We start from the raw sequence: 53,805 nt of genomic DNA on the forward strand, positions 1-53,805 counted from the left end.
TAACTCGGCATCAGTCGCCGTGTTAATGTTTACCTTTTTTTCACCGGAAACGGATGGAATAACCGAATCATTCACCATACTTGTCCTACTCGTCGTTGCAGCCTTTGAACTGGCAACAGCTGTATCTGGTCTTGAATCAGCAATATCTGACTGCTCTACAGCACTTGAATTTCCCGTCGTAGAGTTTTCACTTCTAGCAGTAGCAGATACACCAGTAGAACGCTGCTTAGTATCGTGCTTCACATTGTCATCAGCTTCGACATTCCCACTGCGCTCAGCTTGGTCAGAAGACTCTTTTACAACATGCCTTCCTTGGACATAATCTTTGCTGTGCTGCGATTCCATTGGCTCCGACTCCATCACCAAAGCCTGTTCCACCTTATGGTTAAGCAAACTCCACTCTTCTTGGGGCTCAGTGCGCTGCCCTCCGGCAAACAAAATAAGTCCACTTCCGATTACAGCAAGCGTTATTGCTGTTCCTGTCCATACGCGTTTCATTTTCCGTATCGTCCCCTACTCCACATGAATTTCGGGAATTTGGGCCGACTGAAAACACCGTCCCAATCAAACAGAGCAAATCTGTTCATTTCCCACCAACCGGAGGTTGCAAGCACCTCCATACGGTCTCGCTGTGAATATTTATACAAAGAGCGGTACGACCCCGGGCACGGTCTAACATGCTCAGACATAAAATGGGTCATGTCGGCCAAGACCAAGTGCATACACTAAGAAGAATGACAGCACAGCGTCTGTACCGCAAAGTATGAAAGGAGGACGTTGAACAATGAAAGTAGGATTCATCGGGACTGGCAGCATGGGAAGTCTGCTCATTGAATCTTTTATTCATTCGAATGCACTCAAACCACAGCAAATATTAGCAAGCAACCGAACGTATTCCAAGGTAGCCGAGCTAGCCCTTCGTTATCCAGGTTTGCATGCAGCTCAAAGCAACCGTGAGACGGCAGCGGAAAGCGATATCCTGTTTATCTGCGTGAAGCCGCTGGAATCAAAAACCGTAACGGATGAAATACGCAACGTCATTACAGAAGAGCACATTGTCGTGTCTATCACAAGTCCGGTGCAGATCCGTATTTTGGAGCATGCCTTGAAAGCCAAAGTGTCCAAAATTATTCCGAGTATCACTCACCAGGTCGGAAGCGGAGCCTCACTATGCATCCATGGAAGCCGGATTACAGAGAAGGATCGCTCCCTTCTGGAAGATCTTATGTCCCACATCAGCAGGCCGATTCAGGTTAAAGAGTCTCATACACGGATTACATCGGATTTTTCGAGCTGCGGTCCTGCTTTCTTGGCCTTTTTTATGGACCAGTGGATTCAAGCCGCAGTTCAAGCTACGGGTATAGACCGTACAGAACTATGTGCTTTGGCCGGTGAAATGATCATCGGTACTGGAAAGCTGCTCACTGAAGGCGGGATGACACCAGCCGAGTTACAAGCAAGAGTAGCGGTTCCCGGAGGTATAACCGCCGAAGCTCTCGCATTGTTGGATATCAGCCTGCATAGTGTCTTCCCTGAGCTAATACGAGCCACGCACAACAAGTATGAAGAGGACATGCAAAAGATAGATGTCTCTTTCGGCTTAAAACCAATTAACCGGCAACAATATTAACCAGCTTACCCGGTACAGCAATTACCTTGCGAACTGTTTTACCAGCCAGCGCCTCCTGAATGCTGTCCAGCGACAATGCAAATGCTTCCATCGCTTTGGCATCAAGATCTTTAGCAATCGTTGCACGCTGTACAATTTTACCATTCATCTGAATGACAATTTCCACTTCAGCGTCCACCGTCCATGCTTCATCATAAGCAGGCCAAGCCGCGTAGGTAATGCTTTCGTTGTGTCCCAGCAGCTGCCACAGTTCCTCGGCTAGATGCGGTGCAAGCGGCGACAGCATTTGCACGAAGTTTTCCATCGCTGCACGCGGCAGAAGGTCTGCTTTGTATGCGTCATTGGTAAAGATCATCAGTTGGCTGATCGCTGTATTGAAACGCAATGCATCCAGGTCTTCGGTTACCTTTTTCAGCGTTTTATGCCAAGTCCGTTTGAACTCGTCACTACCGCTGTCATTTTTAATTTTTTCGTTCAGGCTGCCATCCTCGGAAACAAACAGGCGCCATACGCGGGACAGGAAACGATGCGCTCCCTCAACCCCATTCTCATTCCATGGCTTGGTCGCTTCCAGCGGTCCCATAAACATTTCATAAATACGCAGCGTATCGGCGCCAAACGTATTTACAATATCGTCAGGATTGATGACATTACCACGTGATTTACTCATTTTTTCATTGTTGTTGCCCAAAATCATGCCCTGGTTGACTAGCTTATAAAAAGGCTCTTTCGTTTCTACTACGCCGATATCATACAGCACCTTGTGCCAGAAACGGGCATACAGCAAGTGAAGAACCGCATGTTCTGCTCCGCCAATATACAAATCAACAGGCATCCATTCGCGCTGTTTCTCTTTGGATACAAGCTCTTTATCATTTTTCGGATCAATAAAGCGCAGGTAATACCAGCAGCTTCCTGCCCATTGCGGCATCGTATTTGTCTCGCGACGTGCTTTCATACCTGTCTCAGGATCAACGGTTTCTACCCAATCTGTCGCATTCGCCAGCGGGGATTCACCCGTACCAGAAGGCTTGATATTCTCCATCTCTGGCAGTACAAGCGGCAGTTGATCCTCAGGAACTGTTTTGATCGTTCCATCTTCCAGATGAATTACTGGAATCGGCTCGCCCCAATAGCGTTGGCGGCTGAACAGCCAGTCACGCAGACGGTAGGTTACTTTTCCTTGTCCCTTACCCTCAGCTTCGAGCCATTCGATCATTTTCGGAATAGCTTCCTCATTGGTAAGCCCATTCAGCAGGCCTGAATTGACATGCGGGCCATCCTCAGTGTATGGCTCTTTGTCCACATCTCCACCTTGAACGACCTCAGTGATTTTCAATCCGAACTTTTTGGCAAATTCCCAGTCACGTGTATCATGCCCCGGTACAGCCATGATTGCACCTGTTCCGTAGCCTGCCAGTACATAGTCTGCGATCCAGATTGGCAGCTTTTCGCCATTCACCGGATTCACGGCGTAAGCTCCTGTAAATACGCCTGTTTTATCTTTGGCCAGATCCGTACGCTCCAGATCGCTTTTACGAGCAGCTTGTTCACGATACTGTTGCACAGCGTCCTTTTGCTCAGGTGTAGTAATCATATCGACCAATTCCTGCTCTGGAGCCAGCACACAGTAGCTTGCGCCGAACAATGTATCTGGACGAGTTGTAAATACAGTGAGTTGCTCGTCATAGCCTTCAATTGGGAAATGAACCTCTGCCCCGGTAGACTTACCAATCCAGTTCCGCTGCATATCTTTAATACTCTCGGACCAGTCCAGTTCCTCCAGATCGTCAAGCAGACGATCCGCGTATTCCGTAATTTTCAGCATCCATTGACGCATTGGTTTGCGGATAACCGGATGACCGCCACGCTCACTCTTACCGTCAATTACTTCTTCATTCGCCAGTACTGTTCCCAGTGCTGGACACCAGTTTACAGGCACTTCAGCTACATAAGCGAGACCGCGCTTGTACAGCTGGATGAAAATCCACTGTGTCCACTTGTAATAATCAGGATCTGTGGTGCTAATTTCACGGTCCCAGTCATATGAAAAGCCAAGTGATTTGATTTGACGGCGGAAGTTGTTTACGTTCTTCACCGTAATTTCGCGCGGGTGCTCACCTGTATCCAGCGCATGCTGCTCAGCAGGCAGACCGAAGGCGTCCCAACCCATCGGATGCAGCACGTTGTAGCCGCGCATTCTTTTATAACGTGAAACAATATCTGTAGCTGTGTATCCCTCCGGGTGGCCTACATGCAGACCAGCTCCAGATGGGTACGGAAACATATCCAAAGCATAAAACTTCGGTTTGCCCGGCTCTTCCCCAGTGCGGAACGTCTTGTTCTCATCCCAATATTTCTGCCATTTTGGTTCAATACTTTGCGGTTGATAGCCGTGCTTCGGCTGTGTGTCTGTCATTGTCTTTTTCCTCCTCAAACGGTATGCAACAAAAAAACCTCTGCATCCCGTAGCGTGTCAGCGCTAGGGACGAGAGGTTATATTCCCGTGGTACCACCCTAGTTAGCAGAAAGCGTTCTTCGCGTTCTACTCCCTTTGCACCTGATAACGGAGGTGATCCGATGCGTGTTAATAACAGAAAGCCAACACTTATATAGTGCTTACCTGCGTTGGGCGCATATCTCCGAGGCGAGTTCGCTTTGCACTGTCAACCGGCTTGCACCACCCGCCGGCTCTCTACATGTCCAGACAAAACTACTATTCCTCATCAGCGATTGTTTAACCGTTAATAATGGCACTATTATATTGAAAACCACGAAAAAAGTCAAATAAGGCACTGTAAAGTGAATATATGAATGCAAAAAGACGCCCTTCATGTCTTCATGAAAAGCGTCTTTCTTTTTATGTTAGCCAAATGAATACTAGCTATTTTACAGCGACATAAAACAGTCTCGCCGCGTCATCTTCTGCTTCTACCCATTCAAAATCCGCATATACCTTTACATCGCGAAAACCCGCTTTGGACAATTCTGCCTTCATCCAGTCTGGATCGTAAGCCCGCTGTACATGAATTTCCTCAAAACGCTGGTACAGATCACGACCTTCTTGTTCTGCTTTCGCAAAAATACTGAGATGATGTTCAATTTCGCAACGGGGAGTGTCCAACGCACATGTCCAAATATATGAGATGGAGCGTTCATCCAATACGAATGGTTGTTCTTCGTCATAACGCAAAAATGTCTGGGGATGATGCACATCAAATAGAAAGGTTCCACCAGGCTTCAGACCAGCATACGTTCTACGAAAAGTAGAAATGATATCTTCTTCCTCAAGTAAATAATTCAGGCAATCGCAAAAAGAAATGACAGAATCCACAGGCTCCGGTAAAATCCACTCCCGCATATCCTGTTGTATCCAGCGAACGCTTCCCTCACGAAACAATCGCTGTCCCTGAGGAGAGTTTTCCATTTTGCGACGGGCTACTGCCAGCATGTCTGAGGATAAATCGATGCCAGCTACCTCAAAACCCGAGTTAACCAGTGGAATCGTAATTGAGCCCGTACCGCAGCCCAGTTCGGCCACTGTATGTGGCATACCGTATTGGTCCCAAGCCTGCCGTGCAAAGCGCAACCAGTCAGGATACGGCATGTCCTGCATAAGCTCATCGTACACATAAGCAAACTTACGGTAAGACGCCATCTTTTATTCCCCATTCCCGTCCTTCGGTTTAGGCATTTTCTCCACGAGGTAAGTCCAGTTTTCCTTCTGTGTAACCAGTCCATCCTTCATCAACTTGCCCATCGCACGCTTGAAGGCGGATTTACTGATACCAAACCGTTGCTTGATAATATCCGGCGGCGTCGCGTCAGAATATGGCATGCCCCCACCCGGTCGTTCCTTCAAAAAGGCAATCAACCGATCCGCATCCTCATTACGGCCTACTTCCTTGCGTGGCGCCATTGCCAGATTGACCCGGCCGTCCTCGCGAACAAGCGTGACCCGTACCTTAACCTCCTCGCCCAAGCGAAGCATACGGTTACGTTCCGAGGAATGAATCATTCCTATTGCACCAAAACCAAGCACACCACCGTCCACCAGGACGAATGTGCCCATCTGAAGCGGCTTGTATACCGTCGCCTGCACCCACGTATTGAGCCATGAACTAGGAGCATGAAAGCACAATGGAGCCAGTTCCTGCTCCCCTGCCAGCTTGGCTCGCAGTCTGCCTTGTTTGTCATGCTCCATAATGGCATACACATAGTCACCCACACGAGGATGCAGATCCCGATTTTCAGGCAACTCACGAATCGGCAGCAAAAGTTGACGCCCCAATCCCATCTCCAGGAAACAGCCCAAACGCGGATGCACGTCAGCCACCTCAAGCTTGGCCATTTCACCCAGAGACAAGAACGGCTTTTTCATAGTTGCAGCCAAACGGTCCTCTGTATCGTGGAAAATAAATACCTCTAACCGTTCGCCCACCTCGATTTCACGAGTCAGCTCCGTATAGTGCAACAGCACATCCTGCGCACCGACGGTAAGAAAGTAGCCGAAAGGAGATACCTCACGATCCACCATAATGGTGACATAAGTACCAGCGATCAAACTCATACTTTCTCCACAACCTTAGCATCCGACCAGAGTCGTTCAATGTTATAATATTCGCGTTCGTCACGATGGAAGACATGCACTACGACGTCCCCCAGATCCATTAGAACCCAGCGAGCGGAATCCATCCCTTCGATTCCTTTGATGGTTACACCTTCGTCATGAGCGCGTTTGCGAATTTCAGTTACAATGGCCTGTACTTGTGTGTCCGAATTACCGTGGCAAATTACAAAATAATCCGCTACCAGCGATACTCCGCGCAAATCCAGTGCGACAACATTCATTGCCTTTTTATCATTAGCGGCCTCAACCGCCGTTTGCATTAATTTCTCATTCGTTAGGGTCATTCATGAACCTCCATTTTTTTCTGTTTTAGCTGTTGAATCAAGTCATTGCGTGACAAGACCGTCAGCGGGAAAATAACCTTTTGCTTCTCCAGCAACAATGAAATGGTAGAATCAAATCCAGCGATAAGGCCCTGCTCTAAGCTTTTCTTTGCCTGCTTACGGATGTGTTCAACCCCAGGAAAATCCCGCCCCGGTTCGATGTAATCAGCTAGACACACGACTTTGTCCAGCAGGCTCATCCCAACGCGTCCTGACGTATGCCAGCGGATCGCATTCCTTATTTCAGGATCATCTACTCCGTAATCTTTTGCTGCAACGCAGTATCCCACCTCTGAATGCCAGAGCTGCTTGTCATGCTTCAATAGCTCCTGATCACATTCAGGATGGCTTCGAATGACTTCTTCCATCTGTTGAACAGGCCAATATTTCGCTACATCATGCAAAATAGCCGCCAGTTCCGCCTTATCCGGATCTGCCCCATAGCGCTTCGCAAGCTCCACAGAGGTATGCATCACACCCAGTGTATGTTTCCAGCGTTTTTCAGGCATCTGGCCAGATACGGCTTCCATTAGCTGCTCACGGCTGTACTTCATACAAACCGCCCCTTGTAATATAGTCATGTACACGATCAGGCACAAGATAACGAATAGTGCGCCCTTCTGCAGCACGCTCCCGAATATCCGTCGAAGAAATGTCCACCACTGGCATATCCGCCAGCAGCACCTTGTCCTGCAAATAATGTGGCAACTCATTCAGTGCAAGCTGGAACCCCGGTCGCCGAACCCCAATAAAACGAATCCGCTGCGCCAATTCCTCAATTCCCTGCCAATGAGGCAAGTAGTTCACCATATCCGCACCAATGATAAAATAAAAATCTACAGCAGGATGCAGCTCCTGGAGCTTCTTGATCGTGTCAATAGTATAGGATACCCCTCCGCGAAGCACCTCAATATCCAGCACTTCAAAAGCAGGATGATCCGCTACCGCTTCACTCGTCATCTCCAAACGCTCTTTGCCGCTTGCCCCCGCTTGATGCTTGTGCGGAGGAATATGAGAAGGCATAAACCATACTTGATCCAGCCCATAGGCATCTCTTGCCGCTTCCCCAGCCAGCAGATGTCCGATATGAATCGGATCAAATGTACCACCCATAATACCGATTTTCATAATTTTCTCCCCGCGTATTATCCTCTAGGCAATTCGATTTGCTTATGATCACGAGATTCCTTGTACAAAATAATGGTGCTTCCAATCAGCTGCACAAGCTCTGAACCCGTTTCTGCTGCCAGTTCTTCCGCAATTTCATGCTTGTCGTCCAAACAGTTGTTCAAAATTTGCACTTTCATCAGCTCACGCTTTTCAATCGCATCGTTGATGTGACGCATAAGGTGCTCATTGGTACCATTTTTACCTACTTGAAAAACCGGGTCCAAATGATGCGCCATCGAGCGCAGATATCTTTTTTGTTTACCTGTTAACATGTATATTTAACCCCTTCGTCGCCACATATACAATGCGGCATTTCCATAATTTTAAAGTATAATCCACTTACGACAGGCTGCTCAGCACCGCCGCTCTCATTGGGTCTACTGCAGGAGCTACGCCCGTAAAATACTCAAAAGCCACTGCCCCCTGATACACAAACATGCCCAAGCCTCCATGTACAGTGCAGCCGCGCTGTTCACGGCTTTCTCGTAAAAGTCTCGTTTCCAGCGGGTTGTAGATTAAATCACTCACAATAATCCCCTTTGGAATCAGACCCGTTTCCACTGGAAGCTCATCCGATAAAGGAGACATTCCGACCGAGGTTGTATTAATCAACACATCTACTGCAGTGAGCACACTCTTGGCATCCTCGTTGGAATAGCCCGTGACTGGAATTGCCTCTGTCGTCCACTCCAGTGCCAGCTGTTCAGCTTTGTCACGTGTTCGGTTCAGAATGATAACCGATTCAGGCTGTTCCTCCAATAGGGCATGAATTACGCCACGGGCAGCCCCACCGGCTCCGAGAACGGCAATTTTTGCGCCTTTTAACTCGACAGAAGTCTCTTCCTTGAGGGAACGCACGTAGCCAATTCCGTCCGTGTTATAGCCCTTGAGTCGTCCATTGTCATTCACTATCGTATTAACAGCGCCGATGAGCCGAGCCCCTTCATCAATCTCATCCAGATATTTCATAATCTCGACTTTATGGGGAATCGTTACATTGACTCCACGGAAACGCAAGGCACGAATCCCCTTCACGGCATCTTCCAGTTGGTCCGGCGTGACATGAAGAGGTACAAAATCCCCTTCAATCCCCGCTGCCTGTAAGGCTACTTTATGCATAAGAGGCGATTTGGAGTGCTTGATCGGATCACCCAATACGCCCAATAGTACAAGACCTCGTTCGGTTGCTCCAGACTCCCCGCTGTTCATCGTTGCTCTCCCCCATATTGCAAAATATTAGGCCGCTCAAATACATGAATGGCGGCAGGAACCAATATGTGTTCCTTGCCGCCCTATAACTTGGTTACCGCATTGTTAAATCAACGCAGGCCGCAAAAGCACACGGACTCCCCGAGGAGCATGAACCGCTACCAGAGCTCCGTTCTCGCTATTCACTCTAATCCATCCCAAACCGGATATATAGATGTCCGATGGAGACTTGCGTGGAACACGGAACTCATGTCTTGTCCACTCTGGCATCTCTGCCAATTGATCGCGTGTTGGCGGAGACAATAACTCCCCAGCATGATCAGCGAACAGCTGATCAGCCCGTTCCAGCTTGGTGCGATGTATTTTAAGACCACTGTTAATGTAGCAGGTAAAAGATTGATGCTGACCATCTACAAAATCGAATCGGGCCATTCCTCCGAAAAACAGTGTTTGCCCGGAATCCAACTGATATGCTGCAGGCTTCAAGGGTTTGTCAGGCATAATGGAGCTCAAATCCTGACGGGAGACAATTTCACTAAATCGCCAAGGGTATACAATACCCGGAGTATCAATAATGTGCTTGCCGTCGTCAAGCGGGATATTCACCATATCGAGTGTAGTCCCAGGGTAACGGGACGTGGTGAGTTCCTGCTCCATATCACTGTAATCGCGAATCAGGCGGTTAATCAGCGTGGATTTGCCTACATTTGTGGCACCAACCACATATACATCGCGGTTACCACGCAGTTCGGATACCACATCCAGCAGACGGTCAAAGCCCTGATTTTTTTTAGCTGAGCACAATACGATTTCTTCCGTGCGTAGCCCTTGCTCCTTCGCCTGCTTTTGTACCCAGTTACGTACCTTGTTCCAATTTGTCACCTTGGGCAACAAATCGGTCTTATTGACTGCCAGTACAACCGGATTGGAACCTACAAAACGCTGTAAGCCGGAAATCAAGCTGCCTTCAAAGTCAAAAATATCTACAATGTGGATAACAAGCGCATCCTTGTCCCCAATCTGACTAAGCAGCTTCAAGAATTCATCCTGATCTACCGTCACCGAAGAGGTTTCATTATAGTTTTTGATCCGGAAGCAGCGCTGGCAAATAACCGGTTCGCGAGTTAATAATTTCTCAGGAATATATCCCGGAAGGTCCGGACTAGTGGTCTGCATGGTGATACCGCAGCCACTACATTTGACGGCAGTTCCGCCGTCAGGTCTTTCAGTCATTCTTCTTTTCCTCCTCAAGCCATAAGCCTTTCTTACGCAACCTTGTGAGCGCGATTCGCTCTAACCGTCGATTAAATCGGGTCATGACTCCTTCATCATGAATGGAGATCGGCAGCACCAAAACGGTATGCAAACCCATTCGGTTGCCTCCCAATACGTCCGTCAACATTTGATCCCCGACCATAATAGTCTCTTCCGGAGTAAGTCCCATCATACGTATAGCTCTGCGAAAGGACGAGTTAGATGGTTTCCGGGCGGCATGTATAAATTCAATGTCCAAAGGCGTAGCAAACACGGATACACGGTCCATATTGTTGTTAGACACGATGACAAGCTTAAAACCCGCCTGTTTGACCTTTTCAAACCAGGCCACCAGCTCGGGAGTTGCGTTCGGCGCTTTCGCACCGACCAGCGTGTTATCCAGATCCGTAATAATGCCGCGATATCCTTGAGCATACAAGCCTTCAAGATCAATATCAAAGACGGTATTCACCCGTAATTTGGGCATCAGCATTTCAAACAACGTCGGTCACCTCAGTTTCATACGACAAACTATACCATATTACTATGGCTTAGTAAAAAGCTATCCGCAACAAACGGACAGCTTTTTACTAAACTTATAGATTAAGATGAAAAATTACACTGCTCGAACTTAATAAAAATAAACTAGCCTTCATCCTTCTGATCAGACTTTGCTTTACGTCCAGTCCATCGTTTTATCCATGATTCCTTCTGCAACAGGAAAGCTTGCTGACGAACAGTGCGCCAATCCTCCGCGGTTACCGACGAAGGACTATAACGCGCCTGTTCAAAATATCCGAGCAAATGATGTAAAATCGCAGCGCGTTTCGGTGTTTCTTGTGACCACCTGTCGACTGATTCCCTCAGCGTCTCATGGCTGGCACGGACAAAGCCCTTTTTTCGCATATACCGTAACCAGTGTTCCGTTTCGACGACCACCTTTTCATCGGGGGTCAGCGGCTTACCTGTACGTAAACGCAGTAGATAAAAGTGAATGTCTGCCCGGTTACGCCAGATGATATAAGCAGCCCATAATAGAAGAATGGCAACAGCAGAGCCTATGATTACAGGATGAATCTCAAAGCTTTCCCCTGGGTTCATCTGCGGGGTTTGCTCAGGCTGCTCTGGTTCTGGCTGATCTTTGACCGCTGGGGCTTCTGGAGTCTTTGAATCCTCCTGCTCTGTAAGCAGTGGCATGTCAAAGCCAGGTGTAGCCTCTACAGGAATCCAGCCATATTCGCCTAAATATACCTCTGCCCAGGAATGAGCGTCCGCGTTTGTCACGGAGTAAGAGGACATGTTTTCGTCACCATCGCCCGCAGTTGCATCATCGGAAAACGTCTGCTGGCCAGGAGCATACCCTTTGACCCAACGGGCTGGAACCCCAACGGAGCGAGCCATTACGACTAATGAAGTGGAATAATAATCGCAATAACCCTCCCGAATCTCAAACAGAAAAGCATCCACGAAATCCCTGCTTCTTTTCCGTGAAAGATCCGGATTGTTCGTATATGCATAATTTTGCTGTAGGTACTGCTGTAGCAATCCGACTTTTTCATACGGCGTTTTGGCCGTTGCCGTTACATTGCGAGCCAAATCACGAACCCGCTGCGGCAACTCCTTTGGAATTTGCAAGTAGGCTTCCTGTTTGTTTTTTCCATACAACTCATTAAAACTTTTTCTACGCAGCTCTTTCTCAGGGATCACAGGAACATGCGATACCAAAGTATACGTTTTAGGATAAGCAGTTCTTCGAGAGGATGGATTCCAAAGAAGTTCTGCCTGTTTCGGGTTCCAATGCAACCCGTTGGCCCGTGAATCTCTATCTACCGATTGAACACGATGCACCGAATAGGCGCCAAACAGAACAGGGTAGCTCTGATCATTTTGCATTGTAATGGTCTGTACGACCTGCTCAGTGGAATGCTTCGTTTCTTGTGCGTTTTCAAGCTCTGCGGTCATCGACACCTCATTTGGTGCTGGATCATCGTTGCCCACGTCACTCCAGCCTGTACCGGAGTAGGTTCGTTTCGTTTCTCCTCGCCAATAGCTTCGCTGATTAGTTGTGATGGTCATGACAGGTGAATAATCAAAATTAAAGCCTCCACCCAATCGATTATCCTGGCGACTATAACCCGATGCAGTGTTCATCCGCTGATTCAGTACCCCAGATCCATTGGTGGTTCCTGCGGTGGTTGAGCTAGTGCGCTGGGTCCACGCTGTATAGGGGTCCGTCAAAGCTGGCTGCACCTCGGGCATATTCACACCAGCCATAATAATGAGCGCAAAAATGACAGCAATATTAGCCGCAATTTTATACGGATAACGCCGAATCTGCTTCCATCCTTGAGGATAATGCTGACGAAAATACTGCAAATGCTGTGTCACTAGCCATCCCATACCAGCAAAGACAATCCAGGCAACCTCCTCCCACAACACAGTTGGTGTGAAGGAATCAAGCACTGCCAGAGCTGCAATATTGATGCCCACAAAAACCAGAATCCGCTGCTTCGTGGTAACGATAAGCGGGACCATCTCAATAACTAGCCAAGCAATGAGGGAAAACCAAACATAAGGAGACATGTTAGATATAAATTGGTCTAGACGATTGGCCACCCCACCAAAAGGGATAATAATGGAGTAAGACACCAATGTCCGATACAAAATAAAAAATAGGGTTACAGCCTTAACGACAAATTCTATCCATGGACGGAATGGTAGTAAAATCTTCACCAGCGCCAGCATGGTAATGGTCATCAGTACAAGTGCCCTTGTTTCTTCCAGCCATAATTCGGAAGCAAAAGACACCCATTGCATAGCAATAATAATAATCCATAAGAAAGTAAAGGCGGGGGGCCAGGATCTCTTTAACGATTGTAACCAGCTTTTCATTGTGTCCCTCCCCCCATTACAGCCGGAAGCTCTTCGAGGCTCTGAACATCGTAGCCCTTAATTCCCCTTGCTCGAAGCATACTCATCCATTTTTCAGCTTCTCCCTCGGCAGAGCCTTCCCCAATATAGACGTGGCACGGGGTCATCCCCCGGGTATCGGCCCAGCGAAGAAGTTCCAGCGCCTGCTGATCCTTCAGCGGACTAATCAGTATAAAATAACAACCTTGTGGAAACTGGCGCACACAGCTCTCTACAGCGGTCATCAAGCTGCCTTGCGAAGTGGTGTGAATGTCCACCAAGTGATGCATCATTCGTTGTCGTTCCATCATCTGCTCACTTGGCTGAAAAACGGTCCCCTTCTCTCCAGCTGTACACAGTCCGACCCCCATCCGCTCCCGTCCACCATATTCCAGCAATGAAGCGGTAGAAGATACAGCTAGTTCAAACTGATTGGCGTTTACATAATGCCTTGTTTGTACGTCCAGTACAAGCATTGTTTTGGGAACCGTTTCATGTTCAAATTCCTTGGATTTCCAGCTACCTGTACGAGCTGTCGCATTCCAGTGGATGCGTGAAAAACGATCTCCATATACATAATCCCGCACACCATTGATTTGGGTCGTTTCACGACGTGTTCGAGTTTGAACGGTCTGCGGCCCAGACATCCTTGAGCGGCGATCATTGATCTGCCAATATGGAATGAATACCGTTCGGGGGAGCACCCGAAATTCACCCCGTGCATTCAATTTGCCCTTGTGCTCCAACAGGCCAAAGATGTCCTCACTCACACATTCGGTTTCCTCAAAATAGTAACTTCCTCGTTCTAAAGCAGGGGTTTGAAAAGTAAGCTGGCCGCCCCCTTTCATACTGGGGATGACACTGTCTTCAAACGACCAGGATTCCCCTGTATGTCGCTTAAGCACCTCACGAACAATGACATAGGGTAACGGAAGAAAGCCTGGAATGCTCAAACTGAGCTTTACATGCACCTGATCTCCCGCATGCAGCAGTTCCCCAAACTCCGAGCCTTGCGAAAGCTGCCGGTAGCCCTGGACGCGACGAACTCCACTCAGACCCACCATCCATAAATAAACGATTAACAACGTAACCATAGAAAACAGCATGACCGATGTCTTTCCGCCCTGAAACAACAAATAAAGCAGGCACACCACCCATATAAATAGCATAAGCCAGATACGACTTGATAGCCGGGGAAGCCTGCGCTTCCTTTTGACCATACTCATTCCCTAAGAACGCTCCATTCGTACGGGTACATGAACTTGTCGGAGCACGGACTGCAGCACGGACTGGGCGTTGGAACTATCCAGGCGCGCTTCGGGGCGAAGTAGCAAACGATGCGTCAGCACATAAGGCGCCAGCGCCTTCACATCATCAGGCAGGACATAGTTGCGATTGTCTTGAAAAGCATATGCCTTGGCAGCCATGACAAAAGCAAGTGCAGCCCGTGGACTAGCGCCCAGCAGCACGGATGGGTGTTCTCTTGTTGCTCGTACGATATCGAGTAAATAGGAAGTCACCGCTTCATCCATATAGATATCTCTGATTTCCTGCTGGATGTCAGCAATCTGTTCCATATGCGCTACAGCCTCCAGACGGTCTGCTGGCTGGCCCGCCTGATGATGAAGCAGCATGTTTCGCTCCGTCTCCAAATCAGGATAGCCTAAGCTGATTTTGAGCATAAATCGATCTAATTGCGCTTCCGGCAGCATATAAGTGCCTTCAAAATCAATCGGATTTTGAGTGGCACACAACATAAATGGATGAGGCAACATATGAGTGTCCCCATCCACCGTCACACTTCGTTCCTCCATAACCTCCAGCAAAGCCGACTGGGTTTTCGTCGTGGCGCGGTTAATTTCGTCTGCCAGCAAAATGTTAGTCATCACAGGACCCGGACGGAAATAAAAACGCTCGTCCCGTGGATGAAATATAGATACGCCTGTAATATCGCTCGGTAGAATATCAGGGTTACATTGAACACGGCGATAATCACCACGCATGGATTTAGCGAGAGCCTTGATCATTTGCGTTTTCCCCGTACCCGGAACGTCCTCGATCAGAATGTGTCCACCTGCCAGCATAGCTGTAAGCAGTAATTTTATTTCAAAGGATTTACCTAATATGCATGATTCCAAATTAGAACGGATTGCAGATACAATCTGCACAGATTCTTGACGCACGGGCATAACTCTGTGAACCTCCTAGATAGCAACATGTTTCCTATTATTGTACATGAAGGCGGACACAGAGTACACTTAACTCCCTGCCCATATTATTCAAGCTCCATCTGTTCTCGTACGTACCTGTTTTGGTACAGCCAAAAAAACCCTTCGATTTATAAAATCCGAAGGGTTCACGTATACAAATATATTTTACTTTTGTCATATTCAAAGCATCTGCTTCTATATACTTCCTTTTGGACGAACAAACAAGCATGCCAGAAAAGAGAAAATAATCGCCGAGGAGATCCCTGCACTTGTTACACTAAAGATCCCTGTAATGACACCAAGCCATCCGTCCTTTTCCAATTCAGTTAATGCACCATGTACGAGTGAGTTACCAAAGCTGGTAATTGGAATCGTCGCACCCGCTCCGGCAAATTTGATAAGTGGATCATATATACCGACAGCGTCTGCAATTGCCCCTGCTACAACCAACGTACTCATTGTGTGTGCCGGGGTCATTTTGATTACATCCATCATCAACTGACCAACGACACAAATGGCACCGCCCACTAAAAAAGCCCATAGATATATCATACTTGTCCTCCCGCTTCAAAAGCTACAGCATGTGCAATACAAGGGATGCTTTCACCCTGCTGTGTAGTCAAAGGAGATAATAACGCACCGGTTGCAACGACCAGCACCTTTTGTAATTCTCCCTTTTCGAGCCGCTTTAACAGATGCCCATAAGTTACAACAGCTGAGCATCCACAACCACTTCCCCCTGCAATAACCTTCTTTTGCTTATTGATGTCATAAATCAGTAAACCGCAATCATTAAATTCCGTCTGACTCATATCAAATCCGTCTTTTTTGAGCAGCTCCTTGGCAATCGGCAGCCCTACAGAGGCTAAATCCCCTGTTACAATAAGATCATAATATCCAGGGTCCCTGCCAGTATCCCGAAAATGAGACAAAAGCGTATCCGCTGCTGCTGGAGCCATAGCCCCGCCCATATTAAAAGGGTCTTTAATACCCATATCTATTACACGCCCGATGGTAGCACAATCCACCACCGTTCCTGACTTGGCATGTCCTATAATGGCCGCACCTGAACCAGTAACCGTATACTGAGCCGTCGGGGGCTTTTGTGCTCCATATTCATTAGGATAGCGGAATTGTTTTTCTGCAGTACAGTTATGGCTAGTTGTGCTGGCCATTACGTAGTCGCCTGCCTCTGAATCCACAATAAGTGATGCTAAAGCCAAACTTTCCATCGACGTTGAGCAGGCACCGAATACGCCTAGATAGGGAATAGCAAGCTTGCTAGCCGAAAATGAGCTGCTGATAATCTGATTCATCAGATCACCACTTATAAAAAATTGCACTTCCTCTTTGTTTAAATTAGCATTGATTAACGCAAGCTCTGTAGAATGCTCAATTAATCTTCGTTCCGCTTTTTCCCATGTTTTCTCATTTATTTCGATATTGTCATAAATATAATCGAAATCTGTGGACAACGGTCCCTCCCCTTCATCTGGGCCTACGACAGTTGCACTTCCAATGATGCGCGGTCTCGACTCAAACTTCCAGGTTTGTCCTCCCTGTCTTTTCATAAGTGATTGCCCCCCACACCGAGGATCGCGTAGATCACGCCCACGATAAATGCCGCCACCACACCGAATACGACAACTGAGCCTGCCAGCTTGAACATATTGGCGCCCACTCCGAGTACCAATCCCTCGGAACGATACTCCAATGCAGATGAACACATCGAGTTCGCAAAACCTGTAATAGGTACTGCGGTTCCCGCACCTGCCCATTGTGCAATCTTATCGTAGACCCCGATGCAGGTTAATATAACTGACAACAAGATCATCATGGATGCAGTTGGTGCTGCAGCTTCTTTGGCGGAAATATGCATCCCTGCCATAAAGGCTTCCTGGATTGCCTGCCCAATCACACAGATAACGCCTCCGACCAGAAAGGCACGCACACAATTGGCAAATACGTTTCTGGAAGGTTCATGCTTTTGGGAAACACTCTGATAGTCTTTCTCATTTATGGACAACGGCGACGAATTGGTACGAAAACCGCGCTGTCCCGACTTAGCTGGCATCATTCACCACCCCTTATTCGTAAGTTCCGCGCTTTGGCGGTTCAGATTGCTTGGCTCCTTAACATTATGAGCTTTTTGGGGAAATGTTATGTCAGGAAAATGATATCGTGGACATTCCGTACAAATCCATTCATACTGAATAGATGACAACCACTGGTTAATTAATAAGGAGTGAGGTATACATCATGGAAGCAAAAACATTGGAGTTGTTTAAAACCTTAACCGAGTTCCCTTCCATCTCTGGACATGAGCGTGAGTTGCGGGCATGGGTTAAAGAACGAATATCCGGTTATACGGATGAAATCGTGCAGGACCGTTTGGGCAGTCTTTTTGGCGTGCTGCGCGGGCAAGAAAGTGGCCCCCGTGTAATGGTAGCTGGGCATCTGGATGAAGTTGGTTTTATTGTGAATGGCATTACGGAAAATGGAATGATTCGCTTTCAGCCGGTTGGAGGCTGGTGGAGCCAATCCATCATGTCACAACGTCTTCAAGTATTGACTCCAAATGGTCCAATGATCGGTGTAGTTGGCTCTATCTCACCACACTTGCTTGATGAAGCACAACGCAGTAAGCCGATGGACATTAAGCATATGTACCTGGATATTGGCGTAGACAGCAGACAGGAAGCGCAAGATCTGGGGATCGTACCCGGAACAGCTATCGCCCCGATCTGTGATTTCACTCCACTTGCGAATCCCAAAAAAATCATGGCAAAAGCATGGGACAATCGATATGGTGTAGGCCTGGCCATTGAGCTCCTAGAGGCATTACATAAGGAAAAGGATCAGCTTCCAAATACATTGTATGCAGGAGCTACGGTTCAGGAGGAAGTGGGACTGCGTGGTGCACGCACTGCTGCCAATCTGATCCAGCCGGATATTTTCTTTGCACTGGATTGCAGTGCTGCCAACGATATGGGTGGAGATCCGAATGCATACGGGCAGCTTGGCAAAGGCGCATTGTTGCGGGTATTTGATCCTGGTATGATTACACACCGCGGGATTGTGGAATACGTGCAAGATATGGCGGAAACCCACAAAATCAAGTACCAATATTTTATCTCCACAGGAGGAACGGATGCTGGTCAAGTGCACTTGAGCGGAATTGGTGTGCCATCCACCGTCATCGGCATATGTGGACGATACATCCATACATCCTCTTCCATCATTCACACGGATGATTATGATGCAGCCAAGGAGCTGATCATTAAGCTGGTTCAAAATCTGGATCGCACAACGCTGAATACCATTGTTGAGCGAGCTTAAAAAGTAACAAAGAATAGGAAGCTATAAAAAACAGTCAAGACACATACAACGTGCACTTGACTGTTTTTTTAGATTAATAGAAGCAAAAAATATAGGAACTCAAATTAAATGCTTGTACCGAAGTAGCGCAATCACTACGAGTACAGCTGTTAAGGCGATACATACATTTTCTACCTTTGTTCCCTTCCGGGTTCCGGTGCTCATCAATTTAAATCGAAGCTTCCATTTAAATGGTGGCAAAGGCTTAATTCCGTTATTCGTCAAGGAATCTGCCAATAAATGCAGCAAATATGCCATACCTCCAGCCAGCCATATGCTATCGCCATGCAAACGTGTGGTACCATACAGCAATGCAGTCCATGCTGCTGTCCCATACACCGTATGCGTCAATCCTCGGTGTGGAACAAGCGTACATATGATCAGCAGACACCCGGCGATATAATTCCAGGGCGCATATGATTCTCCATACCACGCTAGGCCGATCCCAATTAGAAAAATAATAACTTTACGCATGGACCGTGAAGGCATAAAAGAAGCGCTGATCATCAGCAAAGCCAAAACAAGATTCCAGGGCGGCGGAGCCAAACGAGTAAAGAACACCCAACCCGCAGCCACGATCATTAGAAGCTGTACGAGTCTAAGCAACTTGTTCGGTAACGCCCGGCTCACAAGCATGGAATTAGGCTCGTCAATATCCGGCAACAATGAACCGACCACAGCAACGGCCACGGCAGCCGGGGTCACTTCGTACCCGCTTAAGGCTAATACTGACAGGGAGACCCCGGTTCCAATAATTAAATGGGCTCTTCCCATCATGATGCATAACATCCTTTCGTTGCAGCATACACAGAGTCGACACTACTCTATTAAAATCAGCATGATTCGATTGTATACGACAATCAAAAGGAGAACAATAGTTCGCTTATTCTATTTAAAAGACTTCATCCAAAAGTCCTAGTTTAGTCCCTATCACTTCATCCTCCCCTTATTCCTTATCTACACAGTCATTTTTTAAAAACACACCATATGTCCTATGAGTAGATCGACAAATACTTCCAACTGTATCTTTTTGCCTCAAAGTCCTATTGTACAATTTGGAATATTAGGTAATATAGTGTTTATATTTGCTATATAAATCTATTACATGAACAAGGAGGAAATCATTTTGCGAGAAAAATCTCTGTTCCGAAAGTTCAAAACAATCGGTCTGACATCGTTGCTAAGTGTCGTATTGTTCGCCCTGCCTGCTTCAGCTGCTTGGAATGATACATACACGGGGTACGCCACATATACAGGATCAGGTTACTCTGGAGGAGCCCTGCTGCTTGACCCTATCCCTTCTGATGCCAAAATCACAGCGCTCAACCCCACACAACTGAATTATAACGGAATTAAAGCTGCATTGGCCGGAGCCTATTTGGAAGTTCAAGGCCCCAAAGGAAAAACAACTGTATATGTAACCGATTTATACCCTGAGGGTTCAAGTGGTGCGCTCGACCTGTCTCCGAATGCCTTCAATCTGATTGGTGATCAGAAGGATGGAAAAATCAATATTTCATGGAAAGTTGTCAAAGCTCCGGTTAGTGGCAATGTCTCCTATCGCATTAAAGAAGGCAGCAGCCAATGGTGGGCAGCTATTCAAGTACGCAATCATAAATATCCGGTCCTTAAAATGGAAGTCCAACAAAACGGGCAATGGCTCAATCTTGAAAAACAGGATTATAACCACTTTTTGGGCACTAACTTAGGAAAACAGCCTCTAAAAATACGGATGACGGACATTCGCGGTGTCGTGCTCAATGATACCATCCCAGCTCTAGCCGAAAATGGCACAGGCCAAGCTTATATCGTTAAAGGTAACGTTCAATTTCCTGATTGATGGAATTACCGCCTCATGTTTGTTTCTTTACATTTGAATATATAAACCCGGCCGGGAACCGACGCAATCTAGTTTGCGTGGCGTGTTCCCGGTCTTTTTACGTAAAAGTCAGTATTTTTCACAAAGGATCGGTTTGTTCACTGTCCTGTTCATAAGATCATACGTATAATGAATACAAAAATAGGGTGTACTTTACAGCTATGTGCACACAGACAGGAGGCCTGTTCATATGAGCAATTTCAAAAAGCATCACAAGCTTCACAGCAAATTGCTGGTCAGCATTACGTTATGTATAACATTAACGTTGCTGGTATCCACTACTGTATATTATTTCTACTACATTCGCGTGGAAAAGGAGCAGGCGTTCGAAGCCAATCACAATAGCTTGGCGTTGAGAAGCAAAGAGGTCATCAACATGACATCTATTGCTCAATCGTTGGCATTCCAAATGTACCGCAGCAGTACCCTATCCAAACTGTTGTATTATCCTAAACCCAATGTATATGATGTAACCGCTGCCATGACCGAATTAAACAATTATCTTAACTCCATGCCGTATATTGAATCCATCTACGTATATAATCCTAAAAGTGACACCTTCTACATTGCGTCCTCACAAGGTCAAAACGGGTTATTCAGCAAGCATGAACTGGCTGATACTGACATCATTCACGTGCTGGATCATTATCAGAACTACAAACCCTTCACGCCTATTCCACGCACGTATCCGTTGCTGCCTGCATCAGACTCCGGTGCTGGCGTAGAGCAAGCAAGCCCAAATATCGCAGCCTATACGTATTTGTGTTATGACGCCATTAACTCGAACGAAACGATAAATTCAGCTGTAATTGTGAATGTGTCAGCAGCCTGGATGAACAAGGAAATGGCGGCGAACCCCATCTCAGGCGGAACCGCTTATATTTTAGATGATCAAGGCAGACTGTTGTCTGGGACAACGTTGACAGACGAAGCTTTGGACGAGAAAGAACAGCTATGGCTGCACACTAGAGTCAAAAAACAGGAAACAGGCTATTTTGTAGAGGACTTTCATGGTAAAAGATCGTTGATTTCCTATACTTCCCCGGATGGACTAGGTTGGCAGTATATAAGTATCACACCATATGAAAGCGTTATCAAAATGGCAAGTGTTATTCGTAATGCAATGCTATTGATCGCAGCCATCATCGGAATGGCAGGATTCGTGGCTTCCTGGTTGCTGTCCAAAATGTTATATACGCCTATTGGCCAAATTGTTATGCAAATGAATACACTGGAATCGGAGAAACGCAACAGTATGTACACGATCCGGCAAAACATTTTACGGAATGTGATTCGCGGAACCCGAAATCTTCCTGCTGGTGAAGAACCGGAACGGCTCCGCGAGCTTGGGATCACATTCCAGTTCGACAAAGACTATCGGCTTGTACTCCTGCGCATAGATGAATATGCGCGGTGGCAAAGCGAGCGTGGACCTGATCTGCTACCCTACAAATTTGCGATCATGAATATCGCATCCGAAATATGCGGGCAGACGTATCGGGTGGAGACCGTTGATATAGATGAGGATAGCGTCCTGTTAATGCTCAACATTTTAGACCCTGCGGAATATACAGACACAGTACTACTGGAGACCCTATTACGCCAAATACGCGAAGCTTGTTTCGAATATTTGAAGCTGAGTGTATCCCTAACCTATAGTGCGATTACGAGCCAACCAGAACAGCTGCATTTGCTGTACCGCCAGGTAGAGAACGCATCTATGCATCGTTTTTTTCAGGGACATGGCTGTATTATTAATGCGCGAAAAGCTACAAATGAAGATGTCCAACATACTTATGTATTTCCATCGGATAAAGAAAAAAAATTGCTGGATACGCTGCTATCGGGTCATACGGAGGATGCACACCGACTGTTTCAAGACTTGTTAATGCATATGGAGCAATATCCGTTTTCCTCTGTTCGGGTGGCAATCTCTCGGCTCATCATGAGCGTGAACAATGCTGTACGGCATATCAGTGAGCTCAATGGATTAGCTATCAAGTCTATACCAGAATTACCGTCTACAGATCGATTAGAGACAGCCGAGGATCTTATCGATCATTACCAATTGGTCTTTGATCAGATTCGCTCCAGTCTAGCGGAAAAACGAAATACGAAACAAGAACGATTGGTACGGCAAATCAACGAACGTATAGAGCAAGCTTATACGGACCCCAATTTCTGTCTCAATCAGATTGCGGAAGAGCTGAATATGTCACCAATCTATGTCAGCAGGCTTTATAAGCAACAAACCATGTCTACCATCGTGGACGTCATCCAGCAGCTCCGTATTCGCAAGGCCTGTGAACTGCTGGAACAGACCGATTGGTCGGTGGCTGAAGTGGCAGAACAAACCGGATTTGCAAGCAGCTCTTATTTCCACCGTATGTTCAAACGCAGCCTCGGCGTGACACCCACAGATTTTCGACGTTCCAAAGCGAATGCGCAATAAGCGACATCAAAAAAGCAAGCCTCCACTTCTGGAGACTTGCTTTTCTGCTTTAGATCACAGCTCTCTACGTTTTATTTGATCCCCTTCTCCTTCACGTAGGCTTCCCATTGTTTTGTATATTCGGTTTGAATTTTCTCTAAGCCAGCTTGGTTCGCTTTTTGCAAAAAGGTCTCAAGGCCTTGATCAACGTTGTAGATTAGTCCAGCTTGGAGTGGATACAGATACTGCTTCTCCACCTGTTCCAATGCCGCTTTTTCTGCTTGGTAGGTCGTATAGTCCTCTGCAAAGCCGGTAAACAGATCAGGCTTCTGGATTTTATCCAGCTCCGCAAATATCTTCTTTACACGGTCAAAACCTGAATCAAACAGCATGTATTCCGGATTACGCCAAGCCCAGCTGTTCATGCCTTCCCGTGAAAATCCATTCGTGCTACCGCTACCTATCATATGATAGTAACCATCTTTGACTTCATAGTTTTTACCTTCGATACCATATTGCGTAAGCAGGTTATAGCGTTTGTCCGTCACCAGCTTTTCATAAAAGGCCAATGCGCGGGCTGGGTTCGGACTGCTTTTTGGAATTGCAAAGCCGTTATGAATCGGATGCACCGGAGTTGCATAGCCCGTTGTCAGCGGGAATGGATAGTACTCAAGCTTCCAGTCCGGGTGAGATGCTTTGAGCTTAATGACCATGTCATTAAAGCGGGTTGGATTGTCGCCGAAAATACTCGCTGCTTTCCCAGAAGTGACTTGATCCTGAAGCGTATCTTTTACGTTTAATACATTTTTAGGAATGAATCCTTTATCAGCCCAGCGTTTATAAGTATTCAGCTCTTCCTTTTGTTCATCTGAGCCCCAATATTTATACACCTCTGTTGGTTTTTCATATTTGATGCCAATGCCATAAGGCAAAGCACCAATACTTTTCGTTACTAATTCGGTATATCGATCATGCAGATTTCCCTTGATATCGCTGTTCAAAGATACGGTTTTCATACCCGGCTCATGCTGGCGTATCCCATCCATATAAGCCTCGTAACTTTGGATATCGGTCGGTTTAGGCAAATTATACTTTTCACGTAAATCTTCACGCCATACAAAACCGTTTGTGACATATTCTTTGTACGTGCCGGGCACGGTATAAATTTTGCCTCCGATTTTAACCCCATCCCACATATCCTGTGGTACAAATTTTTGCAAGGCAGGTGCAGCCTTAGGCAGCAGATCGTCTAGCGGCAGGAATGCGCCCTTCTTGGCATAGGCCTGATACTGCGTCCAATCCGCAGTGAAGATCAGGTCAATAGGCTGACCCGAAGACAATAACAGCTTATATTTTTGATCCCAATCTGTCCACGTCGTATAGTTAAATTTGACGGTGGCATTCAAATCTTTTTCCGCCAACTTATTGATCTCTGCCTCAATGGTAGGCAGGTCCTTAGGCGCATCACCCAGCATATAAAATTGCAGCTGAACTTTCTGGGATTTATCATCCTCTCCATTTGCTTTTTGTGCGCTGTTTCCGCTACCTCCTCCACATCCGGCTAAGAGTGCCATGATAACCATAACTGCAATCAGGATGGACATGCGTTGTTTTCTTTTCTTTGTAAATGTCATGTGAATCCTCCCTTTGAAATGGTAGTCTGTTGCAAATAAAACGCTTACAAAAAGTGCTGCTTGGATGGCACAATGTCAGCACATCATGCCATCTTAGCTCTTTAGTGCTGCTATCCTTTTACCGCACCAATCGTCAGTCCCTTGACAAAGTAACGCTGAATGAACGGATACAGTAGTAAAATGGGACCCGTAACCACGATCGCCATTGCCATTTTAGTCGACTCTGTCGGCATATCGTTGGACAGGGACACGCCGGTGCCTGCACCCATCTGAGCAATAAATTGCATAGAGTTAATTACATTATACAGATAGTATTGCAACTGGTATTTATGCGGGTCATTAATAAAGAGTGAGGATGAGAACCAGTCATTCCAGTAGGCCAAAGCCAGAAACAGTCCGACAGTAGCAATACCCGGGGTAGATAAAGGCAGTACAATTCGATAGTAAATTTTAAAATCACCCGCACCATCAATTTTAGCGGACTCGAACAGCTCCTCCGGCATAGAGGAACGAATGAAGTTTTTCATCAAAATAATCAAAAACGGAGTCATTAATCCCGGAAAAATCAACACCGTATACGTATCTAACAATCCTAAATACTTTGTCAGCATAATGTACCAAGGTACCAAGCCGCCTCCAAATAACGTCGTAAAGTAAATATAAAATGAGAATGCATTGCGGTATTTAAAATCTTTACGCGCCAGCACATATCCGGCCATCGTCATCAGGAACAGGCCCAGCGTCGTCCCTACAACCGTGGTAAAAATCGTCACCCCGTACGCCCTTAACACCTCTTCAGGAAAGGTGAACACCGTCCGGTATCCTTCCAGCGAGAATTGCTGTGGAATAAAATGATAGCCGTCCCTGATAATCGATTCATTACTGGTTAGTGAAGCCGAAATAATAAGTAGGAACGGGAGTAAACAAGCAATGGATGCCACAATGATAATCACATAGGAGATAATTTTAAAAAGTCGAGTGTATACATCCTCTTTGATCGCCATCCGTTGGGTCCTCCTTTCTAGAATAAGGCATATTCGTCGTTCAGCTTGCGAATGATGTAGTTCACGGTCATGATCAGTACAAATCCGAACAAAGATTGATACACACCTGCGGCTGAAGCCATACCCACATCAAAAGTTACTTTCAAGGAACGATACACATAAGTGTCCAAAATATCAGTCGTATTGTACAGCACACCGTTGTTACCAATTAACTGGTAGAACAGATCAAATTGTCCTTTCATAATGCTACCCAGCGCAAATAACAGCAGCACAACAAATGTTGACTTGAGCATAGGAACGGTAATGTACCAGATTCGTTGAAAAATGTTGGCTCCGTCTATTTTAGCTGCCTCATAATACTCGTCACTGATCCCTGTGATTGCTGCCAGATAGATTACCATACTGTAACCGAGATTTTTCCACAAATAGAACAGGATTATCAGGAAAATCCACACCCATGGTTTGTTATACACATCCACACGTTCACCACCAAATTGCACGAGCAGCGTGTTCAGAAAACCATTATCATAATTAAATATGTTATACACGATGACACTTAGAATAACGAAAGAAACAAAATATGGCAGGAACATCACAGATTGAGTGATCTTTTTAAAGTAGCGACTTCGCAATTCATTCAGCAAAATAGCGAGGACAATCGCTAACACGTTGCCGAGTAAGATAAACGCCGCGTTATATCCAACCGTGTTTAATGTCAATTTTGTCAACGTGCCGGATTGCCATAGAAAGCGAAAATTCTGGAGTCCGACGAACTGGGCTTCAAAAAGGCTGGTATTAAAGTCGAACTGGGTAAATGCATAATAAATGCCGACCATAGGAATGTACGAATTTATGAAGAAGAAAATTAAAGTGGGCAACAACATCAGAAATAATACTCGATTGCGGATCAGTTCATAGAAAAAACCGTGTTTCCTGCCTGTTCCGAGCCTACCGTTCAAGCGGGAATCCGTCGCAAGCATTGCAGAATTTTTGGGCATAGGCTGATTCAATGTGAGTCACTCCCCCTCTATATACATTACCGACCGCAAGGTTTGTAGCATCGCCGCCGTATAACTATATATTATATAAGCGCATTCAAAATAAAAAGTGAAGCCTCTCATGCTTCATGAACAAAGGAGTGTCCAGAGGAGTGAACAATTCGGATGTTTGTGAAGTTTTGTGTGATATGAGGCGTCTGTTCGACGCCTTAAGCCCATTCATAAAGCATATTTGGTCAATCTAATCTGCCCTACTCCTTTTGCCCACCCTGAAAAGTGGTTTCATCCTGTTTCACCCGAACTCCAGTTTTCTTGGCCTGCTCAAGCAGCTCGGAGGCATTATCCTGCGGCTTATATCCGATTCGTTCTTCCAAGTAGCCAATGTCATAATAATTATCCGTATTGGCTGACGTACCGTATAAGTTAAGATAACTAGTAGCTCGATGTAGCACTTGCTTAATCCATAAAAACTGTCCGGTCGGTAGGGATCTTCTACATCGATGGCTTCGCCTACTTTATAAAACCCTGTGGCATGATTGGAACTGGCAAAAATAATGCGTTTCACCCCATTTTGGACCGCAGCTTCATACAGCTTATACGCTCCGCTTACATTGCCAGAAAGCACTTTGCCGAGGAAATCCTCTTCATCCTTAATCCATGCAAAATGCAATACTGTATCCACTCCACGTGTAAGCTCAGCCAGTCGTGCAGCATCTTGTATATCCATTTCCACAATCCCTGCTTCTTCATCCTTCTTCACATCAGCAGCGATGATTTCATATTTTCCTTTCGCTTTTAGCCCTTCATAGTGTACTTTCCCAATGGTACCCGCTGCACCTGTAATCAATATTTTGCGTCTCATTATCCGTTTCTCCTTACTTTATTGGGTTTCATAGTGCCATTCCCATTTTTAACCAACTCCAAAGGAGGGAAACCTCTTTAACAAAACCGCTGGCTGCCTTGTTAAGCTTTTAACGATCTGACTTGATTACTCAACCGGAGCTATGAGTTCCTGCTCCTGCGGATTAGAAATTTTACGGTCATAATCACGAATACGGAAGGTAAGTGGCTGAGGATATTGCTTATCCAAAGTATAGTAGAAGAAGCTGGTATCGTTTTTTTCCTGTGATTTATACACATGTACTTCGTTTGACCAATCATATCCTTCTGTAAGCTTGTGTTCGGCATAATTGCCATCCATAAAAATGGGATCGAGAGAAAGCGTTCGGTGTTTTTGCCCGTTATGGGAAAGCTTTAGTCCAAGCACCTGAGCTTGGCCTCCCGCAGTAAGTCCTGTTTTTACAATAGAGACAGTATCATCTGGACTGGAAATAATTTGCTTTTTATTCATATCAACAACTAGGGTCGACTTGGCTTTTTCTATCCCGCGGATTCCTGAAGCCTTGAAGCGGATCGATTGTATCTGCAGATCCTCAACACCTTCATAATTTTTGAATAGTGCCGTAATCCGGCCATCAGAACTGTTAAACATCGGCATTGAGGAAAAAAAGTATTCCTTCCCGGATTTCGATGTAATCACCAGGCTTGGTTCCACCAGCCCATGAATATCAAATGTATTCCGCTCATCATAACGATAAACGAGACTAATCCCGGTAGGAGACACCACTACCTTTTCCACATCAACCTTTTGACCAGCAATGTCCATCGTTTTATGGATGCTGAATACGCGATCGTTAGATACTAGCGATTGAGAGGCAAGCTCAAAGTTGAGGCTAAAACGGCTGCTATTTGGGGTTTTACCATGAAGAACAGCCGGATCCTTAAACGCAAAACTAACGGGATTTTTAGGGAGCTTGATATCTGTCTGCAAATTCCTGTTTCGTGTAGGGGTAAAGGTCGCGTTCAATTGCAATTTCAGCCAATCCGCTTTTTTTGCCACATAAAACTCCATGATCCCATAACTAGTGCCGGGTTCAAACTGGTGAAGTGTTCCTGACATCTTTCCCGTACGTGTTCCATGAATGGAAGTTACGTCGATCCTGGTAAAACTGGCGGAGGCTGGATTTGAACGGTCCACTAAGGAAAAATCGTTTAAATCGACGGGTTTGGTGCCTTTATTTTCAAAGCTGAAAAGCAAGGCTATTCGATCACTTCCGGCATAAAAACCGTTGATAGTGAGTTTGCAGTTCTCCTGTTCCTGAGCAATCTGTAGCGGCTGGACTGCATTGAGCTCAAAAGCGCTACGTACACCGGGCTCCTTGTCCGTCAGCATGCGGAAACCGCTGAATTCCTTAGAATCCAATGTAACCGCCTGGACATCAAAATGAGCATTCGACGGACCTGAAGGGGTTAGGGCTCCATGATGAAAGACAAATATGGCTCCGGTCACGGCTGCCGCTCCCAATGCGACTGTTCCCAGCCACCATCCTTTTTTGTTTCGTCCCTTCTCTTTTCGCTGTCCTTCAGCAATCCCCTGTGAAATTGCAAAGTCCAGGACGCAGTCGTCTATTCTTTTTTCGGCAATCTTCATTTCATGACTGGCCGTCATTAATAAACTTTCTTCTTCACGCATGGTTAAGTCCTCCCTCTTCAATCCCCATTCTGCGTCTCAACTGCTTTAATCCCTGGTACACCCAACTTTTTATCGTTCCCTCCGGCTTTCCGAGAATAAGTGCAATGTCGGGTACGGTCATATCGTGCATATATTTCAGAATCAGAACATGCCTATGTTTGGGCTTCAGTTTGGCGAGCGCATTTTGCACATCAAGCATGCTGTCGCTCACCATTTCATTCGTTTTGATATCTATGTAACCGTCCGTCAAAACGAGCCTTTTCCGCCGCCTCTGTTCATCTATACAGACATTAATGAGGATACGGGTCACCCAGAAATCGAAACTTTTTGCATCCTTTACATGCTTGCGCTTCATCCACGCTTTGCAGGTTGCCTCCTGTACCGCCTCAACCGCGTCTGCCTGATTCCGCAAATAGCTATAGGCGATACCAAACAGCCTTCTTTTTTGCGCTGATATTTTTTGAAAAAACAACTCTTCCTCCACTGCTGTACTGCCCCCATTTCCAATGTACTGCATGTTAAACCTTGAACCCGTCCCGTCACCCCATGATTTGTTCTTTAGTTACGAATAAGACGAAGCTCACGGTCAAATCGTTTTATTGGAATTTGCGAACCTTGAATTCACAAGTCAGCCGCACACCTTCTACCAGCATAAAAAAAGGGACCCTGCCGCCTGTGCAGGGTCCTGCTTCTCTTGTTACTATGTTTAAGCTTGCTGTACTACCCTCACTCTGCGATTAACCAGATAAATGCTAAAGCCGATTAATACCAGACCGACCAGCAGAAAAGCCGTAATCGATTCGTGAAGCAGCATAGAACTGACAAATACCGAAATCACCGGTACCAAAAACGTATAGGAAGCAACCTTACTTGCATCTCCCGAATTGACGAGTGTGAAATACAGCAGCCAGGATAGTGAAATTCCCAGTACAGTCCCGAATACCAGCCCTGACATATATGGAACATTCCACACGATGTCTGACCAGCTTTCCGTTACTGATCCAGCTCCCGTTAACACAATGCCTCCAAGTGTACATTGAAATGCGACCAGCCACAACGAATCCACGCGCTGGTTAACCTTTTTCACATATACGGTCCCCAACGCCCAGCTCACTGCTGTAATAATAGCGATGACTACACCTGCAATAGCCACATGTCCTGAAAACCCTCCGACACTGACAGCTGCCACGCCCAGAAATCCAATGATCAATCCAATCACTTTGAGTTTGGACATGGCTTCCCCCAGCCACATCCATGCAAAAATGCCGACCAGCACCGGCTGAAGATATACCAGCACAGAGAACAAGCCAGATGGAACATACATCAGCCCCACGGTTTGCAATCCATAAAACAGGACTACGTTAAAAATACCTGAAATAGCATACACTCGCCAATTTTCTTTCCATCGAATGCGACTCCATCTCGGTGCTAAAATCGCTCCCAATAGCAGACCACCCAACAGTGTACGTAGCCCTGCAAACAAAAGGGGCGGCGTGTATTCCAGTGCAACTTTATAGATGGGCCAAGAAATGCCCCATAATACAACCAGTAGTGCGATCATCATTATTCGCTTGGCTGTCGTTAACTCTCCCATGATGCTCTCGCTCCTCTATGAAAAAAATCACTAGGCTTTATATATTACGCCTACGAGACTACTTTATCAACAGAGGAATGCAATCATTTGCCTATGTTACAATGTATCCAATAGATAAAGCTTATAGGATAGGAGGTCTGTACTTGATTTATTTCATCAAATTTCTATACAGCTTCGTGCTTCCTCCCGGTTTGTTTATCCTCGTGATGGTAGGTCTTGTAATCTGGCTATGGAAACGGGCACGTAAACCTGCAATTGTACTGCTCGTTGTTACATTGCTGCTGTATGTTTCATCAACCAATTTGGCTGGAGATTTGTTAATCCGTAGCCTGGAAAAGCAGTACCCGCAGCCCCGTACCGTTCAAGGTGATGTTATTGTCGTACTGGGGGGCGGAGCTACAGAGGGAACTCCCGACATCAATGGACAAGGTAATCTACTGGGGTCTGCGGCCAACCGATTGCTCACTGCAGCTAGACTGCATGAAGCAACAGGTCTACCTATCCTTTTTTCCGGTGGACAAGTGTTTGGAGACAGTGGTAATGAAGCCAATATTGCGCAGAGGCAGCTGTTAGGACTTGGTATTCCAGCAAAGGACATTTTTATCGAAAACCGTTCCTTGAATACACAGCAAAATGCCGTATATACCTCGCAAATTTTAAAACAACATCAGTTCACAAAACCTATACTGGTGACCTCCGCATTCCATATGCCACGTGCTGCCCTGGAATTTCAACGTGCAGGTATGCAAGCGACAGCTTATCCAACCGACTATCTGGCAAGTGAAAAGTTGTCACTATATGCCGCCAAGCTCTCTCCTTCGGCTGGGGCCATATCTACTACCGGGACAGCCCTCAAGGAGTACTTAGGGATTTTGGCATTAAAGCTTAAATAATGTCATTACGCTGGTGTAAAACGGATACAACACAAACAAGCGTCTTGCGCTCACAGCTATAAGCCAGTAAGCGATCAAGACGCTTGATTTACCATTACATATTCTCCGGCTAAAAAATCTCCGATATTTGTTCTTCGGATATAACCTTAAAGCCTTCCCTTTTTAACAAGGCAGAGGTTACCCCGTTGCCTGCGATTTTTCGGTTTTCGAATGTGCCGTTATAGATCGCTGCTGACCCGCAGGACGGACTGTTTTCTTTTAAAACAATAAGTGACGCGTTAACCTCTCTAGCTATATGCAAAGCCTCGTGCGCACCTCTAATGTACATATCACTGACATCCTTGCCTGAAAGCTCGATCACCTTGGCTGTGCCCCTCAGCACGTCTTCTCCAGTCCCTCCAACGATCTCCGCAGGCTCTCGAGGCGTCATAAAGCCCCCCAGCAGCTCAGGACAGATCGTCATTGCCTTCTTTTCCTCTACCAACTTCTGAATATGTACATCCAAACTATCCGTCCCGTTGTATCGAACCTTCATTCCTGCCAAACATGAACTTACCAGAATCATTAGTCCCACCTCATATCCATCACTATTAAGTAATTAAAGTATAAACGAGTTTTATCATAGCGTCATCGTACAAAATGGCCTCTGACATTTTGAATTTTTTATGGATTGGAGGCAGCTCAAGAAAGATATCGCGCAATTTGTTACAAAGCAGTTTTCGGAGTACAGGCACGGATGGGCACCTGCCTACATACAATAAACAGACCGCAAGCCCGGTAAGTAACAAAGGTCGTAAGTTTGCAACTACCTCAGGAGGTGTCATCCGTGCCCGGACTATTTAGTGCTATCGCTCTGTTCATCAAGGAATTGACGCTACTCGTTTCCTACGTGAAAAACAACGCCTTTCCGCAGCCATTGACTGAGAAAGAGGAAGCTCGACACCTAAAGCTGTTTGCCGAAGGCAACGCACATTCCCGTAACACACTTATTGAACATAATCTAAGGCTGGTGGCCCATATTGTAAAAAAATTCGATAACACCGGCGAAGATTTGGAGGATCTTATATCCATCGGCACCATTGGACTGATCAAGGCTATCGAAAGCTTTCAGACCGGAAAAGGAACAAAACTGGCAACATTTGCAGCCCGTTGTATAGAAAACGAAATCCTGATGCATTTACGGTCGCTGAAAAAGACACGCAAAGACGTGTCTCTCCACGATCCTATAGGGACTGACAAGGAAGGCAACGAGATTACTTTAATTGATATCCTCGGCTCCGAGGCGGACGATATTGTAGACAAGGTACAGCTCAAAATCGAGAAGAGTAAAATCTATCGCAATCTGGATATTTTAGACGAGCGTGAAAAAGAAGTCGTGATTGGCCGATTCGGCTTGGAAGCCGGAGGAGAAGAACGAACACAGCGGGAAATTGCACGAGAACTGGGAATTTCTCGCTCGTATGTGTCACGAATTGAAAAGCGTGCGTTGATGAAGTTATACCATGAATTTTACAAGCAGAAGGGATAATGAATAAACAGATACCTACCTAGAACTCTAGACTATTTGGAGGCCCTATACAGGGCCTTTTTTCATTATATGTTAGTCTTGTATTTACATTATTCAGCACTTGCTTTCCTTTTTTCTTAAATAAGTACTAACTTTTTTCTAAATATGACAATGGAAGTGGGGAATAGACTATCGTATCTCCATCCTCATCTCGTTTTAAAATAATGGCGAACTCAGCACCGTTACTCTCATCGCCTCTTGGCAACGGGAAGATCATAGCGGGACAACGCAACTCATAACTATAAGGAAATTCTTTTCGAAAATCCTCTAAAGCATAATTCAGAACTGCATCTATTTTATCGGTAAGCACATGAAATCCACCTATTACAAAATCATTGGACTCTTGGGAAGCGGTATACTTCTCAAATAACTTGGTCTTGTATTCCTCAACAGTGCTAAAACAAACTTCCCAATCCAAAGGGAATACGCCATTTGCCAAATAATAAGTGTATATTTTCATATTCTATACGTTCTCCTTCTCGCACCTAAAATAGTTATTTATATTGTTTCTCTCAATCTTTTTCGATATAAATTAGCCTAGCCTTTGGAATGAGCTTGTTAAGAACCCGAAAATAGCACCCTTTTCTTATTTCCTCCTATATCGTTTGAATTTTTAATTAGTAGGTTCTTATTCCGTCCATTGCTAGTATAGTTCATGAAATAACCAGTTGCTATTATAATGGTTGGCACCTAAATATGATTTTTTAATTAAGGAATACATTCATTGAGAGTTTCATATAGATCATATACAACAACATATTTAGCAAATTAGAAATAATAGCCAAGGGAGGCAGTTCAACATGGCAAAATTCAGTCAAAATCCAGACAGTTATTCGTTTTCTATGGAACCTGTCTTTATACCTGAAGATAATGTTTCAACGAATGGAGATAGCAAAAATACTTTTCCGAAAAATGTTTTGATCGATAATAATCTCTATTGGGAGAGCAGCTTAAGTGGTAAAGGTGGAGAAATCATCTTCAAATTAGATACAGGAAAAACGATCAATGATATCCTCTTAGCCCAGCCACCTTCTCGCGCTTTTATACTTTCGTTTTCGTTTCATGGCTCGAGTGACGGAGAAAACTGGTATAGGTTAGGACAAGTCGAGGCTGTACCAAGCACTGCAAAAATAACCTATCAGTTTAGTAATGAGATTCCTTTTTCATATTATAAAATAACTGTACTATCCTCTGGATTGAATAATACAACCACCTATTATGGTTTACGATATGTTCAACTAAGAACCGCACTCATTAATGGCGTTCCTGCCTACAGAGCATCTAGTCTAAACCCCGCTATTGCGGAATAAGTAAGTACACACAAAAAAGGGGCTGGCCAACGCCGCCCCTTGATTCATTCTATTTCATTTGAAGCATGTTATAAATCATCTCTGCCGCTTCCGCACGTGTGACCTCCTGCTTAGCACGGAAGCTACCATCTGGATATCCTTGTACTAAATTAATTTCGGTTAGACCAAGTACATCCTTTCTGGCCCACTCTACAATTTGAGAGGAATCCGAGTATGCACTGCTTTCTTGCTGTGGTGTAGCTTTGATAATGTTATTCACCATTTTAGCCGCCTGCTCACGGTTAATGACCCGATCCGGGCCAAATTCTCTATTACTAAACCCTCGAGCGACCTGATCTTTAATCGCCGTTTTGAGCAGATCCACGTACCACGCCGATGGATTGATATCCTCGAAGCCTAAAGTCACATCCGTTTCGAGCGGTAATTTCAACGAACGGACCAGCATAGAGGTGAACTCCATACGCGTTACAGGTCTGTTCGGCTCAAATAGCGTGGGGGTTGTTCCCTTTACTACACCCAAATTGGCAAGCACATTTATTTTTTCTTTATTAAATATCCGATCAATGTCACTAAAATGATTTGGCTTCTTCTCAACGGTTGAATCTTGAATGTGCTCTGTTACTATCGGTTCCTTTATAACAGGCTGAATCGGTTTTACACTCTCCGCTCCTCCTGCTCCGCCACCTGCGTCCACAGTATTACCCGTTGTTTTTCCATTCGCTTGTTTTGCCTCTGTACGTTTTCCTTGACTATTTTCTGCCCAAAGTCGAACGGTATACAATTGCTTCTCTCTCAGCTGTCTCCAGCTAAAAGCTCGATCCTTACCACGATATAATTCAGTTCCATTTTCACTAGCAAGAACAAAAATATCATTTTTATGTTCTGACTCCCAATGGACGATAAATTCACTATTCGTTGTTTCTGTCTTGGAAATCACAAATGCTTGAGACGGTAGCGTCTCGACCTCACCTTCTGCCCGCTTACCTTCACCGCTTGTGTTCACTGGCTTCACAGTAATACGATACAATGTGGAGCTATCTAATCCGTCTATTTTAAACTCTTGAGTAGTCGTATGAGCGATAAGCATCTCGTCTTTGTAGACATTATAAGCATCTGCACCTAGAGCTTCTTGCCACGTAATAAGCAGATCGGTATCCGTCACGCTTTTCACAACCAATCTATGATTTGCTATATGACCTGGCAATGTACGATACGTAAATGGAGCTATGTCGCCTTCTCCCGTAGTATTCATGGCCTGTATACCAAACGAGTAAATTATACCAGGCTGAAAATCTGAAAGTATGATATGAGCTTTTCTAGTGTCAAAAACTTTCCCTGTATCTTTGCGGATCACAGTATATTGGGTAGCACTCTTGATTACATCCCAGGTCAGCGAAATCTGTCCATTCCCAAGTTCCGTAACTTTGATATTCTGTACTTGAGGCGGAAGTGTCAGCAGTTCACCTGACGTTGGTGGACTGTAACCACTGCTGTTCCCACTGCTCAATTGAAAATCGTAGTTTTTCCCCCCTATTAAACCAGATACAACTATCCGTGGTTCCGTACTATAATAATTTTGACCGTTGATTGTTACCTTATAGTGAGTTGCCCCATCAGCTGGGGTCCATATCAATGTGGCATCATGCTCGCAAACATCTACAGCAGCAAGTTGTATAGGTGAATTAGGTAGTGTTAATACGTTGATAGATGTATCCCGACCCGTACCACTTCGATTGTAAGCTCGAATTTTAATATTGGCAGATCTGCCTGCTGGCAAGCCCTCAAAAGTATATGAACGGATACCACGCGGAATTTGCACCTTTGGTTCATCATTGACATTCAAGATGTATCCTTCAGCCCCCGGCACATCTTGCCACGCTACACCGACAGAATATACATCCTTGGTTACACTTGAAAGTGTAGTTATCTGAGCTGGTAATGTCATAACGCCGAGATGAGCATAATCTCCAAATCCTGTTGTATTTTCGGCAGATATACGATAGTTATACTCCGTTCCCGCCTGAAGCTCAGTATCGGTGAATTCTGTATATACATCGTTATAAACCGAGACCTCGTCTCGCTCTAGGATGTAGTAGGTGGCAGTGATTACAGAATTCCACTTCAAGTCGATTCCATCTTCTCTTACAGTTACATTCCGGAATCCGTTCGGGCTGTCTGGTAGGCTTAGAAAAGATACATGCTTTGCTGTACCCTCTCCAGTGTCATTCATAGCTGATACAGAAACATCGTAATATTTACCAGGCTTCATTCCCGTAATTGGATTATACACATCCTGTGTAACCGTATCCTTAAATATGATTTCTCCCGTACTTACGTCTGCTGCTGTAATATTATATCTGTCAGCTGATGAAACTGGCGTAAAGTCAGCCATGATTTCTGTAGAATGACGAGAGACAGGTCGTAACTGGACATGATCAGGGGCATCAGGTAGGGTTAATACACGGACTCGATTAGAATATGCATTGCCTCCTACATGATTACTGCAACGCAGTTCATACTCATATTCCCGGCCTCCTTGCAGCCCTGTATCTGTAAAAGAATTTGTCGGATGGCTAACATCCCAAACCTCATTTGTTGTTAGATTCCGGACTGTATAAACATAACCATCGTCTAGACCGGAGGGAAGAGTCCATTGCAAATCAACCTCTGTGTTGCGTACAGCTATCGCCGAGAGTACAACCGACTGCGGTTGCTTTTGAATGCGAAGTGCACTGCTGACCGTTTCATACATGTTTCCTGCCTGGTCTTTCACCTTCGCATGGACATACCATTCACCTTCATTTGAAAGATCCAGCTCGACTATTGATTCGGCTGCAGCCTCCCAGTTTTCGGGTGAATCGGGGCTGTTCGTAATTTTATACTGCATTGTCGATGGTTCAATCCCCGAGTGCTGGTCGGCGTATCGTATCCTCACGTCAATATGGGTATCTTTCCATTCACGCGAGTTGGGTGTCAGTTGGATGCTCGGCCGTTCCAAATCGATATAAGTTTTTGCAGTCACCGGAACGCTTCGATTTCCAGCTGCATCTACAGCTTGAGCAGTTACTTCTACAATCCCCGAACTATTTAATATCCCCGATGAACCAGGCACATAAGCGCCAGAACCCAATTGATATTCATAATGTACGGCTGTAGTATCCGTTGCACCCGAGAGCGTAAATTGTACTGGTTTATTGATATATCGGGTAGGATTCGTCACCTCAGAAAACGTAACTTTCGGAAGGGTTGGTTTGGTACGATCAATCATGATTGATTGAGTCACAATGGGACTAGACACCTCAAGATTATTGATCGTCCGCGCTGATAGTTCATAACTCCCTTCTGCATCTAATGTAAAAGTGCCATTGTATGTCAGCCACTCCCCTGTTGGACTCAAACGATACTGCGTTATCTTAATTCCATTTGTAGAGTCACTTCCTGACTCAATGGAAATATTCACATCACGGTTCGTTGGGCCCGTTTCGCTAGCCCGTATAACTGGAGCCGTCGGCCCCTTTTTATCAATCGTGACTTCCTTGCTTACCTCTCGGCTCACATTACCGACGCTATCGATGGAACGAGCATAAATCGTGCTTTTGCCATCCTGGTTCACATGAAACACTCCACCGTATTCCCGCCAATCCTGATTTACAACGCCAGTCAACCGAAATTGAGTATGGGCTAGTCCAGAATAATCGTCTGCACCCGGTTGTAATGAAATGGTATATTCATTACTGTTTCCTATTGCGTCTATGATGGGGGGAGTGGGTGGCATTCTGTCTATTCGGACATTCGCGGAGGAAAGACCGCTATACTGATTATTCACGTCCACTGTTCGGGCATAAATTGTATTTACACCATGATCATAGACAGTCAAGGGCCCGGTATATTGCTGAAATGCTCCTCCGTTCAGGCTATATTCATAGTATTTTAATCCTTCAGGAGCCACATCTCCATTGATCCACACGGTTACAGCCTCTCTAGTCCACCCTGTAACAGCTTGTCCCTCTGTGTCTGCGTGAATCTGGGGCGGTTTAGGCATGAGGTCCGATTTGGGAATAATACGGATTCCAAACCTGGATATTTCATTACTTGTCTGTTGGTTAGTTCCCATCGCTCTGAAATAGCGAACATCCCTTAATGTAATTGAGTCGGTGATATCTATCCATTTTCCCTGGTAATCGCTATCGGCATAGAATTTCGTTACATTAGTCCATGTATATAAATTCGTACCATTAGGTCTCCAACTGTCGCCTGCAGCGGCATTAGACGTATATATATCGGTATGATAAGCCCCCTCAATGTAAACAAAAATCTTGTAATCCGAAGCCTTAATAGATCTTCCAATATCAATAAAACGATTTGTCGGCTGTGTAGCCCCATCACATTTATACCTCGCCGAACCCGTGCCAGTGTATACTTCTGTTGCTCCTATCCCATTTCCTGACCAAGAACCCCAACTATCGCCCCCACCCGGCAAATTGTTTTGGCAAAAAGGGCCCCCAATGATCTCCTGAGCAGCAGCGGATACCCTTTCCGGAAATATGGGAATCATCGTTAATAGTAGGACTACAGCCAAAAATCCATACACCCACTTCCTATACTTCCTTACCTTTCGCTTATTTTTTCGACACATACACTTCTCCTTACTTTATTTTATTTTCAAAGAGTTTTACAAACTCGCTTCGAGTAAAATAGAAAAAGCACCTCAAACGAAGGCGTTAATGCCTAGGTTTGAGGTGCTTCCTCTATATCACGAGTATGTTTTGAAGCTATTATACTTCGTTCCAAGCAGGATGTAAACAGAACAGCAAAATGAGCTGTGATAAATTCTCGAATTTCTCATCTCAGTGATCGCTTTGAAGTTTTAATCAACCCGAACACCCAAGTTTCGAAAAAATCCACGCATATTCTGCATGTAAGCATCCTGAGCAGGAGAAGATTCCTTAAGAAGATTTTGCATACTATTCATAAACGCGGAAGCTGAGGATGTGTCCGCTTTGTCAAACCGATTCGTTAACTGTGGTTTATTTAACAGTTCTTCAGTCTGTCCTGTACGTTCCTTGTATTTATGAATCCAATCGGGGTTTTTAGGAACCTTTTGCGCAAAACTTAGCAGCTGGCTTAATCCATTTCCTCCACCCTTAATGTCATTCATGTACGTAGTATATTTCTGAGGATCAACCTGTTTCATCACTTCCGACAGATTGACATAGTCCTCAGGAGCACCTATCGGACGATCTGCTGGAGTCGTGTAGCTAATATCTCCGGTCTCTGAATCTATGGTTCGTGTCATGGCAATCCCAGCTATCTGATTCATGGTTTCCATAAATTCCTTGGCTTTATCGCCTTCCATGTAATGATCTGCAATATACTTGGATTGGGAAACTCCCATTTCCAGCAACACCGCTCGCTGCTTATCATCCGTTACTGTTCCGTCGACGATAAAATTGGATTGAATCATGTTGTACACTGCATTGGACACTTCTTCCGGCTGATCCTCCAAAACCCGGTTTAATGCATCATTGATCTGTGTTGTGCCAAAATACTTGGCAGCATGTGACACAATATCCCCTTCAGCCAGCTTTCTACCGGCTTCACTGATCTCCACGGTGTCCTGAACGACGAACCTGGAGATTTTTTCTTCATGGAGCTGGGGGGACGGAACTTGCTTGCTTGCCGGGTCTATCCGTAGGCTACCAGAGCTAAGAACCGCTTGTTGTGCTCTAAGAGGTTCAAAATTCATCCTATTTCCTCCTGTCATGTTTGTAACAGGCAATCTAAGGCGTATGTATAATTGTAATGTAACCCTGTTGCTATATATATCGGACAAAGCATATATGGAATGAATATATGCTTTGTCCTAAAAATGAACAATTTTTGAAGCAAGCTCCTGACTCTGAATGTGAATTGTTAAACAAACAAGCTGACGCTGTCACTTCTTAATAGAACAGTACATCAACCGCCATAAATGCTATAAGCAAAGTGATACACAATATCTGTAGCTGTAAGTGAAGTACCTGACACCTGAGCAGCTACACCTGAAAGATCATAGTAATGTGTAAAACTTATGGGTCCCGACAAGTATTCCGCAATACTTCCCGTAGAATGCGGCAAGGAAAGGGTCACACTAAAGGCTCCATTTTGATCCGTATAACCAGTGCCTGTACGAGTTCGATTCCCGCTGCTTTCAGTCCAGTTCTGGTTCAACCATGTCACATTAACTGGCGCATTTACTACGGGGTAATTATCCGTTGTAGTAACGACACCCTTTACAGTCAGGTTGGTGTTTCCATTAACCCGATAATGACGACCGTAAGAGTAGGATGGATAATCATTCGGACCGTTTTTTGAGTCGTAACCGTTAATTACAATTTTACCAGCACGAAGTACTGGTTTAAGTGTCAGTGCATATAAGTGATCAGCTGAAAACTGATTTGTGGTGTACACTCGCACATAGTAGGTTCCCGTATTCAAGGTAACATTATGATTGGTTTGCGGCAGAAGCACCATTTGGTTGCCACTAAGAGCCCCGTAAACTTCCGCTTTGTAACCGTAGCTTTCTGAAGTGCTGTCCAGTTTGACATTCAAACCATCATAATTGCGATTCGCAGGAATTGTGATTTGATACCAATCGTTGTCAATTCCTGAATGAATAGAGCGTGAATTAAGGGTAGCTCCCCCTGTACTAAATGTAAAGTTGTAGGCATGAAAAGCACTCTCATCTGGTTCATAGGCATCATATTGAGAGCTTACATCCACAGTTAAATAGAAAGGGTCATTTATGCTCGATCCCTTTTTGGAATGGACTGCAATCGCATAAGCTTTTTCAGATTTGGTAGCATTGCGGCTTCCTACATTTTCAGGAAGTGATGCAGACCCATGTTCATACTTGTTAAAATAGGTCCCGTAGGTGGAGGCATCAATAGCATTGGGGTTGATATCCCCTGTCGTCATATCAAATTCGTACAAGTATAAGTCATAGTCAAGCTGTTCTGAAAATGGACCATCCAACTGTGCATGCAACAATTCACCTGGCTTCACATAAATCGGATATAAAAACTGTGTACCGCCCTCTTCCGTAATCGTACCGGAGTACGTAGCAGAGGAAGCTGTAGCTACCGTTGGACTTGCTTTCAGGGAAGGAAGGGTCTCCCTTTTCAAAGAGAATGTCTCTGGTGCTTTGAAATTGATATTTTCCTGCATGTTATACACTGAGGATGTAATACCTTCAGGCTTGTCCACCCGGGTTAGATGCTCAATAACATCTTCATTATTCGTTGTTAGCTGAAAACTGGAATCAGCTTCAACAGCTTGTTTTTCCTTGTTTATCTCCGTGCCTTGACTTGCGTTTGCAATCATCCCAAAAGCAAACAGTAGCGTCAAGCTTAGCATAACTGAAATAGCCTTTCTGAACCTCTTCATACTGAAATCCCCTCTCAAATGGTTTAAGGAATTCCCGCTATCCCCGGATAAACCAGGGCGATTTCTAGGCTGTATGGCTCTATCATAAATCATCTTTGATTCTATTGGAATATATTATGCAAAAGATTTTCTATTTGTAATCTGTGAAAATAAGACCATTTTCTTATCCTTGGTAAATAAACACGGCTGAATACTGACTTGTGCTTTCCTAGCTTCACATTTAATGTATCATTATTACGGCTAGCGGGTACTGTGACTTGATATCAGGCCCTTCTTGGCATGAACTACAAGTACGTTAGCCTTTTCAGCTCCGGTCGGGCTGCGAGCTCGTTCACTGTCACCTCGAAAGATAACAGGTTCATTGAGTTTACTTTAACTGGAACCATGTTTTAAACCTTTTCATACTGAATCTCCTCTCAAATTTATTAGAAGAAATTCATCATTTCTTAAATATGTACTGGAAAATCTAAGATGCCTAGCTTTACCATAAAGTAATACTGGTTAATATAGAAAATATTATTCTAAGGTTTTATTTTGGTATCCCTTGTATCCAGTTGGTGCTTTGACCTGCGGGTTCCCTCAAACTATCATGAACATAGGCTACGTGTCGATCGCTCGTAAGTATGGTCAAATAATCTCCCGCCAGTAAGAGCATCTCTCCATCAGGAATTTTTTCATCCGATCCACGCTTAACAGAAACAATGAGACAGTGAACAGGCCACTGAAAATCCTTGATCTGTGTACCGTCCAAACGAGATCCCTGAAGAATAGGTAGTTCAAATATAACTTTGCTTGATGATTGCTCCGCTTCATCCCTTTCCTTTCTTTGATACAAAAAGCGCTCCAGCAGAACTTCATACACCGGATGAGAGCGGAACAACTCGGCCGTCATGTAGGCAACGAGGCAGACAACACCTGTAGATAGTAGATTAGTGAAGTTGCCTGTCATTTCGGTAATCAATATGATTCCAGTAATAGGAGCCTTCAAGCTCGCTGTAAGGTAGCCTGCCATCGCCAAAATCAAAAAACTACTTTCGCTAAGTGCAGACATCCCCCATAATCCATTTATGAACTTGCTATACATCACACCAATTAAGGCTCCAATCACGAGCATAGGTAAAAAGATTCCACCAGGAGCAGAAGAACCGTAACTGAGCATCGTGAATAAAAACTTAAATATTAAGATAACAAGAAGAAATTTCAACGAAAAAGAATCTGCTATCAAATCGTTCACCAGGCTATTTCCGCCCCCAAGCAGTAATGGCAAGGTTAGTCCCAGCACTCCAGCCATTACAAAAGGGAGAATGGGTCTATGAGAAGCAGGCAGCCAGGTCATTTTTTGATAGAAGTCTTGAAAGGCATATATAAACTTATTAAACACAACTCCCATAATACCCACAATAATACCTAAAACAAGCAAATGAATGTACTGATTCAGTGGAACAGGTCCGACATTCATAAAGTGAAAAATGGGGCCCATTCCAAAAAATTCTTTGGATACAAAATCAGCCACCAGTGATGAAGCGAGTGACGCAATCAGGATAAGAGGCGAGAAATTCAAATGTATTTCTTCCAACGCAAAAATGACCCCTGCAATGGGTGCATTAAAGGCCGCTGCCAGTCCAGCGCTTGCTCCGCAGGTGATCAGAATATTTTCTTCTGTTTTCGATTTACTCATCAAACGACTAAACCCCTGGGCAGTTAGAGCCCCGATTTGAATAGAAGGACCTTCTCTACCTAAGGACAAACCGGAACCAATACTAATAGCACCTCCCACAAATTTAGCCGTAACAGCCTTCCACCAATTCATATGGAGCTTGTTTTGTAAAACCGCCTTTACTTGGGGAATCCCACTACCAGAAATAGCAGGCTGTTTTTTGACGAGCATTCCCGTTACCCATCCGGATATCACTAATATCACGAACCATAACGGAATAATCCATATATGGCGCAATTGATAGTGATAAAATCCAAGAACACAATCCAGAGCTTCTTCCAACACAAATCGGAACAACACAACCACGCTACCAGATAACAAGCCAACCATTACGCCGCCTATCAAGAGTCGGAATTTAAAATTAAACCAGATCGCCAGTGTTTTATGTGTATCATTTCTATCCATTCACAAAACCTACTTCACTTCAATTTTAGGAATGGCTAATATGATAATTCATTGTCACGTATCTCTGCAATAAATTATATCACAGTCTGAATATTTGCCAGCACTTCCTATAGTGTTCATAGATCGAGCTTATCCTCGTCCATACGCCCCATCCGTACAGTATTTTCTCCGTGCTCTTTTCATCTTTTGGCTTCAATGGACATAAAGTAGATGCTATCGTATAGGTCAACTTTGGGGGTGAAAATAGAATCCTATATCAATTAAATACGAAATAACAGTTGAAGCAGTAAAGACGGAAACTCCTGAGGTACGAGCGGTCCACGAAACCTACATCAAGGCAGTTAGCACTCAAAAAGAAGCACTCATTACGATGGTCGATGCGTTGGAAAAAGGGGATCTGAACTTAATTAATGAGGGTAACACCAAGCTAAGCGAGGGTAAAAAGCTATTCAGAGATTTTGGTGAACAGGTTAACACACTTGCCAAAGAGCACGACGTGAAGATTAATAAGAAATAAATTTTAAAGCTCCCGTCTAGGGAGCTTTTTCTATATCCTAAGAATACTCGATACAAATTACCGCTTTCTTTAATTCTCGATCATAAAATAAGTAAACCGTATCGGCTCCAAACGCTTGAAAATAATACCCGGTGAAAGAACCGATATATGTAAATGTCTCACCATTGGCGCGTTTAGGCACATGAAGCAAGTTAGTTTGCTCAAACTTGAGCATCTCTTCCAAGGATTCGTCATATTCCTTGATGTAGCTTTGAGCCTCATCAGACTGAAATGCGATATCATCCAGAATACCGTTGACTTCGGGAAAGCTTAGCCCCCAACCGCTGGATTGCTTTTCCTCAAAATCGTGGGTGAGCTCTTCCACAGACTTTTTGGCCTCTCCAAAGGAGGAATAAGGATAGATTTTATTATTTTCTAAGAAAAATGCTTTGCGAGCTTCGTAGTCTTGTTCATTAGCTATGTACACCTGTTCCAGTCCGCCCAACGCCATGACTTCTCTCTTCATGCGTAGGTACGCTTTATCTCCGGTAGATTTCAGCGCCTCATAGGTGTCTTCCAATTGCTCTTTCTGATGAAGACTAAAATAATTCCAGTCTGCTTCGAATTTGTATTTGCCGTCAATTACATCGAATCCCAGCATATCTTCCTTGGTATATAAGGTATGAAATTGCTGAGTATTTTCACCCACACAGCCTTCGTGGATTTCTTTTACGGAAACAAAATGAAGCCACTCGTCCTGCTCTGGAAATAAAAATTGGAGATTAATCGAGCAGATTGGCAGAAAGTGCTTGCGGTGATGTTCAAGATCGCTGGCAAATACGTCCTCGTAGGCTGGAAAATGTTTGATAAATCTCTCAGGTATGTTCATGGTACTCCCCCTATATTGTATGGTTTTCCGGCAGTCTTCTGATCTGAAATGTTCCTTCATTGGAAATCACGCTATAGAGTTCATCAAATCCTTCTTCGTAACTTGGGACCTCTAGTTTACTCATTACACTTTTAATACCAATTTCAGGAATATACTCTTTGCCTGTGCGCTGCTCATTACGCTTAATAGATTCAGCATAATCGGGTTCAAAGTAGTAGCCAATGATTTTAAACCCCTTATTTTTACAAGCATCTATATATTTCTTTCGTTCTTCAACTGTTGGATTGGTATTGTCCACTACAAAACGCTGCATCGTTTCGATGGAGGCCTGAAGGTATATATTTTCCCTATTTCGTGTTTTCAGCATATCCAGATTTATTCGCATATGTGTTTTGAAGAATCGTTCTTTATAAAAAGTCGACTTGCCCGAAGCCTGAATTCCTATAAAAATGACACACTCCAAACCTCACACATCCTTGTCCAAGTATACATACTGGTTAATATAATCTCTATTTTGTGAAAAGATTGGCGTCTCATGATCAACATCCCACTTACTTCTGATAGCTTCTCCTTTGCTATACTGTTGTTTGGTAATACAGATTCCCCGCTTTTGCCAGACGGGAAGGTCGTTCCAGTTCAGTCCTTTTTCCACAAAAGGCTTGTCTTGGAGCTGACTTCCGTTCAATCCTTGTAGTTCTGAATGCTTGAAATGAGCTCGAGCTACCATAGAAATGCTGTTATTAGTAGCATCTTGTTGTCTCCATAGAAAGTAGTTGGCAACCTCATCATGGGGTAAAACCCATGCTCTTGCATCAAAAGTAGCTAGAGGTTGATCCGGATAAACTTTCCGGATTTCTTCATTAAATTTGGCAGTAGCCAGAGAGGCAGATATAGACACCATCTTTTGAAGATTATTTTCAAACCAAGATTGTGTCGTTAATTTGTCATAATTCGTAAGAAGCAGGGAAATTTCATCACTCTGATGGTACACCAATTTACAGCCCATAATATTATAGGCCAAATATTTGCACGTCTCCCACAATGCAAAGATTAGCTTCTCATCAAAGTTTCATAAACTATGTAACTCCTTCACTTTTCATAGCATCTATTTCCCTAATGTTAGGATGTAAATTCCAGATTTCCTTTTATTTCACAGTAATATTGTCCTCAAATACAAAAACAGAGATGGCTATATCTTCTTCCACTTTAATATCTGAAAAGAGATGCAGTAAGCGGGAATCCATATAATCCTCCAGTTCTTTATTGAACTGTACAGGATAGATTTTTTGTACCATTTTGGTTCGAGCTGCATGCACCATCTCTCTTCCTGCATCCTCTTGCGCAAGAAACTTCTCCGATGGAGTTAAATTACCGTATAGCATTGTGATGGCCATATTATCTACAAAGGTTGTATGTATGCGTTCCGGGCCTTTTCCAAATAGCTCTTTACGTACTTTGCGAATAATTTCGTTAAAACCCGTTTCCTTTCTCATATCGCACCGCTCTCCTAAATCTACTAAAATCCTTACTATTTCCATCATAACCGATTCCTATCATATAAAACAGTGATGAAGCGAAAGTGATTCTTGGAACATACTTGCCATAGGACTTCATAGAAAAGAAAATACAGCCCGTCCAATCGGACAGACTGCGTATACTACTAAATACAAACAGATTAATCCTTCACCAATCGATTCGATAGCATCAACATCATAAAAGAGAATAATATGATAACGGCCACCCAGCTCCAGGAGAGTGTCATATTTCCGACCTCGGACGCGGTGTAAATCGCTGTAGGCAGAGTTTGAGTTTGCTCCGGAATATTGCCCGCAAGCATCAGCGTAGCACCAAATTCCCCTAACCCTCGGGCAAATCCGAGAATGTACCCTGAAATAAGCGGTCGGTAAGCAAGGGGCATCGTAATATGACGAAACACTTGCCATTCGTTGGCACCTTGCGCGCGTGCAGCCTGCACTATCTCGGGATCTACAGCTTCAAAGCCTGCCTTGATCGTCCGGTAAGCCAGTGGAAAAGCAACAACTACGGCCGCCACCACGGCGGCTCCCCACGTAAATACAATCGTCTGCTGGAACAGGCTTTCAAATGCAGTGCCGATCCAGCTTTTCCTTCCCAGCAAGATGAGTAAAATAAAGCCGACAACAGTGGGTGGCAAAACGAGCGGAAGAAGTAGGATGGTCTCAATCACGCTGATTCCTCTTCGCAGCTTGCAGTTCGCCATCATTCGGGCTACCACAGTAGCTAGTAAAAAGACAATGATGCTGGCAACAACAGCGACTTTGACAGATACGATAACCGGAGGAAGAAAAGCCGACCAATCCAACGGAATCCCCCTCCTTTATCTGTGAATTCTATTTCTTTTCTGTTGGAGCAGAAAATCCATCTTTACTGAATACGCTCATGGCTTCATCTGTACGCAGAAAATCGACAAACTCGCCTGCTTCCTTGCTGTGTTTGGTTGCTTTTACAATACCTTCCGGATACAGAATAGGTGTATGCAATTCCTCAGGTACTTCTAGTGCTACGACTGTTTTATCGGATGATTTGGCATCCGTCAAATAAACGAGTCCAGCATCGGCATTGCCTGTTTCAACATAGTTTAATACTTGTCTTACGTCTTTGGCGAACACCATCTTCGGTTCCAGCTTGTCCCATAATCCGGCCTTTGTCAGCGACTCTTTGGAATATTGTCCGGCAGGAACGGTAGTAGGCTCCCCAACCGCAAGCTTCATAAAAGAAGGACTTGTCAGATCATTGAGTGTCATGCTCTTGTTATCTGTACTCTTCGCCTTATCTTGTGGAACAACCACAACCAGTTTATTTTGGAGCAGTACGCTATCTTTTTCTACCAAAGAAGCATCGGTTAAAGCCTTCATTTGTTTCATACCTGCCGATATAAATACGTCAGCGGGTGCACCCTGCTCAATTTGTTTTTGTAAAGTACCGGATGAAGCATAGTTAAAGGTAAGCTTGATATCTGGATGCTGCTGTTCATACTGCGCCTTGAGCGTATTCAGACTATCTTGAAGACTCGCAGCGGCAGATACGATCAACTCTGTTTTGGGCGCAGATGCTGTCGACTGTACAGCAGCTTGAGATGAGCATCCAGCCAGCACCCATGCCAACAATCCAACGAATGTGAATATGTACCCGAATCTCTTTTTCAACTTTTTCTTCCCCTATCCTCTAAATTCCGTAATGAGGTGACAGTGTGCATCTCATTAAGTTCTGAATCTATTGGGTCAACCCAAATATTTGTGATAAATAGATCTCGCCTCGGCAATATCCTTGGTGCCATGGATCAAAACACGTCCATCCTGAAAAAGAACCAACCGATGCACTCCAATGACAACGGACACTAGATATGGATTATGCTCCACTTTGCCTCCCTGACGGGATAGCAGACGGGCCGCTTCGTTCAGATTGCGTGCAGCGCCCATGACCGGTCGGATCTGAACCGTATCACGTCCGCACAGTACAGCCGTTTTAGCCTGGTGCTCTGATTGTAAAAATGGATATACTGGATGCTCCCCACACGTCGGGCAATCCGCTTTTTTCATAGCGCTGATTTGAATCGCCTGATGTTGATTATTCCATAGATCAAAGGAAATCAGCTTGCCCTGCAAGGCTGGATTGTCTCCAGTCAGCAGCTTTAATGCTTCGGCGCTCTGGTAAGCCGCTACCATCTGTACAGCTGGGCTGATCACCCCGACCGTATCACAGGTCGCACCGCCGAGCGGTACAGTTCCCAGCAGACAATGCAGACAGGGTGTCTGTCCTGGAACAATCGTAAAGGTTGTTCCGTAACTGCCTACACACGCTCCGTAAATCCAAGGGATTTGGTGCTTGACGGCGTAATCGTTCAACAGCAGACGTGTATCGAAATTATCTGTGGCATCTACAATAAGGTCCACCCCTGCCGCAATATCGCCGATTTCCTCCAGCGATACATCTTGGACGAGCGCACGGATGTCCACGTCCGAGTTGATTTGCTGCAATCGCCTCTGGGCGGCCACTGCCTTGGGTATCTGTTCACGGGCATCCGCTTCGTCATAGAGCTGCTGGCGTTGCAGGTTGCTCCAATCTACATAATCCCGGTCTACCAACGTCAGCCGTCCGATACCCGCTCGCACCAGCATGTCCGCGTTGGCCGTCCCCAGTGCTCCAGCACCTACCATTAACACATGCTTGCTGCGGATATTTTTTTGTCCTGCCGGCCCGATTTTTCCAAATAGCTCTTGCCTTGAGTATCGGGCGTGTGAGGCCTGCGTGTGTGCTTCTGCATCCGCATCCGTTTTTGGGTCCTTTTTCATTTCAGACATGTCAGACATGTAATTTACGCCCCCATACTTCTTATCCTTTAATTGCTGCAAGCTGATCAGACAAGATAAAAGTCCAGATGTCCCCACCTAACTCGAAAGTTATGGGGTGTTATGAGGATTCCAGCCACCTAGCTGGTGTCCCTTCCACTCTGAGCCATCTTCCCACACTTCCTTTTTCCAAATCGGTACGATTTGCTTCAAGCGTTCAATGGCATGGCGACTGGCCTCGTAGCAAGCATCACGGTGCGCAGCAGAAACAGCAATCACGACACTGGTCTCTCCAATCCTTACCGTACCAAGCCGATGTGTAATAGCAGTGCGCGTTGACGGCCATCGATCAGCAATTTCGTCGCCAATCTGCTTCATCGTGTTCATGGCCATTGGCACATACGCTTCATATTCAAGCAGCACCGTTCGCTGACCTTGTGTAAATTCCCGGGTCGTACCATTAAAGGTCAGTGATGCCCCATGCGAGGGGTCGTGTACCTTGGAGGTTACCTCATCGGCATCAATCGGGTCGTAGGTAATAGCGTATAAGCCGCATTTTGAAACGACCGTCTTCATTCCGGGTGCTGACTGATGAAGAGCAATTTCATCTGATGGAAGCACAAGTTCATCAGGAGAAGCAAGTCTTTTATGATGGGTAAAAAAAGAACCGGGCAGTTGTGAAGTTATCTCCGGGTACAGCTCATTCAGCCTTGTTCGAATGTCTGCAATGGTCACCGTTTCCTGTGAAAGCTCCACGGTGAGCACGTCACTAAATTGCTCCGCCATACCTGCGGGTAATTGAATATGGTATTGCATTATGTCTCTGACCCCCTTTAATACACGCTATCTATCGATTCACCTATCCTGTTACTGGAGCTTATCCTCCTGAAACTGGAGGAATAATCGCAATTTCATCATGTATACTAACCAGATCCTCAGGAGCAGCGTAGGCTTGATTTCTGGCAACAAAAGCCCCCTGCAACTGAGCGGCTGCTTCAGGGAAATACTGGGACAGCAAGTCTTTTAATGCGTTGACAGTCATCGTTTCCTGATCAGCAGGCACCGTAATCATAGGACTTCCCATCAGTTCTGCAAGTCCGGCAAATACTTGAATATGATAGTTCATTAAGTAGGTTCCCCCCTTTCAGGCACAAGGACTTACCATCGCATATACACCAAGAAAAACCAACATGAACTAATACCTCGAAAGGTTTTATTCCATGCTGGTTAACGATGATGGTCTACATTGATCATTTTTTTATATTATATTTTAGATTCAACCAGTTCATCAATCCGCTCCGTGTGCGTATATACGTTCAGAGAACGACTTCGTATAAAGCCGATGGTAGTAATCCCCAGATCCTCTGCCAATTCAAGTGCAAGCTCTGTAGGAGCTGACTTGGACAAAACAACCTCGCAACCAATCTTTGCAACCTTCAACAAAATTTCAGACGAGATGCGCCCACTGAATACGATAATTTTATCTTGTAATATAATATCATGCTTTAGGCAGTACCCATAGATTTTATCCAGCGCATTGTGTCGACCAATATCCATTCTGGACAAGATTATTCCGTCTTTGTCACACAGCGCTGCATTGTGAACGCCACCGGTCTCCTGAAACGTATGCGCCGAGGTTTGCATCAAATTCATCAGCCGGAAACAGTCGCCAAAAGACACCGTAACATGGGTATCACTCATTCTTTTTGCCACTTTGGCATCATTTATAAAGTAAAATCCCTGTCTACTTTTTCCGCAACAGGAGGTAATATATCGCTTGGAATGAAAGTTTTGATAAAACTCATTCATCCGACGGGTTTTAATATGAACATAACCTTCTTTTTCCTGAACCCAAATATCTTCGATATCATCATACCGTTGAATGACGCCTTCAGAGGCCAAAAAGCCCACTACCATATCCTCTACATACTCTGGTGTACAAACCATGGTGGCAAATTCCTGCTGATTGATTTTAATGGTTACTGGATACTCCGTCACCACTGTGTCTTCAAAACGCTTGATCTGACCGTCCCGATAACGTAGAATCTCGCGTTTTACCTCAGCCGGCTTTTCCATGTGCTCAACTCCCTTGTTTCTGACAGGCTGGCTCTTCGGTTCACCCGCCAATATGTGACATTTCAATTTTGGACGATGCTTGCTTTGTATGAGTTAACCGTTCCTCTGAATAGCGGTCGGTACGTCCTCTCCAAACATGCTCAATGTAAGACCTAATCTCATCATCGGTCTGCTCGGAACGCAGCATCGTGCGAAGCTTGTACCCTTTAGACGCAAACAGGCAAGTGTACAAGGAGCCCTCCGCAGAAATTCTCGCCCGTGTACATGTAGAGCAGAAAGCGTCCGTAACGGATGAAATAATACCGATTTCCCCGTCTCTGTCTAGATATCTATAGCGCGTCGCTACCTCACCTTTGTACTGGGGTGAAACAGGTTCTAACGGCATGTGCTTGTGGATGGTTTCGATGATTTGCTGCTTGGACACAACCTGATCCAATTTCCAGCCATTGGTGTTCCCTACATCCATAAACTCAACAAAACGCAAAATATGCTTTTTCTTTTGAAAATAGTCGGCCATGGGCACGATATCCTGATCGTTAAAGCCCTTTTGCACGACCATATTTATTTTCACCTGCATGCCTACTTGAGCAGCAGCCTCAATACCTTCCAGCACCGCCTTTACGCTGCTTCTCCCCCCGTTCATTCGGCGGAATCGATCATCATTAAGCGAATCCAGACTAACCGTTACTCTTTTCAGCCCCGCCTCTCGCAGTGACGCTGCATACTTAGGCAAAAATACACCGTTCGTCGTCATGGCAATATCTTCAACCCCATCGAGTTGAGTTAACGAATGAATGAGCGAGGACAAATCTTTTCTCAGTAACGGCTCACCCCCAGTAATACGCAGCTTTGTAACACCCAGCGAGACAAAGATACGAGAGAGGCGGGTAATTTCCGCAAAGGTCAATATTTTTTCTTTTGGCAAAAACGGATAGTCATGGCCAAATATTTCTTCAGGCATACAATATCTGCACCGAAAATTACATCGGTCTATGACGGATATTCTCAAGTCCCGTAACGGACGATTCCATTGATCGTCGCTGCGGTTCGCCATCCCGTTCACCTCAATCCGTCTTCATTAATAAACCTCTTCAAACTCTAGACTGAACCAAAAAACCGGCATCACAACAACTTCTTCGCTTATGAATACCGAAGAATCTGCTAAATGCCGGTTAATTTATCTACATCAGGATTTTACGAATCCTCACATCATGTGATATAGAAAAATCAAACTAACAAGCGCTGCGCCAAATAAAATATACGCGATTCCCACGCACACTCCATTCACGAATGCTCTACATTCCTATTGTTAGCAATCCTGGAACGTTTGTCAATGATTTTTCGCTTTCTCAATCGATAATCATTATCAGTTAAAATTTTTAATAAAGCACCGTTGAACTATCTTAAATTTTACGCTATAGTTACACCAGATGACATGCAGAAAATGACATATCTGATCTATTGATATACAGACAGTGCGTACTGTTTGGTATTAATACATATTTCTATGGCGGATTGGCCTCCAGGACCTAGAGCTTGGTCACTACTCCACCATAAACACAAGTGCTTAAACACGAGCACTTGTGTTTATGGTGGAGTTTTTTTATTCCCAATTTTAAAATTCAAAATCTGAAAGGAGCCTGAACCGTGACAGATAATACAATCAAAATTACATTAAACGGACAGGAACTGAGAACCAAAAGCAGTGCAACCATTCTTGAAGTGATCAACGAAAACAATATTGCCCATCCCCAACTGTGTTACGTTCCCGAAGTGGATCCGATCCGCACCTGTGACACATGTATCGTGGAAGTTGACGGAAAGCTTGTGCGCTCCTGTTCAACCCTTGCTACAGATGGAATGGACATTCATTTGCATTCGGATCGCGCAAAAGCGGCCCAAACCGAGGCTA

At 45.0% G+C, this 53,805-nt stretch carries 49 protein-coding genes, 2 pseudogenes and 1 other annotated feature; of the genes and pseudogenes, 9 read left to right on the forward strand and 42 right to left on the reverse strand.

All coding sequences use genetic code 11. The features are described 5' to 3' along the window. The coding region (locus AC5V8P_RS01155) for a competence protein ComEA (protein WP_495473543.1) at positions 1 to 498 on the reverse strand (498 nt) is incomplete at its 3' end. 286 nt (positions 499 to 784) lie between these two features. On the opposite strand from AC5V8P_RS01155, the gene comER reads away from it, so the two are divergent. After that, positions 785 to 1,630, forward strand: coding sequence for a late competence protein ComER (comER, locus tag AC5V8P_RS01160; protein WP_064796005.1), 846 nt, complete (start codon positions 785 to 787; stop codon positions 1,628 to 1,630). Here the strand turns inward: comER and leuS are convergent. The 16 genes from leuS to spoVAC form a co-directional block, all read right to left on the reverse strand. After that, positions 1,611 to 4,049 (reverse strand): leucine--tRNA ligase, encoded by a 2,439-nt coding sequence (leuS, locus tag AC5V8P_RS01165; RefSeq protein ID WP_064796004.1) that lies wholly within the window; start codon positions 4,047 to 4,049, stop codon positions 1,611 to 1,613. The genes comER and leuS overlap by 20 nt on opposite strands. Before the next feature lie 62 nt (positions 4,050 to 4,111). Then, positions 4,112 to 4,369: a binding site (T-box leader), on the reverse strand. 145 nt (positions 4,370 to 4,514) lie between these two features. Beyond that, positions 4,515 to 5,288, reverse strand: coding sequence for a class I SAM-dependent DNA methyltransferase (locus AC5V8P_RS01170; RefSeq protein ID WP_063210052.1), 774 nt, complete (start codon positions 5,286 to 5,288; stop codon positions 4,515 to 4,517). Positions 5,289 to 5,291: 3 nt separating this feature from the next. After that, positions 5,292 to 6,200: a CvfB family protein gene (locus AC5V8P_RS01175; RefSeq protein ID WP_064796003.1), complete on the reverse strand. Its 909-nt coding sequence runs from the start codon at positions 6,198 to 6,200 to the stop codon at positions 5,292 to 5,294. Further along, positions 6,197 to 6,544: a ribosome silencing factor gene (gene rsfS, locus AC5V8P_RS01180; protein WP_063210050.1), complete on the reverse strand. Its 348-nt coding sequence runs from the start codon at positions 6,542 to 6,544 to the stop codon at positions 6,197 to 6,199. The genes AC5V8P_RS01175 and rsfS overlap by 4 nt, the downstream gene beginning before the upstream one ends. Beyond that, positions 6,541 to 7,137, reverse strand: a complete 597-nt coding sequence (gene yqeK / locus AC5V8P_RS01185) for a bis(5'-nucleosyl)-tetraphosphatase (symmetrical) YqeK (RefSeq protein ID WP_064796002.1) — start codon at positions 7,135 to 7,137, stop codon at positions 6,541 to 6,543. Before yqeK ends, rsfS begins: the two co-directional genes overlap by 4 nt. Beyond that, positions 7,121 to 7,711, reverse strand: a complete 591-nt coding sequence (gene nadD, locus AC5V8P_RS01190) for a nicotinate-nucleotide adenylyltransferase (protein WP_064796001.1) — start codon at positions 7,709 to 7,711, stop codon at positions 7,121 to 7,123. The genes yqeK and nadD overlap by 17 nt, the downstream gene beginning before the upstream one ends. 17 nt (positions 7,712 to 7,728) lie before the next feature. Then, entirely contained in the window at positions 7,729 to 8,025 is a 297-nt protein-coding gene (gene yhbY / locus AC5V8P_RS01195) for a ribosome assembly RNA-binding protein YhbY (RefSeq protein WP_013372202.1), read from the reverse strand. Positions 8,026 to 8,092: 67 nt separating this feature from the next. Beyond that, a complete protein-coding gene (aroE, locus tag AC5V8P_RS01200; protein WP_064796000.1) occupies positions 8,093 to 8,962 on the reverse strand; it encodes a shikimate dehydrogenase in 870 nt (289 codons plus the stop codon). Between the two features lie 105 nt (positions 8,963 to 9,067). Beyond that, positions 9,068 to 10,195 carry a ribosome biogenesis GTPase YqeH gene (yqeH, locus tag AC5V8P_RS01205; RefSeq protein WP_063210046.1) on the reverse strand — a complete coding sequence of 376 codons (1,128 nt, stop codon included), beginning with the start codon at positions 10,193 to 10,195 and terminating at the stop codon, positions 9,068 to 9,070. Continuing rightward, entirely contained in the window at positions 10,188 to 10,718 is a 531-nt protein-coding gene (locus tag AC5V8P_RS01210; RefSeq protein WP_013372205.1) for a YqeG family HAD IIIA-type phosphatase, read from the reverse strand. Before AC5V8P_RS01210 ends, yqeH begins: the two co-directional genes overlap by 8 nt. 143 nt (positions 10,719 to 10,861) lie before the next feature. Then, positions 10,862 to 13,108, reverse strand: coding sequence for a transglutaminase TgpA family protein (locus AC5V8P_RS01215; protein ID WP_064795999.1), 2,247 nt, complete (start codon positions 13,106 to 13,108; stop codon positions 10,862 to 10,864). Beyond that, complete coding sequence (locus AC5V8P_RS01220; RefSeq protein ID WP_064795998.1) at positions 13,105 to 14,352, reverse strand: DUF58 domain-containing protein; 1,248 nt, start codon at positions 14,350 to 14,352, stop codon at positions 13,105 to 13,107. The genes AC5V8P_RS01215 and AC5V8P_RS01220 overlap by 4 nt, the downstream gene beginning before the upstream one ends. 3 nt (positions 14,353 to 14,355) lie before the next feature. Next, positions 14,356 to 15,315: an AAA family ATPase gene (locus tag AC5V8P_RS01225; protein WP_063210043.1), complete on the reverse strand. Its 960-nt coding sequence runs from the start codon at positions 15,313 to 15,315 to the stop codon at positions 14,356 to 14,358. A gap of 216 nt (positions 15,316 to 15,531) precedes the next feature. Then, a complete protein-coding gene (gene spoVAE, locus AC5V8P_RS01230) occupies positions 15,532 to 15,888 on the reverse strand; it encodes a stage V sporulation protein AE (RefSeq protein WP_063210042.1) in 357 nt (118 codons plus the stop codon). After that, the gene (spoVAD, locus tag AC5V8P_RS01235; RefSeq protein ID WP_063210041.1) at positions 15,885 to 16,907 is read right to left on the reverse strand and encodes a stage V sporulation protein AD; all 1,023 of its coding nucleotides are present in this window, start codon (positions 16,905 to 16,907) and stop codon (positions 15,885 to 15,887) included. Before spoVAD ends, spoVAE begins: the two co-directional genes overlap by 4 nt. Beyond that, positions 16,904 to 17,410, reverse strand: coding sequence for a stage V sporulation protein AC (spoVAC, locus tag AC5V8P_RS01240; protein WP_063210040.1), 507 nt, complete (start codon positions 17,408 to 17,410; stop codon positions 16,904 to 16,906). Before spoVAC ends, spoVAD begins: the two co-directional genes overlap by 4 nt. A gap of 185 nt (positions 17,411 to 17,595) precedes the next feature. Between spoVAC and AC5V8P_RS01245 the strand changes: the two genes are divergently transcribed. Next, positions 17,596 to 18,675, forward strand: coding sequence for a M42 family metallopeptidase (locus AC5V8P_RS01245; RefSeq protein WP_064795997.1), 1,080 nt, complete (start codon positions 17,596 to 17,598; stop codon positions 18,673 to 18,675). A gap of 99 nt (positions 18,676 to 18,774) precedes the next feature. Here the strand turns inward: AC5V8P_RS01245 and AC5V8P_RS01250 are convergent, their stop codons facing one another. Then, positions 18,775 to 19,491 carry a metal-dependent hydrolase gene (locus AC5V8P_RS01250; RefSeq protein WP_063210038.1) on the reverse strand — a complete coding sequence of 239 codons (717 nt, stop codon included), beginning with the start codon at positions 19,489 to 19,491 and terminating at the stop codon, positions 18,775 to 18,777. Between the two features lie 349 nt (positions 19,492 to 19,840). On the opposite strand from AC5V8P_RS01250, the gene exlX reads away from it, so the two are divergent. Further along, positions 19,841 to 20,554, forward strand: coding sequence for an expansin ExlX (exlX, locus tag AC5V8P_RS01255; protein WP_081276744.1), 714 nt, complete (start codon positions 19,841 to 19,843; stop codon positions 20,552 to 20,554). 229 nt (positions 20,555 to 20,783) lie between these two features. Then, complete coding sequence (locus AC5V8P_RS01260) at positions 20,784 to 23,045, forward strand: AraC family transcriptional regulator (protein ID WP_064795996.1); 2,262 nt, start codon at positions 20,784 to 20,786, stop codon at positions 23,043 to 23,045. Positions 23,046 to 23,116: 71 nt separating this feature from the next. Here the strand turns inward: AC5V8P_RS01260 and AC5V8P_RS01265 are convergent, their stop codons facing one another. The 7 genes and pseudogenes from AC5V8P_RS01265 to AC5V8P_RS01295 form a co-directional block, all read right to left on the reverse strand. Beyond that, positions 23,117 to 24,658 (reverse strand): extracellular solute-binding protein, encoded by a 1,542-nt coding sequence (locus AC5V8P_RS01265; protein WP_064795995.1) that lies wholly within the window; start codon positions 24,656 to 24,658, stop codon positions 23,117 to 23,119. 110 nt (positions 24,659 to 24,768) lie between these two features. Further along, positions 24,769 to 25,662, reverse strand: coding sequence for a carbohydrate ABC transporter permease (locus AC5V8P_RS01270; protein ID WP_016821652.1), 894 nt, complete (start codon positions 25,660 to 25,662; stop codon positions 24,769 to 24,771). Positions 25,663 to 25,679: 17 nt separating this feature from the next. Beyond that, entirely contained in the window at positions 25,680 to 26,672 is a 993-nt protein-coding gene (locus tag AC5V8P_RS01275) for an ABC transporter permease (RefSeq protein WP_064795994.1), read from the reverse strand. Between the two features lie 239 nt (positions 26,673 to 26,911). Continuing rightward, positions 26,912 to 27,522: pseudogene (locus AC5V8P_RS01280) on the reverse strand (NAD-dependent epimerase/dehydratase family protein). Between the two features lie 126 nt (positions 27,523 to 27,648). Beyond that, positions 27,649 to 29,193 carry a hypothetical protein gene (locus AC5V8P_RS01285; RefSeq protein WP_064795993.1) on the reverse strand — a complete coding sequence of 515 codons (1,545 nt, stop codon included), beginning with the start codon at positions 29,191 to 29,193 and terminating at the stop codon, positions 27,649 to 27,651. Beyond that, the gene (locus AC5V8P_RS01290; protein ID WP_064795992.1) at positions 29,186 to 29,710 is read right to left on the reverse strand and encodes a sigma-70 family RNA polymerase sigma factor; all 525 of its coding nucleotides are present in this window, start codon (positions 29,708 to 29,710) and stop codon (positions 29,186 to 29,188) included. Before AC5V8P_RS01290 ends, AC5V8P_RS01285 begins: the two co-directional genes overlap by 8 nt. 189 nt (positions 29,711 to 29,899) lie before the next feature. After that, positions 29,900 to 30,787, reverse strand: a complete 888-nt coding sequence (locus tag AC5V8P_RS01295; RefSeq protein ID WP_063210029.1) for a DMT family transporter — start codon at positions 30,785 to 30,787, stop codon at positions 29,900 to 29,902. A 143-nt stretch (positions 30,788 to 30,930) separates the two neighbouring features. Between AC5V8P_RS01295 and AC5V8P_RS01300 the strand changes: the two genes are divergently transcribed. Further along, positions 30,931 to 31,680 (forward strand): YdcF family protein, encoded by a 750-nt coding sequence (locus AC5V8P_RS01300; protein ID WP_064795991.1) that lies wholly within the window; start codon positions 30,931 to 30,933, stop codon positions 31,678 to 31,680. Positions 31,681 to 31,789: 109 nt separating this feature from the next. On the opposite strand, the gene AC5V8P_RS01305 is transcribed toward AC5V8P_RS01300, so the two are convergent. Further along, a complete protein-coding gene (locus tag AC5V8P_RS01305; RefSeq protein ID WP_064795990.1) occupies positions 31,790 to 32,245 on the reverse strand; it encodes a 2-thiouracil desulfurase family protein in 456 nt (151 codons plus the stop codon). A 261-nt stretch (positions 32,246 to 32,506) separates the two neighbouring features. On the opposite strand from AC5V8P_RS01305, the gene sigK reads away from it, so the two are divergent. After that, a complete protein-coding gene (gene sigK / locus AC5V8P_RS01310; RefSeq protein WP_013372224.1) occupies positions 32,507 to 33,208 on the forward strand; it encodes an RNA polymerase sporulation sigma factor SigK in 702 nt (233 codons plus the stop codon). Between the two features lie 127 nt (positions 33,209 to 33,335). On the opposite strand, the gene AC5V8P_RS01315 is transcribed toward sigK, so the two are convergent. Continuing rightward, positions 33,336 to 33,707, reverse strand: coding sequence for a hypothetical protein (locus AC5V8P_RS01315; RefSeq protein ID WP_064795989.1), 372 nt, complete (start codon positions 33,705 to 33,707; stop codon positions 33,336 to 33,338). Between the two features lie 340 nt (positions 33,708 to 34,047). On the opposite strand from AC5V8P_RS01315, the gene AC5V8P_RS01320 reads away from it, so the two are divergent. Next, a complete protein-coding gene (locus AC5V8P_RS01320) occupies positions 34,048 to 34,557 on the forward strand; it encodes a discoidin domain-containing protein (RefSeq protein ID WP_064795988.1) in 510 nt (169 codons plus the stop codon). Between the two features lie 49 nt (positions 34,558 to 34,606). On the opposite strand, the gene AC5V8P_RS01325 is transcribed toward AC5V8P_RS01320, so the two are convergent. The 4 genes from AC5V8P_RS01325 to AC5V8P_RS01340 form a co-directional block, all read right to left on the reverse strand. After that, entirely contained in the window at positions 34,607 to 39,193 is a 4,587-nt protein-coding gene (locus AC5V8P_RS01325; protein ID WP_064795987.1) for an OmpL47-type beta-barrel domain-containing protein, read from the reverse strand. 231 nt (positions 39,194 to 39,424) lie between these two features. Continuing rightward, a complete protein-coding gene (locus AC5V8P_RS01330; protein WP_064795986.1) occupies positions 39,425 to 40,303 on the reverse strand; it encodes a hypothetical protein in 879 nt (292 codons plus the stop codon). 212 nt (positions 40,304 to 40,515) lie between these two features. Further along, the gene (locus AC5V8P_RS01335) at positions 40,516 to 41,982 is read right to left on the reverse strand and encodes an Ig-like domain-containing protein (RefSeq protein WP_064795985.1); all 1,467 of its coding nucleotides are present in this window, start codon (positions 41,980 to 41,982) and stop codon (positions 40,516 to 40,518) included. Positions 41,983 to 42,511: 529 nt separating this feature from the next. Further along, positions 42,512 to 44,104 (reverse strand): ClC family H(+)/Cl(-) exchange transporter, encoded by a 1,593-nt coding sequence (locus AC5V8P_RS01340; RefSeq protein WP_064795984.1) that lies wholly within the window; start codon positions 44,102 to 44,104, stop codon positions 42,512 to 42,514. 370 nt (positions 44,105 to 44,474) lie between these two features. On the opposite strand from AC5V8P_RS01340, the gene AC5V8P_RS01345 reads away from it, so the two are divergent. Further along, positions 44,475 to 44,621 (forward strand): hypothetical protein, encoded by a 147-nt coding sequence (locus AC5V8P_RS01345; protein ID WP_231116773.1) that lies wholly within the window; start codon positions 44,475 to 44,477, stop codon positions 44,619 to 44,621. 37 nt (positions 44,622 to 44,658) lie between these two features. Here the strand turns inward: AC5V8P_RS01345 and AC5V8P_RS01350 are convergent, their stop codons facing one another. The 11 genes and pseudogenes from AC5V8P_RS01350 to moaA form a co-directional block, all read right to left on the reverse strand. Then, the gene (locus tag AC5V8P_RS01350; RefSeq protein ID WP_064795983.1) at positions 44,659 to 45,489 is read right to left on the reverse strand and encodes a hypothetical protein; all 831 of its coding nucleotides are present in this window, start codon (positions 45,487 to 45,489) and stop codon (positions 44,659 to 44,661) included. 10 nt (positions 45,490 to 45,499) lie between these two features. Beyond that, positions 45,500 to 45,952 (reverse strand): AAA family ATPase, encoded by a 453-nt coding sequence (locus AC5V8P_RS01355; RefSeq protein ID WP_063210020.1) that lies wholly within the window; start codon positions 45,950 to 45,952, stop codon positions 45,500 to 45,502. Positions 45,953 to 45,955: 3 nt separating this feature from the next. Continuing rightward, a pseudogene (locus tag AC5V8P_RS01360) lies at positions 45,956 to 46,555 on the reverse strand (tRNA(His) guanylyltransferase Thg1 family protein); the annotation flags it as partial. A gap of 79 nt (positions 46,556 to 46,634) precedes the next feature. Further along, positions 46,635 to 46,982 (reverse strand): Na-translocating system protein MpsC family protein, encoded by a 348-nt coding sequence (locus AC5V8P_RS01365; protein ID WP_063210018.1) that lies wholly within the window; start codon positions 46,980 to 46,982, stop codon positions 46,635 to 46,637. A 182-nt stretch (positions 46,983 to 47,164) separates the two neighbouring features. Then, on the reverse strand, positions 47,165 to 47,830 hold the full coding sequence (modB, locus tag AC5V8P_RS01370) for a molybdate ABC transporter permease subunit (protein WP_081276743.1): 666 nt from the start codon (positions 47,828 to 47,830) through the stop codon (positions 47,165 to 47,167). Between the two features lie 28 nt (positions 47,831 to 47,858). After that, positions 47,859 to 48,674 carry a molybdate ABC transporter substrate-binding protein gene (gene modA / locus AC5V8P_RS01375; protein ID WP_063210016.1) on the reverse strand — a complete coding sequence of 272 codons (816 nt, stop codon included), beginning with the start codon at positions 48,672 to 48,674 and terminating at the stop codon, positions 47,859 to 47,861. Positions 48,675 to 48,749: 75 nt separating this feature from the next. Next, entirely contained in the window at positions 48,750 to 49,829 is a 1,080-nt protein-coding gene (locus tag AC5V8P_RS01380; protein ID WP_196771825.1) for a thiazole biosynthesis adenylyltransferase ThiF, read from the reverse strand. Positions 49,830 to 49,928: 99 nt separating this feature from the next. Then, entirely contained in the window at positions 49,929 to 50,633 is a 705-nt protein-coding gene (locus AC5V8P_RS01385) for a molybdenum cofactor biosynthesis protein MoaE (RefSeq protein WP_064795982.1), read from the reverse strand. Positions 50,634 to 50,694: 61 nt separating this feature from the next. Continuing rightward, positions 50,695 to 50,943 carry a MoaD/ThiS family protein gene (locus AC5V8P_RS01390; RefSeq protein WP_063210014.1) on the reverse strand — a complete coding sequence of 83 codons (249 nt, stop codon included), beginning with the start codon at positions 50,941 to 50,943 and terminating at the stop codon, positions 50,695 to 50,697. Between the two features lie 137 nt (positions 50,944 to 51,080). Then, positions 51,081 to 51,893, reverse strand: coding sequence for a formate dehydrogenase accessory sulfurtransferase FdhD (gene fdhD, locus AC5V8P_RS01395; RefSeq protein WP_064795981.1), 813 nt, complete (start codon positions 51,891 to 51,893; stop codon positions 51,081 to 51,083). A gap of 40 nt (positions 51,894 to 51,933) precedes the next feature. After that, entirely contained in the window at positions 51,934 to 52,947 is a 1,014-nt protein-coding gene (moaA, locus tag AC5V8P_RS01400) for a GTP 3',8-cyclase MoaA (RefSeq protein ID WP_064795980.1), read from the reverse strand. Between the two features lie 593 nt (positions 52,948 to 53,540). Between moaA and AC5V8P_RS01405 the strand changes: the two genes are divergently transcribed. Beyond that, a partial coding sequence (locus AC5V8P_RS01405; protein WP_495473544.1) for a 2Fe-2S iron-sulfur cluster-binding protein occupies positions 53,541 to 53,805 on the forward strand: 265 nt, incomplete at its 3' end.

Source organism: Paenibacillus sp. N119s (assembly GCF_059447605.1).

What these genes read in the sequence shown, in the direction of transcription:
- comER (WP_064796005.1), top strand. Translation starts at nt 785, where the DNA reads ATGAAAGTAGGATTCATCGGGACTGGCAGCATGGGAAGTCTGCTCATT.
- leuS (WP_064796004.1), bottom strand. Translation starts at nt 4,049, where the DNA reads ATGACAGACACACAGCCGAAGCACGGCTATCAACCGCAAAGTATTGAA.
- AC5V8P_RS01170 (WP_063210052.1), bottom strand. Translation starts at nt 5,288, where the DNA reads ATGGCGTCTTACCGTAAGTTTGCTTATGTGTACGATGAGCTTATGCAG.
- AC5V8P_RS01175 (WP_064796003.1), bottom strand. Translation starts at nt 6,200, where the DNA reads ATGAGTTTGATCGCTGGTACTTATGTCACCATTATGGTGGATCGTGAG.
- rsfS (WP_063210050.1), bottom strand. Translation starts at nt 6,544, where the DNA reads ATGACCCTAACGAATGAGAAATTAATGCAAACGGCGGTTGAGGCCGCT.
- yqeK (WP_064796002.1), bottom strand. Translation starts at nt 7,137, where the DNA reads ATGAAGTACAGCCGTGAGCAGCTAATGGAAGCCGTATCTGGCCAGATG.
- nadD (WP_064796001.1), bottom strand. Translation starts at nt 7,711, where the DNA reads ATGAAAATCGGTATTATGGGTGGTACATTTGATCCGATTCATATCGGA.
- yhbY (WP_013372202.1), bottom strand. Translation starts at nt 8,025, where the DNA reads ATGTTAACAGGTAAACAAAAAAGATATCTGCGCTCGATGGCGCATCAT.
- aroE (WP_064796000.1), bottom strand. Translation starts at nt 8,962, where the DNA reads ATGAACAGCGGGGAGTCTGGAGCAACCGAACGAGGTCTTGTACTATTG.
- yqeH (WP_063210046.1), bottom strand. Translation starts at nt 10,195, where the DNA reads ATGACTGAAAGACCTGACGGCGGAACTGCCGTCAAATGTAGTGGCTGC.
- AC5V8P_RS01215 (WP_064795999.1), bottom strand. Translation starts at nt 13,108, where the DNA reads ATGAAAAGCTGGTTACAATCGTTAAAGAGATCCTGGCCCCCCGCCTTT.
- AC5V8P_RS01220 (WP_064795998.1), bottom strand. Translation starts at nt 14,352, where the DNA reads ATGAGTATGGTCAAAAGGAAGCGCAGGCTTCCCCGGCTATCAAGTCGT.
- AC5V8P_RS01225 (WP_063210043.1), bottom strand. Translation starts at nt 15,315, where the DNA reads ATGCCCGTGCGTCAAGAATCTGTGCAGATTGTATCTGCAATCCGTTCT.
- spoVAE (WP_063210042.1), bottom strand. Translation starts at nt 15,888, where the DNA reads ATGATATATCTATGGGCTTTTTTAGTGGGCGGTGCCATTTGTGTCGTT.
- spoVAD (WP_063210041.1), bottom strand. Translation starts at nt 16,907, where the DNA reads ATGAAAAGACAGGGAGGACAAACCTGGAAGTTTGAGTCGAGACCGCGC.
- spoVAC (WP_063210040.1), bottom strand. Translation starts at nt 17,410, where the DNA reads ATGCCAGCTAAGTCGGGACAGCGCGGTTTTCGTACCAATTCGTCGCCG.
- AC5V8P_RS01245 (WP_064795997.1), top strand. Translation starts at nt 17,596, where the DNA reads ATGGAAGCAAAAACATTGGAGTTGTTTAAAACCTTAACCGAGTTCCCT.
- AC5V8P_RS01250 (WP_063210038.1), bottom strand. Translation starts at nt 19,491, where the DNA reads ATGATGGGAAGAGCCCATTTAATTATTGGAACCGGGGTCTCCCTGTCA.
- AC5V8P_RS01260 (WP_064795996.1), top strand. Translation starts at nt 20,784, where the DNA reads ATGAGCAATTTCAAAAAGCATCACAAGCTTCACAGCAAATTGCTGGTC.
- AC5V8P_RS01265 (WP_064795995.1), bottom strand. Translation starts at nt 24,658, where the DNA reads ATGACATTTACAAAGAAAAGAAAACAACGCATGTCCATCCTGATTGCA.
- AC5V8P_RS01270 (WP_016821652.1), bottom strand. Translation starts at nt 25,662, where the DNA reads ATGGCGATCAAAGAGGATGTATACACTCGACTTTTTAAAATTATCTCC.
- AC5V8P_RS01285 (WP_064795993.1), bottom strand. Translation starts at nt 29,193, where the DNA reads ATGCGTGAAGAAGAAAGTTTATTAATGACGGCCAGTCATGAAATGAAG.
- AC5V8P_RS01290 (WP_064795992.1), bottom strand. Translation starts at nt 29,710, where the DNA reads ATGCAGTACATTGGAAATGGGGGCAGTACAGCAGTGGAGGAAGAGTTG.
- AC5V8P_RS01295 (WP_063210029.1), bottom strand. Translation starts at nt 30,787, where the DNA reads ATGGGAGAGTTAACGACAGCCAAGCGAATAATGATGATCGCACTACTG.
- AC5V8P_RS01305 (WP_064795990.1), bottom strand. Translation starts at nt 32,245, where the DNA reads ATGATTCTGGTAAGTTCATGTTTGGCAGGAATGAAGGTTCGATACAAC.
- AC5V8P_RS01315 (WP_064795989.1), bottom strand. Translation starts at nt 33,707, where the DNA reads ATGAAAATATACACTTATTATTTGGCAAATGGCGTATTCCCTTTGGAT.
- AC5V8P_RS01320 (WP_064795988.1), top strand. Translation starts at nt 34,048, where the DNA reads ATGGCAAAATTCAGTCAAAATCCAGACAGTTATTCGTTTTCTATGGAA.
- AC5V8P_RS01325 (WP_064795987.1), bottom strand. Translation starts at nt 39,193, where the DNA reads ATGTGTCGAAAAAATAAGCGAAAGGTAAGGAAGTATAGGAAGTGGGTG.
- AC5V8P_RS01330 (WP_064795986.1), bottom strand. Translation starts at nt 40,303, where the DNA reads ATGAATTTTGAACCTCTTAGAGCACAACAAGCGGTTCTTAGCTCTGGT.
- AC5V8P_RS01335 (WP_064795985.1), bottom strand. Translation starts at nt 41,982, where the DNA reads ATGAAGAGGTTCAGAAAGGCTATTTCAGTTATGCTAAGCTTGACGCTA.
- AC5V8P_RS01340 (WP_064795984.1), bottom strand. Translation starts at nt 44,104, where the DNA reads ATGGATAGAAATGATACACATAAAACACTGGCGATCTGGTTTAATTTT.
- AC5V8P_RS01345 (WP_231116773.1), top strand. Translation starts at nt 44,475, where the DNA reads ATGGTCGATGCGTTGGAAAAAGGGGATCTGAACTTAATTAATGAGGGT.
- AC5V8P_RS01350 (WP_064795983.1), bottom strand. Translation starts at nt 45,489, where the DNA reads ATGAACATACCTGAGAGATTTATCAAACATTTTCCAGCCTACGAGGAC.
- AC5V8P_RS01365 (WP_063210018.1), bottom strand. Translation starts at nt 46,982, where the DNA reads ATGAGAAAGGAAACGGGTTTTAACGAAATTATTCGCAAAGTACGTAAA.
- AC5V8P_RS01380 (WP_196771825.1), bottom strand. Translation starts at nt 49,829, where the DNA reads ATGTCTGAAATGAAAAAGGACCCAAAAACGGATGCGGATGCAGAAGCA.
- AC5V8P_RS01385 (WP_064795982.1), bottom strand. Translation starts at nt 50,633, where the DNA reads ATGCAATACCATATTCAATTACCCGCAGGTATGGCGGAGCAATTTAGT.
- AC5V8P_RS01390 (WP_063210014.1), bottom strand. Translation starts at nt 50,943, where the DNA reads ATGAACTATCATATTCAAGTATTTGCCGGACTTGCAGAACTGATGGGA.
- fdhD (WP_064795981.1), bottom strand. Translation starts at nt 51,893, where the DNA reads ATGGAAAAGCCGGCTGAGGTAAAACGCGAGATTCTACGTTATCGGGAC.
- moaA (WP_064795980.1), bottom strand. Translation starts at nt 52,947, where the DNA reads ATGGCGAACCGCAGCGACGATCAATGGAATCGTCCGTTACGGGACTTG.